Raw genomic sequence first — 57,237 nt, 5'->3', positions numbered from 1 at the left:
CGCAGACGGCCTCGCCGCAGACGGCCGTGCCGCCTACCACCAGGCGCTGGTGGTGCTCGGCGCCGTCTCGCTGGTCGCGCTCGTGCTCGCGCTCGCGATCGCCGTCGTCGTGGCGCGCTCGGTGACCGGGCCGCTCCGCTCGGTCGTGGACGTCATGGCAGGGGTGGCGCAGGGCCGCCTCGACCGGCGCGTCGGTCTGCGCCGCAAGGACGAGGTCGGCCAGCTGTCCGCCTCCACCGACGCCTCTCTGGACGCCCTGGCCACGGCCATGCGCGAGATCCGCGACGAGGCCAGCTCCCTGTCCAGCTCGTCGGCGACACTGCGCGGGGTGTCGGGCGACCTCGCCTCCGGTGCGGAGGAGGCCTCGGCCCAGACCCAGGTCGTCTCAGCCGCCTCCGAGGAGGTCAGCGTCTCCATCGCCACCGTCGCCGCGGCCGGCGAGCAGATGAGCGCCGCCATCAGCCAGATCGCCTCAGCCACCGCTGAGGCCTCCGCCATGGCCACCTCCGCGGTCACCGCCGCCGACCAGGCCGGCAACGCCATCGGGCGCCTGGGCACCTCCAGCCGGGAGATCGGCGACGTCGTCAAGCTCATCACCTCCATCGCCGAGCAGACCAACCTGCTGGCCCTCAACGCCACCATCGAGGCCGCCCGCGCCGGAGAGCTCGGCAAGGGCTTCGCCGTGGTCGCCGGGGAGGTCAAGGAGCTCGCCCGCCAGACCGCCCAGGCCACCGAGGAGATCATCAGCAAGGTGTCCGCCACCCAGGGCGACGCCGCCGCCGCGGCCGCCGCGGTCACCGACATCAGCGACGTCATCAGCCGCATCGACGCCGTCCAGGCCACCATCGCCGCCGCCGTGGAGGAGCAGTCCGCCACCACCAACGAGATGGTCCGCAACATCACCGAGATCTCCGCAGGCAGCGGTCAGATCTCCGCGAACATCACGAGCATCGCCACCGGCACCGACCAGAACCGCGACCGCGCGGGACACACCGCCACCATGGCGAGCGACCTGACCGGGTCAGCAGCCCGCCTGCAGGAGCTGACCGGCCGCTTCACCGTCTGACAGCTGGACGGTGCCGCTGACGGCGCCCGGCCGCCGGCCGGGCGCCGTCAGCGTCGCGGGAAGGTGGACGTGCTGTGGAGAGGTGGTGCAGACCCGGTGAGGATGCACGGCACGACCTTCCCGCCGCGCGGCACCCCTCCTAGCCTCCGAGGATGATCGCTCCGCAGCCCGGCCAGGAGGCACCGACCGCTCCAGCTCCCGTGCAGCCGCGTCTTCGCAGGTCAGCCTCGCTCATCGCCGTCGGAGTCGCGCTGCTCGCCTGCCAGCAGGTACTGGGACCAGTGATCAGCTTCCAGGTGTTCGCCAGCGCGGAGAGCGTCTCGGACGACTCCAGCACCGCGTTCACCACGGCGTTCTTCACCGTGTTCGGGGTGGGGCTGGTGCTGCTCGTCGTCGGCCTGCACCGGTTCGCGTCGCACGTGCACGCCCTGGCCGTCAGCGCTCAGCACCGCTGAGCCGGCGTGACCGCGGACGTGCAGAAGCCCTCCGCGGAGCCCCGTCGGGGCCCCGTGAAGGGCTGTGCACGTCGGGCGTCACCGCGCCCGCCCAGAGGAAGCCGTGCGTCAGGCGCCGGCAGCGGCCTTCAGCGCCGCGGCGCGCTCGGTGGTCTCCCACGTGAAGCCCGGCAGCTCACGACCGAAGTGCCCGTACGCCGCCGTGCGGGCGTAGACGGGGCGCAGCAGGTCGAGGTCGCGCACGATGGCCGCGGGCCGGAGGTCGAAGACCTCCTTGATGGCCGCGGTGAGGCGCCCCAGGTCGACCGTCTCGGTGCCGAAGCACTCCACGTACAGGCCCACCGGGTGGGAGGCGCCGATGGCGTAGGCCACCTGCACCTCGCAGCGCCGGGCCAGGCCCGCGGCGACGACGTTCTTGGCCACCCAGCGCATCGCGTACGCCGCGGACCGGTCGACCTTCGACGGGTCCTTGCCGGAGAACGCGCCACCGCCGTGGCGGGCCATGCCTCCGTAGGTGTCCACGATGATCTTCCGGCCGGTGAGGCCGGCGTCGCCCATGGGGCCGCCGATCTCGAAGCGGCCCGTGGGGTTGACCAGCAGGCGGTGGCCGGAGGTGTCGAGGTCGACCCCCTCCAGCACGGGCGCCACGACCTCGGAGCGGATCTGCTCGGCCAGCTCGGCGAGGTCCACCCGGGGAGCGTGCTGCGTGGACAGCACCACGGTGTCGAGGGAGACGGCGCGGTCGCCGTCGTAGCCGATGGTGACCTGCGTCTTGCCGTCGGGGCGCAGGTGCGGCAGCACGCCGTCCTTGCGGACGGCGGTGAGGCGCTCGGACAGGCGGTGCGCCAGGTAGATCGGCAGCGGCATGAGCTCGGGGGTGTCGTCGCAGGCGTACCCGAACATCAGGCCCTGGTCGCCAGCGCCCTGGGCGTCGAGCGGGTCGTCGGACACGAGCGAGCCCGAGCGCTGCTCCCAGGAGGAGTCGACGCCCTGCGCGATGTCGGTCGACTGCGCCCCGATCGACACCGAGACGCCGCAGGAGTGGCCGTCGAATCCCTTCTCCGAGGAGTCGTAGCCGATCCCCAGGATGGTGTCCCGCACGATCTGCGGGATCTCCACGTACCCCTTGGTCCTCACCTCGCCCGCGATGTGCACCTGGCCGGTGGTGACCATGGTCTCGACGGCGACGCGGCTGGTCGGGTCCTGGTCGAGCATCGCGTCGAGGATGCGGTCGCTGATCTGGTCGCAGATCTTGTCCGGGTGGCCCTCGGTCACCGACTCGGAGGTGAACAGGCGCAGGTCCGCTCCAGCGGCCATCAGCGATCTCCTGGGTTCTCGGCGGGCACGCGCATCACGACAGCGTCCCAGACGGCGTCGGCGATGCTCTCCTTGGGCGCGGGCCCCACGGCCCGCTCGGTGCCGTCAGCACCGATGATGACGACGGTGTTGTCAGCGGTGCCGAACGCCCGCCCGCCACCGACCTCGTTCACCACCAGGAGGTCGGCACCCTTGCGGACCGCCTTGAGGCGACCGTGCTCCAGCACCGACCCGGTGGCGTCTCCGGTCTCTGCGGCGAAGCCGACCAGGACGGTGGTGGACGCGACCCGTCCCTCGCGCCGGGCCTCGACGAGCCCGGCGAGCACGTCGGGGTTCCGCACCAGCTCCACGACGGGCGCGGACTCGTCGGCCTCACTCTTCTTGATCTTCGTCTCGGACGGCGCTGCGGGTCGGAAGTCGGCCACCGCCGCCGCCATGACCACCGCGTCGGCCCCGGTCTGTGCGCCCTGGCCGGCCGCCGCCGTGAGAACAGCGTCACGCAGCTGCAGCGCCGTGCTCACCGGCACGACGTGCGCCCCGGCGGGGTCGGGGACCTCGGTGTGGGCCCGCACGTAGGTCACCCGCGCGCCGCGGGCGAGGGCCCGCGCGGCCAGCGCCGCCCCCTGCCGCCCGGAGGAGGCGTTGCCGAGGAAGCGCACCGGGTCGAGCGGTTCGCGCGTTCCCCCCGAGGAGACGACGACGTGCCGCCCCGCGAGGTCCCGCGCGGGCGCTGCGCGATCGTCGTCGTGGTCCGCGGAGGACGACGACGGACCGTCTCCCGCGCCGTCCAGCAGGGCGAGCGCCGCGGCGTGGATGCGCTCGGGCTCGGGCAGGCGGCCGGGCCCGGTGTCGGCGCCCGTGAGGCGACCGCTGTCGGGGTCGAGCACGTGGATGCCGCGCTCGCGCAGCAGGGCCGTGTTCGCGACGACCGCGGGGTGCTGCCACATCTCGGTGTGCATCGCCGGGGCGAGCAGCACCGGGCAGCGGGCGGTGAGCAGCACGTTGGTCAGCAGGTCGTCGGCGAGGCCGTGGGCGGCGCGGCCCAGCAGGTCGGCCGTGGCGGGGGCGACGACCACGAGGTCGGCCTCGCGGCCCAGCCGCACGTGCGGCACCTCGTGCACGTCGTCCCAGACGCCGGTGGCCACCGGCTGGCCGGACAGCGCCGCCCACGTCGGCTCGCCGACGAACCGCAGCGCGGCCTCGGTGGGGACCACGCGCACGGACGCGCCGCCCTCGGTGAACAGGCGCAGCAGCAGCGCCGCCTTGTAGGCGGCGATGCCGCCGCCGACGCCGAGGACGACGCGCGGCGCGGTCATCGTGGGGAGCTGGCGGGGTGGCTCAGAAGCCGCGCGCGTCGTCCGCGGGGGCCGCGAACGGGTCCGACGGCGCGACGGCCGCGGCCTCGGCGGCGGCCTCCTCGGCGCTGACCGGGCGGATGGTGAGCAGGCCGGCGTCGATCTCGCGCAGCGCCACGCTCAGCGGCTTCTCCTGCACGTGGGTCTCCACGAGCGGGCCGACGTACTCGAGCAGGCCCTCGCCGAGCTGGGAGTAGTAGGCGTTGATCTGGCGCGCGCGCTTGGCGGCGTAGATGACCAGCCCGTACTTGGAGCCGTCAGCGGCCTCGAGGAGGTCGTCGATGGGCGGGTTGGTGATGCCCTCGGGGGCAGCGGCGGTGCCGGACACGGGTGTCCTTCCAGATCGGCGGTCGAATCCTGGGCGGGCCGCGCGACGCGACCTCGAGCCAGCGGCGATAGCCGGAGGCGGTCAGCGGCGGGTGAGCGGACCCAGACCCATCCATGATACGAGCTCGTCAGCAGCTCGGCTGACGTCGTCGTTCACGATCGTGGTGTCGAACTCCCCCTCGGCGGCGAGCTCCACCCGTGCGGTCGACAAGCGGCGCTCCCGCTCCTCGGGTCCCTCGGTGCCGCGACCGACCAGGCGGCGCTCGAGCTCCTCCCAGCTGGGAGGGGCCAGGAAGACGAAGTGAGCGTCGGGCATGACGGCCTTCACCTGACGGGCACCCTGCAGGTCGATCTCCAGCAGCACCGGCGTGCCGGCCGTCAGGGCGCGCTCCACCGGGCCGCGGGGGGTGCCGTAGCGGTGCCGGCCGTGGACCACCGCCCACTCGAGCATCTGCCCCTCCTGGACCAGCGCGTCGAAGTCGGCCTCGCTGGTGAAGAGGTAGTGCACGCCGTCCACCTCGCCCGGCCGGGGCGCGCGGGTGGTCGCCGAGACCGACAGCCACACCTGCGGGTAGCGGGCGCGGACGTCAGCGGCGACGGTGCCCTTGCCGACAGCCGTCGGCCCGGCCAGGACGACCAGCCGCTGGGGCGTCGTCCGGACCGGGCCGGTGGCCTGCTGCGAGCTCAGCGGCCGAAGCGCTCGATGAGGGCGCTGATCTGGTTGGCGCCCAGACCGCGCACGCGACGGGTCTCGGAGATGCCGATCTCCTCCATGACCTTCGCCGCGCGGACCTTGCCCACGCCCGGGAGGGCCTCGAGGAGGGCGGAGACCTTCATCTTGCCGACGACGTCGTTCTCCTGGCCCTCGCGGATCACGTCGCCGAGGTCGCCCTGGGAGTGCTTGAGGCGGTTCTTCACCTCCGCGCGCTCACGACGGGCGGCAGCGGCCTTCTCCAGGGCTGCAGCACGCTGCTCGGGGGTCAGGTTCGGGAGCGGCACGGACAGTCACCTCTGAACGTCGTCGGGAAAGGAGGTCTGATCAGTCGTACACGTGGCGGTCACGTCGCGATCAGCAGCCTCACCACGGGGGCTCGGCGCCGACCCTGGTGGGAAACCTAGCCACGTCACCTGGTCAGAGCAACGCCGGGGGGCTCACTCGGCGTCACGCAGAGCAGCCCGGCAGGCGTCGGCCGACCGTACAGCGGCTTCCTGGAGGGCCCGCACCGAGGGTCCGGCGCCGAGCACCTCCCGGCTGGAGGACGCGAGCACGGCGCGACGCGCGGAGCCGAAGACGCGGGCCAGGTCAGCCGGGCCCGCCCCCTGCGCTCCGATGCCCGGGGCGAGCAGCGGGCCGTGCACCGCGGCGAGGTCCACCGCCAGGCGCGAGGCGGCGTCGCCCGTGGTCGCGCCCACCACGAGCCCCACGGACCCGAGCGGGTCACCAGCGGCCTGAGCTGCGGCGTTGCGCTGCGCGGCGGCGCGGGCCACGGCCGCGGCGACGGCCACCCCGCCGTCGCCGCGGGCGTGCTGCACGGACGCGCCCTCGGGGTTGGAGGTCAGCGCGAGGACGAACACGCCGCGGCCGGTGCGCTCGGCCACCGCCAGCAGCGGGTCCAGCGACCCGAAGCCCAGGAACGGGGAGGCCGTCACGGCGTCCCCGGCGAGGGGCGAGCCCTCCCCGGCGAACGCGTCGGCGTAGGCGGCCATCGTCGAGCCGATGTCCCCCCGCTTGGCGTCCACGACGCACAGCACCCCGGCGGCCCGGGCATCGGCGACCACCTGCTCCAGGACGGCCACGCCGCGGCTGCCGTGGCGCTCGAAGAACGCCGCCTGCGGCTTGACCGCCGCGCAGGAGCCCGCCACGGCCTCCACGACGGTCCGGGAGAACCGCTCCAGGCCGCTGACGTCGTCGGACAGGCCCCAGGCGCCCAGGAGGGCCGCAGAGGGGTCGATACCCACGCAGAGCGGGCCGTGGGCGTCCATGGCGGCGGCGAGCCGCACACCGAACGACTCCGGTCGCCCCGCGCGCTGCTGGCCCTGCTCCCGGACCGGCTGCCGGACCGGCTGGTCGCTCTGGTGGCTCATCGAGGGCCCCTCCCGGGCTCGTGGGCGATGCCGATCACGTCGGCCAGGCGCGCGACCCCGCGCCGGGCCAGCTCCGCCTCCAGCTCCCGGGCCACGCGGGCGGGCGCCGAGGGGTCGGCGAAGGTCGCCGTCCCGACCTGCACGGCGCAGGCGCCGACGGCGATGAGCTGCAGCGCGTCGGCGCCGCTGGCCACGCCGCCCGCGCCCACCACGGGCACGTCGGGCAGGACCCCCGCGCGCTTGGCGGCGGTGAGCTGCCAGATGCAGCGCACGGCGATGGGCCGGATCGCCGGGCCGGAGGTGCCGCCGGTCACCCCCGCGAGCTGCGGGCGCAGCGTCACCGGGTCGATGACCATGCCGAGCGTGGTGTTGATGGCCGTGAGGCCCGTCGCCCCGCCGTCGGTGCAGGCCCGCGCCACGGCCACGAGGTCGGTGACGTCGGGGCTGAGCTTGGCCAGCACGGGCAGCGCCGGGTGTCCGCTGGCGCTGGCCGCGGAGGCCACTGCGCCGCTGACGGCCTCGAGCACCGCGCGGGAGGCGCCGGGGTCGCACGCGAACACCAGGCCGCGGTTGGCCACGTTCGGGCAGGAGATGTTGACCTCGATCGCGCCCACCGGGCTGTCGGGACCCAGGGCCGCCAGGCGGCCGGCCAGCTCCCCGAACTCCTCGGGGTCTCCCCCGGCGATGGAGACGACCACGCGCGCGCCGGCCTGCGCCAGCACCGGCAGGTCGTGCTCGAGGAAGGCGTCGATGCCCGGGCCCTGCAGCCCGATGCTGTTGAGCATCCCCGACGGGGTCTCGGCCATGCGCGGGGTGGCCCGGCCCGAGCGCGGCTCGCGCAGCACCGACTTGGTGACGACGGCGCCGAGCGCCGACAGGTCCAGGTAGGGCGCCAGCTCGGCACCGGCGGCGGCGCACCCGGAGGCCGTCATCGTGGGCGCCGGCAGGTGGAAGGACCCGATGGACGTGGACAGGTCCACGGCGGCGTGCGCGACCTCCTCGGTCGCGGAGGTGGCAGGCGCGGAGGGGGTGCTCATCAGTGGCCTCCGGCCCTGCCGACGACGGGCGCGCCGACGGCGTCGTCGGGGACGAGGGCCCCGCCCCGCAGGTGCGGCGCGGCGCCGATGGCGTCCCAGCGCAGAGCGTCGCCGTCGAAGACCGGGCCGGCGGTGCAGGCCCGCAGCATGCGCGTCGGAGTGTCGTCGTCGTCGAGGTCGACCACGGGCAGCACGCAGGTCATGCAGACGCCGACGCCGCAGGCCATGGACTCCTCCACCGCAAGCCAGGTCTGCGCCCGCTCCCCCAGCACCTCGCGGGTGGTGGTGTGGACCGAGCGGAGCATGGGCATCGGGCCGCACGCGTAGACGGCCGGTTCCCCGAGCTCGCTCAGCTCCAGCAGCACCTCGGGCAGGGCGTCGGTGACGCGGCCGGGGGCTCCCAGGGACCCGTCGTCGGTCGTGACGACCACGGCGTCGGCGATCCCGTCCAGCGCGGTGGCGTCGTCGACGGCGCTCGTGCCGAGCAGCCGGTCAGCGCTCGCCGCGCCGACGATCCCCACCACGCGCGACCCTCCGGTGGTGAGCACCCGCGCCAGCCAGGGCAGCGGCGCCGCCCCGTAGCCACCGCCGATGACCACCGCGGGGGTTCCTGGAGCAGGAAGCGGGAACGGGCGCCCCAGCGGCGCCGTGGTGGAGACCACGTCACCGGGGCGCTTGGCGGCCAGCAGCCGCGTGCCCGGCCCGGCCGCCGCGACGACCACCTCCAGCGTGCCCGCCTCGGGGTCGGCGGCGTGCAGCGACAGCGAGCGGCGCAGGAGCATGCCGGAGTCGCCGGTGCCGCAGGCCACGAACTGGCCCGGCTGCGCGCGCCGGGCCGCCTCGGGAGCGCGCAGCACGAGGTGCGTGTACGCGCCCACGGGGCGTGCGGAGACGACCTCGGCCGCTTCCTGCACGCCCGCGGGCCAGCTCACCGGGCTGCTCACCGGGTGGTCTTGAGGTACTCGGCGTGCTCCTGCAGCGAGCGGACCCGCACCGGCTCGCCCGCCGCGCGGGCGGCGTGGGCGGTGTCGATGGCGGCTGCTGCCGCCGCCAGCTGCTGCACCGTGGTGAACACCGGCACGTCCATCGCGGCGGTGGCCGCCCGGATCTCGTACCCGTCAGCGCGGGCACCCGCGGCCGTCGAGGACTCCCCTGCACTGGGCGTGTTGATCACGAGGTCGACCTCGCCCGCGAGGATCCGCTCCACCACGGTCGGCTCGCCGTCGGCACCGGTGCCCGAGGAGTGCTTGCGCACCACCGTGCTGGCCACGCCGTTGCGCCGCAGCATCATCGCGGTGCCCTCGGTGGCCAGCACGCGGAACCCGAGGTCCACCAGGCGCTTCACGGGGAAGATCACGGCGCGCTTGTCGGGGTCGGCCACGGAGACGAACACCGTGCCGGACAGCGGCAGCCCGCCGTACGCGGCGGCCTGGCTCTTGGCGAACGCCGAGGGGAAGTCGACGTCGATGCCCATGACCTCGCCGGTCGAGCGCATCTCCGGGCCGAGCAGGCTGTCGACGACGAGCCCGTCCGGGGTGAGGAAGCGCTTGAACGGCAGCACCGCCTCCTTGACGGAGATGGGTGAGTCGGCGGGCAGGTCGCCGCCGTCACCGGTGGCGGGCAGCAGGCCCTCGGCGCGCAGCTCGGCGATGGTGGCCCCCACGGCGATGCGCGCCGCGGCCTTGGCCAGGGCGACGCCGGTCGCCTTGGCCACGAACGGCACCGTGCGGCTGGCGCGCGGGTTGGCCTCGAGCACGTAGAGCACGTCGGAGGCGAGTGCGAACTGCACGTTGAGCAGCCCGCGCACCCCGACGCCGCGGGCGATGCCCTCGGTGGCCTCGCGCACCCGCGCCAGCACCGAGGAGCCCAGGGTGACCGGCGGGAGCACGCAGGCGGAGTCACCGGAGTGGACCCCGGCCTCCTCGATGTGCTCCATGACGCCGCCCAGGTAGACGTCGGTGCCGTCGAAGAGGGCGTCGACGTCGATCTCCACGGCGTCGTCGAGGAACCTGTCCACCAGCACGGGGTGGTCGGGGCTGGCGACGGTGGCGCGTCGGACGTACTCCTCCAGGGAGCCCTCGTCGTAGACGATCTGCATGCCGCGCCCGCCGAGCACGTAGCTGGGCCGCACGAGCACCGGGAAGCCGATCTCCTCGGCGACGGCGCGGGCCTGCTCCACCGAGGTGGCGGTGCCGAACTGCGGGGCCCGCAGCCCCGCCTGCGCCAGCACGCGGCCGAACTCGCCGCGGTCCTCGGCGAGGTCGATGGCGGCCGGGGTGGTGCCGAGCACCGGGATCCCCTCGGCCTCGAGCTGCGCCGCGAGACCGAGCGGGGTCTGGCCGCCGAGGGTGGCGATGACGCCGACGAGCTCGCCGGAGGCGGCCTCCGCGTGGAGGACCTCGAGCACGTCCTCCAGGGTGAGCGGCTCGAAGTAGAGCCGGTCGGAGGTGTCGTAGTCGGTGGAGACCGTCTCCGGGTTGCAGTTGACGAGCACGGCCTCGAAGCCGGCGTCGCGCAGCGCCATGACGGCGTGGACGCAGGAGTAGTCGAACTCCACGCCCTGGCCGATGCGGTTGGGGCCCGAGCCGAGGACGACCACCTTGCGGCGCTCGCTCGCGACCACCTCGGACTCGCCCTCGGAGGTGCTCTCGTAGGCCGAGTAGTGGTACGGCGTCTGCGCGGCGAACTCCGCGGCGCAGGTGTCGACGGTCTTGAAGACCGGCCTCACGCCGAGGCGGTGGCGCAGAGCGCGCACCTCGGGCTCGGTCAGGCCGCGCAGCTGGGCGAGCTGGGCGTCGGAGAAGCCGTGCTTCTTGGCCGTGCGCAGCAGCGCTTCGTCGACCTCGGGAGCCGCGGCGACCTTCGCGGCCACCTCCTCGATGAGCAGCATCTGGTCGAGGAACCACGGGTCGATCTTGGTGGCCTCGTGGACGCGCTCGACGCTGGCGCCGCCGCGCAGCGCCTGCTGCGCGGTCACGATCCGGCCGTCGGTCGGGACCTTCGCCTTCTCCAGGAGCGCGTCGACCTCGGCGGACGTGGGAGCCGCGCCGCCCCAGGAGAACGTCGCGCCGCGCTGCTCCACCGACCGCAGCGCCTTCTGCAGCGCCTCGGGGAAGGACCTGCCGATGGCCATCGCCTCGCCGACGCTCTTCATCGTCGTCGTGAGGGAGGCGTCCGCGGCGGGGAACTTCTCGAAGGCGAAGCGGGGCACCTTGACCACGACGTAGTCGAGCGTCGGCTCGAAGCTCGCCGGGGTCTTGCGGGTGATGTCGTTCGCGACCTCGTCGAGGCTGTACCCCACGGCGAGCTTCGCGGCGATCTTGGCGATGGGGAAGCCCGTCGCCTTGGACGCCAGCGCCGAGGAGCGCGAGACGCGCGGGTTCATCTCGATGACGATCATGCGGCCGTCGGCCGGGTTGATCGCGAACTGGATGTTGCAGCCGCCGGTGTCGACGCCGACCTCGCGGATGACGGCGATGCCGACGTCGCGCATGCGCTGGTACTCGCGGTCGGTGAGCGTCATGGCCGGCGCCACCGTGATCGAGTCACCGGTGTGCACGCCCATGGGGTCGAAGTTCTCGATCGAGCAGACGACCACGACGTTGTCGGCGTGGTCGCGCATGAGCTCGAGCTCGTACTCCTTCCAGCCGAGGATCGACTCCTCCAGGAGCACCTCGGTGGTGGGGCTGGCGTGCAGGCCCGCCCCGGCGATGCGGCGCAGGTCGGCCTCGTCGTGGGCGAAGCCCGAGCCGAGGCCGCCCATGGTGAAGGACGGCCTGACGACGAGCGGGTACCCCAGCTCGGCGGCGACCTCGAGGCACTCCTCCATGGAGTGGGCGGTGCGGCTGCGGGCGCTCTCGGCGCCGCAGCGCTCCACCACGCCCTTGAAGGCCTGGCGGTCCTCGCCCAGCTGGATGGCGGGGACGTCGGCGCCGATGAGCTCGCAGTCGTACTTGGCCAGCACGCCGCTCTCGTGCAGCGCGATGGCCGCGTTGAGCGCGGTCTGCCCGCCGAGGGTCGCGAGCACCGCGTCGGGGCGCTCCTTGGCGATGATCGCCTCGATGACCTCGGAGGTGATCGGCTCGACGTACGTGGCGTCGGCGACCTCCGGGTCCGTCATGATCGTCGCCGGGTTGGAGTTGACGAGGACCACGCGCAGGCCCTCGGCGCGCAGCACGCGGCACGCCTGGGTCCCCGAGTAGTCGAACTCCGCGGCCTGGCCGATGACGATCGGGCCGGAACCGATGACGAGGACGGAGTGCAGGTCTTCGCGGCGCGGCATCAGCGGTCGCCCTTCTCGTGGCTCGTGGCGGGCTGGACGGGGTCGCCGTCGCCGCCGGTGGTGGAGCTGGTCGGCTTGGGCGCGTTCAGCAGCGGCGGCAGGGGCGCGCCCGGGTCGGCGACGAGCGCGACGAACCTGTCGAACAGGTAGTTCGCGTCGTGCGGACCGGCGGCGGCCTCCGGGTGGTACTGCACCGAGAAGGCCGGGGCGCCGGTGACGCGCAGCCCCTCGACCACGCCGTCGTTGAGGCCGACGTGGCTGACCTCCACCTGCCCGAACGGGGTGGTGGTGGAGCCCTCGAGCGGGGCGTCCACGGCGAAGCCGTGGTTGTGGGCGGTGACCTCCACGCGCCCCGTGGACCTGTCGAGCACCGGCTGGTTCACACCGCGGTGGCCGTAGCGCAGCTTGTAGGTGCCCAGGCCGAGCGCGCGTCCCAGCAGCTGGTTGCCGTAGCAGATCCCGAAGAACGGGATCTTGCGCTCGAGCACCTGCTGCAGCAGCTCGACCTCGTGGGTGGCGGCGCTGGGGTCCCCCGGGCCGTTGGAGAAGAAGACGCCGTCCGGGCTGACGGCGAGCACGTCCTCGAGGGTGGCCAGCGCGGGGAGCACGTGGACCTCGGCGCCGCGCCTGGCCAGCTCGCGGGGGGTGTTGGACTTGATGCCCAGGTCGACCGCCGCCACCGTGAGGCGCTTGTCGCCGATCGCGGGGACGACGTAGGCGTCGGCGGTGCTCACCTGGCCGGCGAGGTCGGCGCCGCTCATCTGCGCCCCGGTGCGGACGCGCTCCAGCAGCTGCTCGCGCGAGGCGCCGGTCAGGGCCGGGCCGGAGAAGACGCCGACGCGCATGGCGCCGCGCTCGCGCAGGTGGCGGGTCAGCGCGCGGGTGTCGACGCCGGAGATCCCCACCACCCCCTGGGAGACCAGCTCCTGCTCGAGCTCGCGGCGCGAGCGCCAGCTGGAGGCGCGGCGGGCGGGGTCGCGGACGACGAAGCCGGCCACCCAGATGCGGGCGGACTCGTCGTCCTCGTCGTTCCAGCCGGTGTTGCCGATGTGCGGCGCGGTCATGACCACCACCTGGCGGTGGTAGCTGGGGTCGGTGATGGTCTCCTGGTAGCCGGTCATGGCGGTGCAGAAGACCGCCTCGCCGACGGTCTCACCGAGGGCCCCGTAGGCCTGGCCGGTGAAGGCGCGGCCGTCCTCCAGCAGCAGCAGCGCGGCGCTGTCCGTCGTCGTGGTGGTGCTCATGCGGCGTCCTTCCCGGGGGTCTTCTGCCCGGCGGAGGGGATGAGGCCCTCCACCAGGGCGACGAGGCGGTCTGCGTCCTGCTGCGGCTTGGTCCGCACGGCGCTGTCCACCTCCGTTCCGCCTGCTCCACCGAGCCGCCAGGTCACCACGACGAGGTCCTCCTTGCCGAACATCACCTTGCCCGCCTGGCCCCGGGCGCGGGTCACGCGCACGAGGTCTGCGGCGGGGATCGAGAACGAGGCTGCGCCGGGTCGGCGCAGCAGCAGGGCCGCCTGGTGGGGGGCCTGCGGGTCGGCCGAGACGGCCTCCAGCTCCACGAGGCTGCGGCTGCCCAGGCCGTGCGCGGTGACGCGCTCGAAGGGGCGGCCGGAGACGACCGTGGAGACGTAGGTGCCGGTCACCGTGCGGGCGGCCCGGTCAGCCGCAGCCGGGTCGGTCGCGGTGCCGGTCGTGAGGCCGTCGGCGTCGCTGCCCACCCACTGCTCGCCCGCACCGGCCGGCAGCGGGGCGGGGGCGGACAGGGCCGGCAGGTCGCCGGTCCCGGCGGCCTGCTGCGCGGCGCGGCGGCGCCAGGCGCGGAGCATGAGCCACCAGATGACGGGGACGAGGGCCAGCAGCACGAGGCCCGCGATCACCTGGTCCACGAGTCCCCCTGCGCGTCGAGGCCGGTGGCGGGACGCGGGGTGGCCAGGGCGCCGTCGAGCACGGTGGGGTGCCCGCCGTAGAAGGTCGCCACCACGCGGCCGGGCAGCTCGCGGCCGGCGAAGGGGCTGTTGCGGCCCTTGGTGGCCATGGCGGCCGGGTCGACGGTCCAGCGCGCGGTCGGGTCGAGCAGGACCACGTGGGCCGGGTCTCCGGTGGCGAGCCCCCCGCCCTGGCCCGCCACGCGGCCGATGCGGGAGGGGGTCTGCGACATGACGCGCGCGACGCCGGCCCAGTCGAGGTGGCCGGGCTCGACGAGGGCCTGCACCACCACGGACAGGGCCGTCTCCAGGCCGGTCATGCCCATGGCGGCGGCGGACCACTCGCAGTCCTTGTCCTCCACGGGGTGGGGGGCGTGGTCGGTGGCGACGACGTCGATGGTGCCGTCGGCCACGCCGGCGCGCAGCGCGCGCACGTCGTCGTCGGACCGCAGCGGCGGGTTGACCTTGTAGACGGGGTCGTACCCGCGGACCAGCTCGTCGGTGAGGAGGAGGTGGTGGGGGGTGACCTCGGCGGTGACGTCGACGCCGCGCTCCTTGGCCCACCGCACGATCTCGACGGACCCGGCGGTGGAGACGTGGCAGACGTGCAGCCGGGAGCCGACGTGACCGGCGAGCAGCACGTCGCGGGCGATGACCGCCTCCTCGGCGACCGCGGGCCAGCCGCGCAGGCCGAGCACGCCGGACAGCGCCGACTCGTTCATCTGCGCCCCCTCGGTGAGGCGCGGCTCCTGGGCGTGCTGGGCGACGACGCCGTCGAACGCCTTGACGTACTCCAGCGCGCGGCGCATGAGGACGGCGTCGAAGACGCACTTGCCGTCGTCGGAGAAGACGCGCACGCCGGCGGCGGAGTCGGCCATGGCGCCCAGCTCGGCGAGGCGCTCGCCCGCGAGGCCGATCGTCACGGCGCCGACGGGGCGCACGTCGCACCAGCCGGCCTGGCGGCCCAGCCGCCACACCTGCTCGACCACACCGGCGGTGTCGGCGACCGGTGCGGTGTTGGCCATGGCGTGCACCGCGGTGAAGCCGCCGAGCGCGGCGGCGCGCGTGCCGGTCTCGACGGTCTCGGCGTCCTCGCGGCCCGGCTCGCGCAGGTGGGTGTGCAGGTCCACGAGGCCCGGAAGGGCGATGAGGCCCTCGGCCTGGACGGTGCGCGCGCCGTCGGGGGCGGTCAGGGACCCGGCGGCGCCGGTCTCCGCGATGGTGCCGTCGCGCAGCAGCAGGTCCGCGGGCTCGCCGCCGAACGGGCGGGCACCCGTGATGAGGGTGGTCTCCATCAGTCCTCTTCTCCGGCGAGCAGCAGGTAGAGCGCGGCCATCCGCACCGCCACGCCGTTGGTCACCTGCTCGACCACGCGGGAGCGCGGCCCGTCGGCGGCCTCGGCGGTGATCTCCAGGCCGCGGTTCATGGGCCCGGGGTGCAGCAGCTGGGGGTTCGGTGTCAGCGCTGCGAGGGCGGCCATCCGTTCCGCCGTCACCCCGTAGCGGCGCGAGTACTCCCGGGCCGAGGGGAAGTACGCGGCGTTCATGCGCTCCAGCTGCACGCGCAGGGCCATCACCGCGTCGGGCGCCTGCTCCAGCGCGGCGTCGAGGTCGTAGGAGACCTCGCACGGCCAGGTCTCCACGCCCAGCGGCAGCAGCGTGGGCGGGGCCACGAGCGTCACGCGGGCGCCGAGGGTGTGCAGGAGGCGCACGTTGGAGCGGGCCACCCGGCTGTGCAGGACGTCACCGACGACGACGACGCGCCGCCCGGCCAGGTCCGCCCCCGCAGCAGCACCCAGCTCACCACCGCCCACGAGGTGGCGGCGCAGCGTGAACGCGTCCAGGAGCGCCTGGGTCGGGTGCTCGTGGGTGCCGTCGCCGGCGTTGAGCACCGCTCCGGAGGTCCACCCCTTCTCCGCGAGGCGGTGCGGGGCGCCGGAGGAGGCGTGGCGGATGACCACGGCGTCGGCGCCCATCGCCTGCAGCGTCAGCGCCGTGTCCTTGAGGCTCTCGCCCTTGGAGACGCTGGAGCCCTTGGCGGAGAAGGTGATGACGTCGGCCGAGAGGCGCTTGGCAGCGGTCTCGAAGCTGAGGCGGGTGCGGGTGGAGTCCTCGAAGAAGAGGTTGACCACCGTGCGGCCGCGCAGCGCGGGCAGCTTCTTGATCTCCCGCTGCTGGGTGGCGGCCATCTGCTCGGCCACGTCGAGCAGGCGCACGGCCTGCTCGCGGGACAGGTCGGCGGCGGAGAGCAGGTGCCTCACGCGGCGTCCCCGGTGGTCGAGGGGCTCGACTCGATGACCACCTCGTCGGCGCCGTCGGTCTCCTCCAGCCGCACGAACACCCGCTCGGAGGTGGACGTGGGCAGGTTCTTGCCCACGTGGTCGGCGCGGATCGGGAGCTCGCGGTGCCCCCTGTCGACCAGCACCGCCAGCCGGACGGCGCGGGGACGGCCCAGGTCGGACAGGGCGTCCAGGGCGGCGCGGACGGTGCGTCCGGAGTAGAGGACGTCGTCGACGAGGACCACCGTGGTGCCGTCGATGCCGGCAGCGGGCAGCGTGGTGGGCTCGGGGGCGCGGGTGGGGTTCCGGCGCAGGTCGTCGCGGTGCATCGTCACGTCGAGCGAGCCGGTGCAGGCGACGGCGTCGAAGCCGGGCTCGACCTGGGCCAGCCGCTGGGCGAGGCGCCGCGCGAGGTGGGTGCCGCGGCGCGGGATCCCCATGAGCACGAGGCCCTCGGGTCCCTTGTTGCGCTCCAGCAGCTCGTGGGCGATGCGGGTCAGCGCGCGGGAGATCTCCGCGGCGTCGAGGACGGTCGCCGCGTGCGCGGCGGGGACCTCGGTGGTGGAACCGGTGGTGGGGCGTGCTTCAGCCATGCTCGTGACTCACTGACTCCTTCCCCGCCTCACAGGACGGAGGTTGAAGGACGTCGGTTCTCAGGTGCGGCTCCGACGGTACTGCACGCGGGAAGATCCGCGGTCCTGGGCCGTCCGCCGTCCGGTGGGCCGCCGACCGCAGCGGGTGCAGCTCTGCGACGCTGTGCGCAGGAGGCGGTGCCACCGTCCGTGACCGTCGCCGTCGGTCGTCGATAGTCACTCTGGGTGAACAGTTACTGCCTGTGACGTCGATGGAGTTGACCTGGAGGTCACTCCCCGTGACGATCACTGTCAGTTGAGAAGCGTGTACAGCACTGAGAGAGGGGACGGCATGTCGGAGGAAGGATCGGGCTACGCCAAGGCGCTCGGCAGCCGGCTGCGCGCCATCCGCACCCAGCAGGGCCTGTCCCTGCAGGGCGTGGAGCAGCGCTCCGGCGGGCAGTGGAAGGCCGTGGTGGTCGGCTCCTACGAGCGCGGCGACCGAGCGGTGACCGTCCAGCGCCTCGCCGAGCTGGCGGACTTCTACGGCGTGCCGGTCTCGGCCCTCCTGCCCGACGGCGGCAGCGCAGGTCACAGCGAGCCCCCGCCCAAGCTCGTGCTCGACCTGGAGCGCCTGCAGTCGGTCCCCTCGGAGAAGGCCGGCCCGCTCGCGCGCTACGCCGCCACCATCCAGAGCCAGCGCGGCGACTACAACGGCAAGGTGCTCTCGATCCGCTCGGACGACCTGCGCGCCCTCGCCGTCATCTACGACCTCCCGCCGCAGCAGCTGGCCGAGGAGCTCATCAGCTGGGGCGTGCTCGACCCCGATGCCCGCCGCGCCGTCGCGCAGAACGGCTGACACCGCTCCGACGGCCCGCCGCTGGTCACGCAGCGAGACGAAGACCCCCGCACCGGATCCCGGTGCGGGGGTCTTCTGCGTCGCCTGCGATCACCAGCTGTGACCGGACCGGGACGGCACCGGGTTGTGCCAGGTGCGGCGGACCGGCGTCAGCTGTCGACGAGGCCCGGCTTGAGGTCCATGAGCCGGCTCAGCAGCCCGTTGACGAACGCCGGCGACTCGTCGGTGCTCAGCTCGGAGGCCAGCCCCACGGCCTCCGACACCGCGACGGCGTCGGGGACGTCGTCGCACCACAGCAGCTCGAACACCCCGATGCGCAGCAGGTTGCGGTCCACGGCGGGCATCCGGTCGAGCTCCCAGCCCTGCGAGTAGGTGGTCAGCAGCTCGTCGATGCGCTCGCGGTGGGCCTGGACGCCCTCGACGAGGTCCAGGCTGTACTGCGGCACCGGGACGTGACCGCTGGCCAACCGGTCGGCGGCCAGGGTGACGGGGTCGAGCCGGCGCTGCTCGGCCTCGAAGAGCAGGTCGAGGGCCCGCTTGCGGGCCTTGGTCCGTGCAGCCACGTCAGCGGCGGTCCGTCGTCGTCGTCCTGGTCAGCAGCTCAGCTGACCCGGCCGAGGTAGTCCCCGGTGCGGGTGTCGACCTTGACCTTGGTGCCGGTCTCGAGGAACAGCGGCACCTGGATCTGGTAGCCGGTCTCGACGGTGGCGGGCTTGGTGCCGCCGGTGGAGCGGTCGCCCTGCAGGCCCGGCTCGGTGTACGTCACCTCGAGCACCACGGAGGTCGGCAGCTCGACGTACAGCGGGGTGCCCTCGTGGACGGCGACGATGACCTCGGCGCTCTCCAGGAGGAAGTTGGCGGCGTCGCCGACGGTCTCCTCGGAGACGGTGATCTGGTCGTAGGTGTCCGAGTCCATGAACACGAAGTCGGTGCCGTCGCGGTAGAGGTACTGCATGTCGCGCTTGTCGACGGTGGCGGTGTCGACCTTGGTCCCGGCGTTGAACGTGCGGTCCACGACCTTGCCCGAGAGCACGTTCTTCAGCTTGCTGCGGACGAACGCGCCGCCCTTGCCGGGCTTGACGTGCTGGAACTCGACGACGGACCACAGCTGTCCGTCGAGGTTGAGCACGAGGCCGTTCTTCAGGTCGTTCGTCGATGCCACGTGCGGAGATGTTACCGGGACCGCGGCGGTGCCCCTGACGACAGCGATCTCACGCGCTGATGGCGGAGTAGGCCGCCGCCATCAGCGAGGGGTCGGGGCCCTCCAGGCGGCTGGGCCTCGCGACGTCGTCGAGCACGACGAAGCGCAGCAGGTCGCCGCGGGTCTTCTTGTCGCGCTTCATGCCCTCGAGCAGCTGCGGCCAGCGGTCGCCCCGGTAGGTCAGCGGCAGGCCGACGGCGCCGAGCACGCTGCGGTGGCGGTCGACCACGACGTCGTCGAGGCGGCCGGCGAGGCGGGCGAGCTCGGCGACGTAGACCATCCCGATGCTCACCGCGGCGCCGTGGCGCCACTCGTAGCGCTCCACCAGCTCGATGGCGTGCCCGAGGGTGTGCCCGTAGTTGAGGATCTCCCGCAGGCCCGACTCCCTGAGGTCCTGGCCCACCACGTCGGCCTTGACCTGCACGGCCCGCTCGACCAGCTCGCGGATCACGGGGGCACCGGCGTCGCGCACGGCGGCCGGGTCGGCCTCGACCAGCTCGAGGATGCGCGGGTCGGCGATGAACCCGCACTTCACGACCTCGGCCATGCCCGCCACCAGGTCGTTCACCGGGAGGGTGCGCAGCGCCGCGAGGTCGCACAGCACGCCCGCCGGCGGGTGGAACGAGCCGACGAGGTTCTTGCCCTCCTTGGTGTTGATGCCGGTCTTGCCGCCCACGGCGGCGTCGACCATGGCCAGCAGCGTGGTGGGCACCTGGACGACCTTCACGCCGCGCAGCCAGGTGGCCGCCACGAAGCCCGCGAGGTCGGTCACCGCTCCCCCGCCGACGCCCACCACGGCGTCGGTGCGCGTGAAGCCGGCCTGGCCCAGCACGCCCCAGCAGAAGGCGGCCACCTCGGCGCGCTTGGCGTCCTCGCCGTCGGGCACCTCGGCGACGTAGGCCTCGTAGCCGGCCGCGGCGAGGTCGTCGCGGACGGCCTCGCCGGTGGCCGCGAGCGCGCGGGGGTGCACCACGAGCACCCGCTGCACGCGCTCGCCGAGCAGGCCGGGCAGCTCGCCCAGGAGGCCGGTCCCGACGAGGACGTCGTAGGGCGCCTCGCCGGCCACGGTGATCCGGGTCGGCTGGCCTGCGCTGTCGAGGGCGCTGTCGGCGGTGCTCACGAGCGGATCCTACGGAGCCCCTCCCCCGCCTCCGGCGGTCAGTGGAGGGAGAGCAGGCGCAGGACGACGTCGGCGACGGCGCGGGCCGTGCGCCCGTCGGTGGGGACCACGTGGTCGGCCACCTCGGCGTAGTGCTTCTCGCGGGCAGCCATCACCTCGCGCCAGCGCGCCTCCGCGCCCGCTGACCCGCTCGCGAGCACCGGGCGGGTGCTGGTGTCCCCGAGGCGGCCCGCCACGTGCTCCCACGTGGCGGTCAGCAGCACCACCGGCGAGCGCAGCGCCACGAGGTCGGCGCGGGTGTCCGCGTCGAGCACCGAGCCGCCGCCCAGGGCGAGCACCCCGGGGTGCTCGGCGAGGGCGTCGACCACGGCGGCGCGCTCCAGGGCGCGGAACGCGGGCTCGCCGTCCTCGGCGAAGACGGTGGCGACGGGCCGGCCGGCCACGGCCTCGACGTCGGCGTCGGTGTCGCGCAGCTGCACGCCCAGGTCCGCGGCGAGCAGCGCGCCCACCGCGGACTTGCCGGCCCCCATCGGGCCGACGAGCACGACCCGGGGGGTCACGCTCAGGCGCCCGGCTCGCCGTCGTCGTCGCCCGCGACGGGGACGACGGGGCTGCCGGCGGCGTCGACCTGGCTGCGGAGCAGCTCGGGGATGGAGTCCAGGTAGGCGCGCACGTTGCGGGCGGTCTCGGGCACCGAGTCGCCGCCGAACTTCTCCAGCAGCGCGTCAGCCAGCACGAGCGCGACCATCGCCTCCGCGACCACGCCCGAGGCGGGCACCGCGCAGACGTCGGAGCGCTGGTGGTGGGCCTGGGTGGCCTCACCGGTGGCGACGTCGACGGTCGCCAGGGCGCGGGGCACGGTGGCGATGGGCTTCATGGCGGCGCGCACCCGCAGCACCTCGCCGGTGGTCATGCCGCCCTCGGTGCCGCCGGCACGGGCGGTGCGGCGGCGCAGCACGCCGTCGGGGCCCTTCTCGATCTCGTCGTGGGCGGCCGAGCCGCGGCGGCGGGCGGTCTCGAAGCCGTCGCCCACCTCCACGCCCTTGATGGCCTGGATGCCCATGAGCGCCTGCGCGAGGCGCCCGTCGATGCGGCGGTCCCAGTGGGTGTGGCTGCCCAGGCCCGGCGGCAGGCCGTAGGCGAGCACCTCGACCACGCCGCCGAGGGTGTCGCCCTCCTTGTGGCAGGCGTCGACCTCCTCCACCATGCGGGCGCTCGTGGCCGGGTGGTGGCAGCGCAGCGGGTCGGCGTCGAGGGCGGCGACGTCGTCGGGGTGGGGCAGCCCGACCTCGGCCCACGCGTCGTCCGGGACGGCCACCGGGCCGAGGGAGACGGTGTGGGAGACCAGGCGCACCCCGGCGGCCTGCTCGAGGAACTTGGCCGCGACGGCGCCGAGGGCCACCCGCGTGGCGGTCTCGCGGGCGCTGGCGCGCTCCAGCACCGGGCGCGCCTCGTCGAAGCCGTGCTTCTGCATGCCCACGAGGTCGGCGTGGCCGGGGCGCGGGCGGGTCAGCGCCGCGTTGCGGCCGGTGGTCTTGAGCAGCGACGGGTCGACCGGGTCGGCCGACATCACCGTGGACCACTTGGGCCACTCGGTGTTGCCGATCGTCAGAGCGAACGGACCGCCCTGGCTCACCCCGTGGCGCAGGCCGCCGAGCACGGTGACCTCGTCCTGCTCGAACGCCATCCGCGCGCCGCGGCCGTAGCCGAGGCGGCGCCGCGCGAGGGCGGCGACGAGGTCGTCGGTGGTCACGGACACGCCCGAGGGAAGACCCTCGAGCACTCCGACGAGGGCGGGGCCGTGAGACTCCCCCGCGGTCAGCCAGCGCAGCACGTGGCTGATCCTCCCACGGCCCTGCGAGCGCAGGCGCGGGTGCGGGCCCCTGGGTCAGCCGCGCAGCCCGGGGCGCGGGTCCGGGCCCGCCCACCCTCCGGGGTGTGGGCGGTGGTCGAGGCCGTCAGGCGGGCAGGGTGAGGACCTGGCCGACGCGGATGCGGTCCGGGTCGCTCAGGTGGTTGAGCTGCGCCAGCGCGGTCGGGGTCGTGCCGTGGGCCCGCGCGATCGAGCTGAGGGTGTCCCCCGCCAGGACGGTGACCGTCTTCGCCGCCGTCGAGGTGGAGCCGCCCGGGGCGGGTGCCGCCCCCGTGGCGGAGCACGCGGCAGTGGTCGCCGCGTCCGTGGCCAGCTGCTGGCTGACGTCGCCGGAGGTCACCGCGTCGCCGCCGCTGAGGGCTCCCTGGAGGACGAGCAGGCCCGAGGCCGACGCGGTCAGCGCGGCGCCGAGGCTGGTGGAGGACGGGACCGTGAGCGCCGCTTCGAGCACGGAGCGCGCGGGGGCGAGCACAGCGCCCGCGGTGGTGGCCGCGTCCGCCGACCCCGCCGCGTAGGCGCTGAGCAGGGAGTCTGCGGAGCCCAGGGCCGGCAGGGCCGCTGCGCAGGCGGCCGCTGCCGCACGGGCCGCCTGAGCGGCGGCCACGGCGGCGGCGTCGGTCGTCGCGCTCGTCGAGGGCACCGGCGACGGGACGACGACGGTCGTCGTCCCCGAGCCGGTGGTCGGGGCGGCGTCGACGGGCGGGACCCCGGTGGCCGAGCTGGAGGGTCCGCCCGTGGCACCGGTGGAGTCCGAGGCTCCGGTGTTCGAGGTGCCCGCGGACAGCACGAGGGCCGCGAAGGGGTTGCGGGACGTCCCGCCGGCGGCGGGGACCGGTGCCGTGGAGGTCTCAGCGCTGGCACCGGAGGTGGTCGGCGCGGCGTTCGAGGTGGAGGTCGCACCGACCTCCCCCGCCGAGGGGGCGGTGGCCTCCGCGGAGGGCGTGGCGGCGAAGGGCGACGTGGGTGAGGGGCTGGCCGTCGCCGTGGACCGCGAGGTGGCCCTGGAGACGGGCACCGCCGTGTCGTCCGCGGGGCCGGCGACCGCCGTCGCCGTGTCAGGACCGCCACTGCTGAGGACCAGCGCCGCGGCCAGGCCTCCGGCCAGCACCGCGCCGCCGCCGAGGGCGATGGGCAGCGCGCGACCGCGTCGAGCCGCCCCTGCGGCAGCGTCGGTGGTGGACGCAGCCGAGGAAGGAGCGGAAGAAGAGGGCGGCGTCCCGAAGGGGCTGGTGGACATCGGAGTCTCGCTCTCGCTCAGGAGGCCGTGGAGGGGAGCACGAAGGCGCGCGCGTCGACGACCAGCTGGACGTCGCCGTTGACCGTGCGCGGCTTGGCGCCGGAGGCGTCCGCCGGGTCCTGGCCGGTGACGGACAGCCCGGCGACCAGCAGCGACGGGGCGTCGTCGTTCTGCAGCTGGCGCAGGAACTGCTCGGCGCCGTCGAAGCTGCCGATCACCGTGATGCGCAGCGGCACGGCCTGCAGCCCGGACGCGGGTGCCGCGGTCGCGGCGGTCGCTGCTGCGGGAGCAGTGGTCGCGGCGTCGGAGGCGGTGGTCGCTGGCTCCGAGGTCGCGGCCGGTGCGGTGCCCGCTGCGGTGGCGGTGGAGGTGGGAGCCGACGGCTCGACACCCATGAGCGTGACGCCCGCGACGGTGGCGGTGACCGTCAGACGGCGCGTCAGGGCCGGCAGGTCCAGCGCCACGGGGATCGAGGTCCTCGCCGTCGCCAGGTCAGCGCGGTGGGTCTCGAGCTGGGCGGAGTCGGCGGTCAGCTGCGCCAGGCGGACCCGCTGGGTCTGCTCGACGGCGCGGGCGGAGACGACCTGGTCGCGTGCCGCGTCTGCCGCCGCTCGCTGGGGAGCGGCGACGAGCTGCCACCCGAGCACGGACAGCACGAGGGCGAGCAGCACGCCGCCCACCACCCAGGTGCGGGGGGACTTGATGCTCACGATCCGGCTCCCGTCGCGGGGGTCGAGGTGGTCGCCGGGGTGGTCGCGGCCGCTGCGCCACTGGTGCCGATCGCACCGCTGGCGGGTGTGTCGAAGCGGTGGGACAGCGCCGCGTCGGTCACGGCCACGGTGGCGGTGAACTCGTAGACGGGGGTGCCGTCGATGTCGATGCGCTGCAGGCTGCTGTAGCTGGGGTCGGCGAGGCCCGTGGTGGCCGACACGGACTCGAGCCAGGCGGCGACCAGCGCCGGGTCCTGGGTGCGGCCCTTGACCGTGAGCGTGCCCTGGGTGCCCGCCGTCCCAGTGGCGTCCTCGGTCGTCGTCGCGGGCTGGGCGGTCGAGGCTGCACCCGCGGCTGCGGCGTCCGTCGAGGAGCCGCCGGCCGAGCCCCAGCTGAGGTCGGCCAACCACACGCCGGTGGGCACCGAGTTGCGCAGGCCGTCGAGGTAGGAGTACCAGCGCACGTCCGTGGCGAAGGCGGTCGAGCGCGCGGCCTGCACGGTCGACAGCTCGCCCAGCACCTTCGGGACCTCCGCCAGCTGTGCCGCCTGAGCGGTCAGCGCGGCCTGGCGGGCATTCACCTCGGCCAGCTCCGCCTCTGCGCTCGAGGTCGCCGCGTGGGCCTGCCACGCGGCGCCGCCCAGAAGCAGTCCGACGGCGAGCAGGCCGGCGACGACTCCGCGCTGCGCAGCGCCGACGCGGCGCAAGACGCGGTAGTGCTCCGGCAGCAGGTCGACGCCGGCGCCGAGCCACGAGCGCTGGATCTGCTCGCGCAGCTCCGCGAGCGGGTCGGGTCCGTCCGCCTGCGGGGCTGCGGGCTGCTCGAGCTTCTGGGTCGGTGCCTGCGAGGGCACACCGAAGGACCAGGTGGGGGCGCTCATCGCGAGCCTCCGAGGGCCAGGCCGACGGACGCTGCGTCCGAGGCGGACAGGGGCGGCAGGTCCTTCTTGCCGGGCCGCTGGCGCAGACCCCGCAGACCGTCTCCACGCACGACCTCGCGGCCCGTGGCCTCCTCGAGGCGCTCCGGGAAGCCTTCCAGCTGCGAGCCGCCACCGACGATGACCACGCGGGAGGCCACGCTGCCGCCGGTGGCGGTGTCGTAGTCGAGGGAGCTGCGGATCTCCTCGACGAGCTCCTGGGCGCTCATCGAGAGCGCTGCCCCCACGGCCGGTGAGACCTGGTCGCTGCCGGCGGCGGCGCGCTTGAGCCGCTCGGCCTCGGCGAAGGGGACGGCAGCCGCCTCGCTGACGGCGGCGGTGATGTCGTCTCCGCCGCTGAGCAGGATGCGGACGAAGCGGGGTGTGCCCGCGCTGTGCACGATGACGGTGGTGAGCCGGGCGCCGATGTCCACCAGCGCCTCGACGTCGAGGTCGCGGGGGGCGCGCGTGGCGCGCAGCACGGCGAACGGCGTCAGGTCGACGGTGTCGACCACCAGTCCGGCGGCCTGGACGGCGTCGACCGTGGTGGTGACCATGTCGCGGGGGGCGGCGACGAGCAGGCCGCGCACCAGCGCTGTGCCGCCCGGGCCGGAGACCGGCGCCAGCGGCAGGAAGTCGAGGACGGCGGCGTCCGCGGGCATCGGCAGGTGCTCCTGCACCTGGAAGGGCAGCGCCGCCTTGAGGTCAGCGGGGCTCAGCGGCGGCAGCTCCACCTGGCGCACCAGCACGCGCTGGTTGGCCACACCGAGCGCGACCCGCCTGGAGCCGAATCTCGCCTGCTTCCACAGCAGCCGGACGGCGTCGGTGAGGGCGGCCGCGTCGACCACCTCGCCGTTGACGACCGCGCCCGCGGGCAGGCCCACCTGGGAGATCCGCTCGAGCTGCACGCCGTCGCGGTGGAAGGAGACCTGGGCAGCGCGCAGCGAGGAGCTGCCGATGTCGAGCCCGATGGCGGTCCGTCGCACGTCGTCCCCTTCGTCCTGATGAGGGAGCGGCGCACGAGCACCGCTCTCCTGGCTCATCGGCCTCTTCCCGGCCGACTTGAGCCCCAGAATCACGCGAGTGCGACGCCCAGGTACCACTGGACGGTGGGAACGCCCACCACCAGTCCGAGTGCGGCGCCCGCGAGCATGTACGGGCCGAAGGGCATGGCGGTCCCGCGACCGGCCCGGCGGACGGCCATGAGCGCCACGCCGACCACGCCTCCGAGGAGGAAGGCGGCGAAGGCGCCGACGGCCAGGGCCGACCAGCTGTGCCAGGCGAGGGCCATGCCCAGCACTCCGGCGAGCTTGACGTCTCCCCAGCCCATGCCTCCGGGCCGCGCGACGGCCAGCGCGGCGTAGACGACGTACAGAGCCACAGCACCGACGGCAGCGCGCAGCAGCGCCTGCCAGTCGCCCTCGAGCGCGCTGGCCGCCACGAGCAGACCCGCGACCACGACGTAGGAGGGCTTGACGATCGCGTCGGGCAGGCGGTGCACGTCGACGTCGATGAGCGCCAGGGCGACCGCGACGGCTGCCAGGTACAGGTACACCGGGAGGTGCCAGGTGGGTCCCGCCCACGCGGCGGTGCCGGCGAACAGCACGGCCGTCCCCAGCTCGACCAGGGGGTAGCGGATGCTGATGCGCGCGCTGCAGTCGCGGCAGCGGCCGCGCAGGAGCAGCCAGCTGAGCACGGGCACGTTGTCGACGGCACGCACGCGGTGCCCGCAGGACGAGCAGGCGCTGGGAGGGCTGACCACCGACAGCCCCCGGGGCACCCGCCAGACGACGACGTTGAGGAAGGACCCGACGAGCAGCCCGAGCAGGGCAGCTCCGCCGACGAGCAGATGGCTGGTCACCTCAGCCACGCGAGAGGTCGCGCACGGAGGACAGCGTCCACGCCCCGGCCGAGCTCCCGCTGTTCGAGGGGCTGCCGGACGATGATGAAGGGCTCGAGCTGGTCGACGCGCTTGACGGCGCCACGGCGCGGTAGTTGATGGAGATGTTGTTCTTCAGCTCCGGGATAGCGCAACTGATCATCTGCCCGTAGAAGGACAGGTCGTTGCTCATGTCGATCTTGCCGGACGAGTAGAGCAGCATGCTGACGTCGCTGCCGAGCGAAGCAGCAGCGGAGTCGAACTTGATGCTGTTGTTGGCGCTGTTGGCAGCACACGTCGAGGTGCCGTCAGACATCGGCGAGACGATCCGCAAGACTGGTGTGGTGCCGGTGGGGACGGCGCTGCCCTTGACCACCTTGATGCCGCTTGTGGAGTAGAAGGAGTTGACCAGCAGCGTCAGGTCACCGTTCAGCTGGACCGTGACCTTGTTCAGCGTCACAGTGCTGCAGGCGCGGGCGTCGACCACGGACACGTCAGCTGGGGCGTCAAGAGGTCCGTTGAGTGAGGTGCTGTCGCCGTCCTGCTGCACTGAGGCCGGGGCGGTGATGCTGCAGGTGTCGCCGGAGTTCACGAAGCGCGTCTCGGCCCACTGGGTCGACCCGTGCGCGAGGTACCGCTGCCGGATGAGGGTGGCCCAAGGAGTGGCAGTCCCGAACGACGCGGCGGTGTAGACGGGCATCGCCTCGGCGGACGACGGCACTGCGACCGGGCTGGTGGGCGGGGTGGAGCTTGAGCTCGACTGGGAGATCTTGCAGGCAGGGGAGGATCCCCAGCCGCATGACTTGCCGGCGACCGTCAGGTTGCCGGGGCTGCTTGAAGGCTTGGTCTTGACCGTGAGGCTGCCCATGGATCCCTGCGCGTTGCTGGACACGGTGCCACTGGTGGAGACCACGGCCCCAGTGACGCTGTAGGAGTTCTGGCCGAGATCGCCTCCCACACGCAGGTCCTTGCCGGCGGAGCACCCCCAGCCACCGTTCATGGCGCCCTGCACGGAGATCAGCCCCGTCACGGAAGAGCTGCACGCGAAGTCCTTGCCGACGTAGACGTCGCCGTCCACTGAACAACCCCCGGTGGCCTGGCCTCCCACAGTCAGCGTTCCTGTGATCTTCGTGCTGGTGCAGGCCGTGAGGTCCTGGGAGATCGTCAGGCCCTGCCCGAACACGCAATTGCCACCGTTCAAGCCCGCACTCCCGTACACGACGGCGGGTCCCTGAACGTTGATCTGGGAACAGTCCAGTGTTCCGTTGACGTACAGACCACCCGTCGAGCTGCTGCCGTTCTTCAGCGCCCAGTTACCGCTGCTCTTGACGCTGCCCGAGCCGACGAACACCGCGCGGTCGAACGCCGGTGATGGCGCGGACGTCGGCGACGAGGTGGCGATTGTCGTCCCGCCGAGCGAAAGGACCACCTCCAGACGGCTGACGTCACCCGCACTATGTCCCTGTGTCCCGCCAGCAGCAGCGGAACCGGTCGAGACGAGCACCGCCGTCTTCGCTGAGACCGTGGTGAGGGCTCCTGCCGGAGCTGGGCAGTCCGGACCGCCGGTGCTCACGCCGTACTGGACGGCGACCGAGTACACCGGCGTACTTCCCACAGGTGAGGCAAACGTGCAGGCGTACGTCTTCGCCATAATGTTCGACTGCGCAGCTGCCAGGCCGGCCTCGGCGGACGCCTGTGACTGAATGCTGGCTCGGGTGCCGCTCGCGCTGCCCGCTGCGGTCAGGGAGACCGCAGTCACCCCCATGACAAGCAGAGCGCTCACCAGCATGAGTCCGATGACCATGGGCAGGGCCATGCCGTCGTCATTGCGGAGGCACAACCGCCAGCTCGGACGCTCCCGGCGTCGGGGCGCGCTTCGACGGGTGGAAGTCGATCCACGCACGTTCACGGGTCAGTCCTCTCCTGGTCTACGAGTCTGCTGCTGACCGTTGGGATCAGGTCGAGGAGCGGGCTCTGAGGTTCCCGCCCCTGCCATCCCTATCGGCGGTGCCAGCGATCCGCTTGAGCCTCCCTCGACCGGTCCCGGAGGTGGGAGCTCCTGGGCGGTTATCGGCGGCGCCCCAACAGGTGCTCTCTCAGACGCGGACAGCCGCTGGCCACCTCAGGCGCAGCTGGCTGTGGAGGTGATCTGGGCCGAGCGGGGCGCAGCGGAGAACTGCAGCGTCGTCCCGATGGTGCCGGCAGTGGTGCCGTCAGCGATGTCTCCGGTGATGAACCGCATGTCGAGGATGTCGCCCTTCGCCACCTGCTGCCACTTGCTAGACAAGTCGAACACGACTTTCCCGAAGGTGAACTGATCCCCGAAGACCGTGGCGCTACCACCAGCGCCGGCCGTCATGGTCAAGCCGGCGGTTTTGACGTACTTCCAGGTGACGACAGTGCGCGACGGTGAATTCGCTCGAGCGAAGGTGCACATCGTGATCGTCGTGCCCGTCGACGACGACCCGGCGGCTGGCAGGACGTAGGTGGCATCACGCACCTGGCGCTGCAGCGTGCTGCTCGCAACGTTGGCGACGGCGAGGTTGACCCCGGCTTGCCGCTCGCGCGCGGAGTTCTGCATCGCCGGGAGGAAGATCGCTGCTGCGGCGGCCAGGACGACGCTACCCGCTGCCATCGCGACCATCAGTTCCGTGAGCGTCGTGCCGGTGTCGCGGCCGCGCCGCGGGTGCCTTCGCCGCCCCATCACGGGACGACCAATATCTGCGTGGTGGCACTCACCGGCTGTGCCGTCCCCGAATCCGGGGTGGCGGTCACGGTCAGGGTGTAGGTCTGTCCGACCTTGCACGACTCTCCGGGAGTGTCTACGAACGTGTCCTTGAGCGTGTAATAACTGAAGGCGCGAGGCACTCCGTCGGCTCCTGTGGCGGCTGCCGGCGAGACGAAGCCTCTGCCGGCGCCGGTGACCAACTGCTTGACCTGGAAGCACTTCAGCTGCTGGGCATTAGCGATCTCCGTGGCGACGTACTGGGACGCCTTCGACATCTCCCTGTTACGAGCTGCCGTCTCGGCGCCCGTCACGAGGACGGGAACCATGGCGAGCGCGACGACGGCGAGCAACACCATGGCGACGATGACTTCGACGAGGCTCAGTCCAGCATCACTCGACGGAGGGCCGAGGTGGTCGTACCGGGTGTCCACGGGACTCCTCTCGTCGACGATGGGGGTGAGGTCGACGGGAGGCTCACGCCCCCCGTCGACCTTCTGATCACTGCACCGGTCAGCAGGTCGCCTTCTGCGTGTCGCTCGCAGAGCACGCGTGGTTCGCCTGGGAGTTGGCAGCGGTCAGAGCGATGTTGTAAGCACCCGTCGACGGCGTGATGGTGACAGTCATGCTCGGTGACTGCGGGTAGCCGTACTCCTTCAGCGTTGCCGCGTCGGGAGACGCGACGGCGTTGCTGCCCTTGTCGGCGACGTATGCGGCGACGGCGACCTGGGCGTTCGACACGGTGGCGAGGTCGGCGTTGGTGCGCGCCTTGGACGCCTGGTTCAGGAAGATCGGGACGGCGATGGCCGCCAGGACACCGATGATGACGACGACGACGATGAGCTCGACGAGCGTGAAGCCGCCGTCCTTCTCCTTCATCGCCTTCTGCATGCGAGCGATCATGAGCATTCCTTCCGTGGATGGCTGAGCCGCCCGCATCTGGCACGGCTCTGGCTGTTGCTCTCCCTGCATCGACACTCCGCAGGGCCGGCTGGATCACCCAGGCGGGTGACGCTGCAGCGCCTCAGGTCACTGGATGTGGTCGTAGATCCCGAACATGGGCAGGTAGAGGCACAGGACCATCCCGCCGACGATGGCGCCGACGAAGACGATCATCAGCGGCTCGATGAGCGACGTGAGCTGGTCGGTGGTCGCCTCGACCTCGGTGTCGTAGAAGTCAGCGACCTTGTTCAGCATCTGGTCGGTGGCTCCGGTGTCTTCGCCGACGGCCAGCATCTGGACGAGCATGGGCGGGAACACGCGGTGCTGGGCCAGTGGCGCGGCCATGCTGTCGCCCTGCCGGACGGCCTCGGAGACCGCCTCGGTCGCCCGCTGGATGACCACGCTGCCGCTGGTCTCCCCCACCAGCTGCAGCGAGTGCAGGATGGGCACGCCTGAGCTGATCATCGTGCCGAGGTTGCGGCTGAAGCGGCTGATGGCCACCTTCTGGAAGAGCGGCCCGAAGACTGGCAGGCGCAGCTTCAGGGGGTCGACGACATCACGCACCCGGTCGGTGTGCCGGTAGCGCCGCCACAGAAATCCCGCGCCGATCCCCAGCACGATGAACCCCGGGAAGCCGACCTTGAGGATGTCGGAGGCCGCCATCAGGATGCGCGTGGGCAGCGGTAGCTGGGCGCCGAAGCCCTCGTACATGCCCGCGAAGATCGGCACGATGAAGAGCAGCATGGCGATGACGGCCAGCACCGCGAAGACCAGGACGACGACCGGGTAGGTCATCGCCGACTTGATCTTCGCTCGGAGCTTGATCTCGGCCTCGAGGTTGGCAGCCACCGACAGCAGCGTCCGGTCGAGGAAGCCCCCGGCCTCGCCGGCGCGCGTCATGGAGATCATCAGAGGCGGGAAGACCCTGCGGTGCTTGGCGAAGGCACCGGACAGCGTCATGCCGCCCTCGACGTCGGTGCGGACTTGGGTGAGCACCTCCGCGAGGGGCTTGCTGCGGGTCTGGGCGGAGAGGATGGACAGGGCCCGGATGAGCGACAGTCCCGACTCCGTCATGGTGGCGAACTGCCGCGCCATGATCGCGACGTCCTTGGGCGACACCCGCGACGAGCCCGGGAGGCGGATCTCCCGGTTGAGGCCGGTCCCCGCCTCCTTGATGTCGAGCGGGGCGAAGCCCTGGGAGCGCAGCTTGGAGACGAGGGCGGCCTGGCTGGCCGCCTCTGAGCGCCCCTTGACGATCTTCCCGGTCCTGTCGCGGACGCGGTAGTCGAAGGTGGTGGCGGTGGCCATGGTGCTCAGGCCCTCCCTGCGAGGCGCGTGAAGTCCTCCAGGTGGTGGGCCTTGTCCACCGCCTGGTCGTAGGTGACGCGCCCGGAGCGCACGAGCTCGGCCAGGTGCTGGTCGAGGGTGTGCATGCCGTGGGAGCCACCGGCCTGCATGGCCGAGTAGATCTGGTGGGTCTTGCCCTCGCGGACGAGGTTGCGCACGGCGGGGGTGGCGATGAGCACCTCGGTGGCCGCCGCGCGGCCACGGCCGTCGGAGGTCTTGCACAGCGTCTGGCAGACCACGCCCTGGAGCGCCCCGGCCAGCTGCGTGCGCACCTGGTCCTGCTGCTCAGCGGGGAAGACGTCGATGATCCTGTCGATCGTCTGGGCGGCGTCCTGCGTGTGCAGCGTCGCGAAGACGAGGTGGCCCGTCTCGGCGGCCGTCAGCGCCACGGAGATGGTCTCCAGGTCGCGCAGCTCGCCGACGAGGATGATGTCCGGGTCCTGCCGCAGCACGTGCTTGAGCGCGGTGGCGAAGGAGCGCGTGTCCTCCCCCACCTCGCGCTGGTTGACCAGCGAGCGCTGGTGGGCGTGGAGGAACTCAATCGGGTCCTCGACGGTCATGATGTGGTCGGGCCGGGTCTTGTTGGCCTGGTCGATGATCGCCGCGAGGGTCGTGGACTTGCCCGAGCCGGTGGGACCGGTGACCAGCACCAGCCCGCGCGGCAGGGTGGCGAACTGCGCGAGCACCGGCGGCATGCCGAGCTCCTGCAGGGAGCGGATCTCGGTGGGGATGACGCGGAACGCCGCGCCGACGGACTCCCGCTGGCGGTAGAGGTTCACGCGGAAGCGGCCCAGCCCCGCCACCGGGAGGGCGAAGTCGAGCTCCAGGTCCTCCTCGAAGCGCTGGCGCTGCTTCTGGGTCAGGACGGCGAACAGGGAGCGCTTGAGGGGTTCCGGCGTCATCCGGGGGAAGCCCTCCAGAGGGACCAGGTCGCCGTGGAGCCGCGCCATCGGCGGCGCCCCGGCGGTCAGGTGCAGGTCCGAGGCGCCACGGGAGACCATCGCGCGCAGCACCTGCGCTACGTCGACGAGCTGCTCCACGCCAGGGTCCGCAACGGCTGCGCCCGCCCCGGTGGCCGCCGTCGAGGCGGAGCCGGCCAGCGGGGCCGTCGCCTGCGCGGGGACGGACGCCGGCCACGCCTCGTGGGGACTCACGAGCAGCGCCTCGTGGTCACCCGTGCCGTAGCTGCTCACCGCTGGTCCTCCCGAGGTGCACGCCGGTGCGAGGGCACAGCACCCTCCAGGACCCCTTCGGCACGCCGGAGCCGGCTCTTGAGGGACCGGTGGACGACGGCGACGGCAGTGACGAGCGGCGTCAGCGCGGTCGGGCGGCCACGTGGCGGCGGTCGGTCACCAGGTCGACTCGGCGAGCGCCTCGGTCACGCGCACCTCCAGCCCGGCGGAGTCCGCCTCGGTGACCACGCCGCCGGAGAGCGCCGCGAGGTCTGCGCGCTGCTCGTCGGGGGTGGCCAGGCGCTGGGAGACCTCCACGGCGGTGCGCAGGCACGCCGCCCACGCGGTCGGGGCAGCGGGAGCAGACCCGTCCAGCGCTGAGCCGTCCAGCGCTGAGCCGTCCAGCGCCGGACCGTCCAGCGCCGGGTCGTCGAGCGCAGCCAGCGCGTCGGCCAGCTCCCGCGGGAAGCCGAAGGCGGCCACCGCCACGGCCGAGAGCTCGCTGTGGCGCACGCCGTAGCGGTCCACCTCGGCGACCGCCAGCGCCGCACGACCGCGGCCGCGCACGTCGTCGTCCTCCACCAGGGCCGCGTACCCGGCGCGGTCCTGCTGCCACAGCACCGCCTGCCCGAGCGCCGAGAGCAGCCCCAGGCAGAACGCCTCGGCCCCCGGCAGCCCGAACGTGCCCGCCAGCTCCCCGCACGCCGTGGCGGTCAGGCGGCAGCGGGGCCAGAAGTCGTCAGGCACCCCCTCACCGCCGTCCAGCCCCGCGACCGCCGCCGCCGCGAGCGCGCGCACGGCGTCAGCCCCGACCGTCGTGACCGCGAAGGCCACCGTCCGCACCCGGCCGGGCAGCCCGTAGGAGGCGCTGTTGGCGAGCGCCACCACCCGGGCCGCCAGGGCGACGTCCGCGGCCAGCACCCGTGACAGCTCGCGCGCACCGGTCGCCTCGTCGGCGGCCAGGGCGACGACGCGGGCGGCCACCGGGCGCCGGGCGCCGAGGTGGTGGACGGCGGCGAGCAGCTCCTCGCGACCGGGGGCCGGCACCGGCACCGGCTCACGCAGCGACACGGAGCACCTCCTGGACCGTCGTGTGACCGGCGAGCACCTTGGCCAGCCCGTCCTGCAGGAGCGGCACCATGCCGCGCTCGCGGGCCGCGCGGGCGATGTCGCCGCTGGACGCGCGGGCGACGGCGAGGCGCTCGACCTCCTCGTCCACCGTCATGACCTCGTGGAGCGCGAGGCGCCCGCGGTAGCCCGTGCGCGCGCACGCGGTGCACCCGACGGGGCGGTGCAGCACCACCGGCTCCCCCACCGGCAGGTGCGGCCACGGCAGGCCGGCGCCCCAGACCTCGTCGCCGTCGGCGCGGTAGGGCTCCTTGCACCTGTCGCACAGCCGGCGCGCCAGGCGCTGGGCCACCACGCAGACCAGGGCGGACCCGACGAGGTACGGCTCCACCCCCATCTCCACGAGGCGGGTCACCGCCGAGGGGGCGTCGTTGGTGTGCAGCGTCGACAGCACGAGGTGTCCGGTGAGCGAGGCCTCGACGGCGATCCGCGCGGTCTCGGCGTCCCGGACCTCCCCCAGGAGGACGACGTCGGGGTCGGAGCGCAGGATCGATCGCAGCGCGCGGGCGAACGTCAGGCCCGCCTTGGGGTTGATCTGCACCTGGTTGAGCCCGGCCAGGCGGTACTCGACGGGGTCCTCGACGGTGATGACGTTGACCTCGGGTCGGCTGACCGAGTTGAGGGTGGCGTACAGGGTGGTCGACTTCCCCGAGCCCGTGGGACCGGTGACCAGCACCATCCCGTACGGCCGGGCGGTGGCGGCCGCGTAGAGGCGCTGGTTCTCGACGCTGAAGGCCAGCTGCCCGAGGTCGAGGCGCACGGCGGAGTCGTCCAGCACCCGCAGCACGAGCTTCTCGCCCCAGACCGTGGGCAGGGTGGCCACGCGCAGGCCCACCTCGCGGCCCCCGGCCACCACGGTGAGGCGTCCGTCCTGGGGCACGCGGCGCTCCGCGATGTCGAGCTCGGCCATGACCTTGAGGCGCGAGACGAGGCTGGCGTGCACGCTGGCGGACACCTGGAGGACGTCGTGCAGCACACCGTCGATCCGGTAGCGCACGCGCGTCTGGTCCTCGCCGGGGTCGATGTGGACGTCGCTCGCGCGGTCGGCCACGGCCTGCGAGACCACCGAGTCCACGAACCGCACGACGGGCGAGTCGCTGACCAGCTCCCCGTCGGGCAGCAGCGGGTCGGTGGTCGACCTCGCGTCCGAGAGCTGGGTGTCGATCTGGCTGGTGAGCAGGTCGAGCTCGGCGTCGTTGCGGCAGTGCTTGTCGATGGCCGTGAGCAGCTCCGCGCGCGGCGCTCGAGCCACCTGGACGTCGGCGCCCGCGAGGGCGCGGACGTCGTCGAGGGCGACGACGTCGCCCGGGTCGGCCATCGCCACCAGCAGCCGGCCGCCGGCCGACGAGATCGGCAGGACCGCGTGGCGGCGGCACAGGGCGGCGGGCAGGCGCAGCACCGCGGCAGGGTCGACCGGCGTGATCGCCAGGTCGAGCAGGGGGACCTCCCGGCCGCGCGGGACCCGGCGCCGGTCCACGTGCGCGCCGCCGTCCTGCGCACCGCCCGAGCCGCTGACAGGCTCCTCCGGCGTCCCGCCCGGAGCCCGGCCCTGCAGCCGGCCGTGCAGCTGTCCGTCCAGCACCGCGCACCTCCCCCGGGGTCCTCGAGGCAGGGGCGACCACTGGTCCAGGTCTCCCACGGCTCCCCGGAGCACTCGGGACGGCGGTCGTGCGCCTTGAGGACACCGGGACGTCGTCCACCCTGCTGGGCGCACCCGGCTGGTCACCCGTGCGGCCGGGTGCGCCCAGCAGGGTGGACCAGCGCGCCGGCGTCAGCGCGTCAGCGCAGCAGGAGCCGCTCGGCCATGGCAGCCCCACCCGCGGCCTGCATGACCTCCAGCGGCGCGGGGCAGCCCGTCATGAGCTCCACCTGGGCCGCGGCCTGGTGCACGAGCATGTCCAGCCCGCCGCTCGCGCGACCGCCGGCGGCCGTCCACGCCGTGGCCAGGTCGGTCGGCCAGGGGGCGTACACGACGTCGAGCAGGGCGCCGGCGGGCGCCGCCCCGGCCCGCCCCAGCGCAGCGGCGGCCTCGTCGGCGGCGCCCGGCGGTGCGGTGGAGACGACGACGTCGACCTCCGCCAGCTCGCCGGCGAGCTCCTCGGGCCGGCCCCACCGCTGGAGCCGCACGCGGACGCCCAGCCGCTCGCCCACCTCCACGAGCCCGGCGGCCCGCTCGGGTGACCGCACGTGCACCACGGGCTCGGCCGCCCCCAGCTGGGCCAGCGCCGCCAGCGCGGAGGCCGCCGTGGCGCCGCCGCCCAGCACCGCCGCAGTGCGCGCGGTGGTGGTGCCAGCGTCGGCGAGGGCCGCCACGACGCCGTGGACGTCGGTGTTCTCCCCGCGCCAGGCCCCCGGACGTCCCGGGACCGGCACCAGGGTGTTCACCGCGCCGACCGCCAGCGCCAGCGGTGATGCCTCGGCCACCAGGTCGAGCACGGCGGCCTTGAGGGGCATCGTCAGCGAGGCGCCCGCCCAGTGCTCGTCCAGGCGGGCGACGGCGGCCGGGAGCCCGGCGACGTCGACCTCGGCCAGGTCGTAGTGCCAGTCCAGCCCCAGGGCTGCGTAGGCCGCCCGGTGCAGCGCCGGGGACAGCGAGTGGCTGATCGGGGAGCCCCACACCGCGGCCCTCATGCGGCGCGCTCCGCAGGCGTCGAGCAGATCACGGGAGCCATCATCCCCTGGGACGGCGCGCCGCTCCGCGGCCGCAGGTCATCCCTGCGGCTGCGGGTTCGCGCGCAGCCACGCCTGGAACTCGGCCACGTTCTGCTGGTGCTCGGCGTAGGTGGCCGCGAACTTGGTCTCCCCGGTGGTCGGGTCGACCACCACGAAGTACAGCCAGTCACCCGGGGTGGGGTTCAGCGCGGCGCGCATGGCGTCCTCACCGGGTGAGGCGATCGGGCCCGGCGGCAGACCGGGGTGCAGGTAGGTGTTGTACGGCGAGGGGTTCTGGCGGTCCTCGGGGGTGGTCGTCAGCCCGGTCTTGCCGGTGGCGTAGTTGACGGTGGTGTCGAACTGCAGCGGCTGGCCCGCGGCGACGCGGTTCTCGATCACCCGCGCGACCTTGGCCATGTCCTCCGCGTTCGCGCCCTCCTTCTGCACCAGGCTCGCCTCGGTCATGAGGCGGTGGCGCTCGGCGGGGTCGGCGGGGAACCCGACGTCGTCCATGGCCTTCTCGGTGCGCTGCACCATCTCCTGCAGCTGCTGGAGGGCGGTGGTGCCAGGGTCGAACGTGTAGGTGGCCGGGAAGAGGTAGCCCTCCACAGCGCCGCCGGCGTCCGAGGGCAGGCCGAGCTGCGGGTCCTTCGCGGCGGCCTCGTAGTCGCTGACGGGCTGCCCCGTCGCCTCCGACAGCCGCTGGTAGATCTGCGCCGCGGTGTAGCCCTCCGGCACCTGCACCTTGAAGGAGCTGCGCGAGGAGGGGTCGAGCAGGAGCGCCAGCGCCGACGCTCCCGACATCTCCTTCTTCAGCTCGTACGTGCCGGGCTGGATGCCCGCGGCCTTCGGGTCCTCGGCGGCCGCGGAGACGAAGGCGCCAGGGGTCTTCACCACGCCCGCCTTGGCGAGCACCGAGCCGATGGTGCGGCCGGACGCCCCCTCGGGGATCTGCACGGTCACGGCGCCGGTGCCGTTCCCGGAGTAGTCGCCGCTGTCGGTGACGCTCGCCACCAGCTCCTTGACCTGGCCGCCGACGAGCACCGCCGAGGCGCCGAAGAGGACCGCGCAGACCGCCAGCACCACGAGGGTGACGGTGCGGCGGCGCTTGCGGCGCTTCTCGCGGTCACCCCGCTCCGCCTGGCGCTTCGACGAGCGCGATCCTCCGCCCGCTCCGTCCCCGGAGGACGAGCGGGACTCCGGGGTCCCCGGCAGGTCCTCCAGCGACAAGCCAGCCATCGACGCGCACAGCCCCTTCCCCCCGCCCCCGGCCTCAGCCCGGGGTGGGCCCGGGGTCGACGGTCGACCCCGGCGGCCGACCCGTGGCGCGCTCCGCGTCCAGGGCCGTCTGCAGGATGAGCACCGCCGCGACCTGGTCGACCACCTCTCGGTGGCGACGGCCGGACCGCCCGGAGGCTGTCAGCGCCTGGTGGGCGCTGACCGTGCTCAACCGCTCGTCCACGAGCCGCACCGGCACCGGCGCGACCCTGCCTGCCAGATCAGCAGCGTAGTCACGCACGGCGGCCGCTGCTGGCCCTTCGCGCCCGGAGAGCGAGACGGGCAGCCCCACGACGACCTCGACGGCCTCCCTCTGGGTGATCTCCAGCGCGATGCGTTGCAGGTCAGAGCCTTGCGTGCGGTCCCGCTTGAGGGTCTCGACGGGAGAGGCGATGAAGCCGCTCGGGTCGCTCGCGGCGAGTCCGACGCGGACCGACCCGACGTCCACGCCGAGCCGGACCCCGCGCCTCACGCCAGACCCACCTGGGCAGCCCCCTGGAGGAGCCGGTTCAGGACCCGACCGCGGACGCCACTGCGGCGCGCACGGCGTCGAGGGCCGCGGGCAGCGCCTCGGCGTCGGTGCCGCCGCCCTGGGCGACGTCGTCCTTGCCACCGCCGCCCCCACCGAGGGCCGTGGCGGCCACGCGCACGAGCGCACCGGCCTTCAGGCCGGCCGCCCGGGCCGCGGGACTGGTGGCGATGACGACGACGGGCCGCCCCTTGGCGACACCCCCGACGGCGACGACGGACGCGGACTCGCCGAGGCGGCCGCGGACGTCGAGCGCGAGGGTGCGCAGGTCGTCGGCGGAGGCGACCTCACCGGCGCTGGTGGCCACCACGCGCACGCCACCGGCACTGCCCGCGGCTCCCTGCCCACCGACCACCTCGGCACCCGCGGCGAGCGCACCGGCAGCGGCGAGCACCTCCTTGGCGCGGGCCGCGGCGATGGTCCGATCGGCCTCCTTGAGCTGGTCGAGCAGGGTGGCGATGCGGTCGGGCAGCTCCTCGGAGCGCACCTTCAGCAGGCCCGTCAGCTGGCTGACCAGCGCTGACTCCCGCGCCAGGTGGGCGTGCGCGTCAGGACCGACGAGGGCCTCCACGCGGCGGGTGCCGGAGCCGATGGACTGCTCCCCCAGGAGCGCGACGACGCCGAGCTGACCGGTGCGCTCCACGTGGGTGCCGCCGCACAGCTCCTTCGACCACTCGCCGATGCCGACCATGCGGACGCGGTCTCCGTACTTGTCGCCGAAGAAGGCCAGCGCGCCGGCGCGACGGGCGGACTCCGGGTCGGTGACGGTGGTGGTGACCGGCAGGTCGTCGGCGAGGAAGGTGTTGACCTCCGCCTCGACGTCGGCCAGCTGGGACGCGGAGGGCGCGGACAGCGCCGTGTAGTCGAAGCGCAGGCGGCCGGGGGCGTTCTCGGAGCCGGCCTGGCGGGTGCCGTCCGGGCCGAGGGAGTCGCGCAGGCCCTGGTGCACGAGGTGCGTGGCGGTGTGCGCCCGGGCCACGGCCAGGCGGCGACCGGCGTCGACGATGGCCTCCACCGGGTCTCCGACGGCGACCTCCCCGGAGACCACCGTGGCGTGGTGGACGTTGAGCCCCGGGATCGGCCGCTGGACGTCCGTGACGTCCACGACGGCCCGCACGCCCGTCGGGCCGGTCACGGTCAGGCGCCCGCGGTCGGCCAGCTGGCCACCGCTCTCGGCGTAGAAGGGGGTCCTGTCGAGGACCAGCTCGACGTCGTCGCCCGCCAGCGCCACCGGCACGCTGACGCCGTCGCGCAGCAGCCCGACCACCCGACCCTCGGCGGACAGGACCTCGTAGCCGAGGAAGTCGACGTCGCGGCCGAGCTCGTCGGCGACCTGGCGGTACCCGGCGGTGTCCGTGCGGCCGGCGCGCTTGGCGCGCGCGTCCTCGCGGGCGCGGGTGCGCTGCTCGGTCATGAGGCGGCGGAAGCCGTCGGCGTCCACCGAGACGCCCTGCTCGGCGGCCATCTCCAGGGTGAGGTCGATGGGGAAGCCGAAGGTGTCGTGCAGCTCGAAGGCGCGCTCGCCCGACAGCACAGGAGCGCTGCCCCCGCCGGAGGCCGCGCTGGCCTTCTTGGCCGCGGCGACCGCGGTGTCGAGGATGGTGGTGCCCGACACGAGGGTGCGGCGGAACGCCTCCTCCTCGGCGTAGGCCACCGCGCTGATGCGGCCGAAGCCCTCGCGCAGCTCCGGGTAGGCCGGCGCCATGGCCTCCAGGGAGACCGGCAGCAGCTCCGGCAGCGTGGGGGCGTCCACGCCGAGCAGGCGCATCGCGCGCACCGCACGCCGCACGAGGCGGCGCAGCACGTAGCCGCCGCCCTCGTTGCCCGGGGTGACCCCGTCGCCCATGAGCATCAGGGAGGCGCGGACGTGGTCGGCCACCACGCGCAGGCGCACGTCGGCGTCCCGGTCGGCGCCGTAGCGGACCCCGGCCAGCTCCGCGGCGTGCCGCAGCACGGGGGCGACCTGGTCGATCTCGTACATGTTGTCGACGCCCTGCAGCAGCAGCGCGGTGCGCTCCAGCCCCATGCCGGTGTCGATGTTCTTCTTGGGCAGCTCGTGGAGGATGGGGAAGTCCTTCCCCTGCCCCTCCCCGCGCTGGAACTGCATGAAGACGAGGTTCCAGATCTCGAGGTACCGGTCGCCCGCGGGGTCGTTCGCGGGACCGCCGTCGGGGCCGTACGCGGGGCCGCGGTCGACGTAGATCTCCGAGCACGGACCGGCCGGGCCGGGCTGGCCGGTGGACCAGTAGTTGTCCTCCATGCCCAGGCGCTGGATGCGCTCGGGCGGCAGGCCTGCGACGGTCTGCCACAGGTGGTGCGCCTCGTCGTCGTCGGTGTAGACCGTGGCCCACAGGCTGTCGGGGTCGAACCCGTAGCCCCCCTGCGACTGCGGGCTGGTGACGAGCTCCCACGCGTAGGAGATCGCCCCCTCCTTGAAGTAGTCGCCGAAGGAGAAATTGCCGTTCATCTGGAAGAACGTGCCGTGGCGGGTGGTCTTGCCCACCTCGTCGATGTCGAGGGTGCGCACGCACTTCTGCACGCTGGTGGCGCGCGGGTACGGCGGGGTCTGCTGGCCCGTGAGGTACGGGATGAACGGCACCATGCCGGCCACGGTGAACAGCAGGCTGGGGTCGGGGCTGATCAGCGAGGCGCTCGGCACGACGGTGTGGCCGCGGGCCTCGAAGAAGTCGAGCCAGCGCCGGCGGATCTCGGCGGTCTCCACGGGTCCCCTCCTGGGGTGTTCTTGATGAGGTCGGGGTGTTCGGTCGGTGGTCCAGCGCGCCGGGCCGTGCGGGGCCTGGCGGTGCGCGGGCCGTCAGCCGGCGTGCTGCCCGCGCCGCGGCGCGGTCGGGTTCTCGAGCAGGTCGCGGGCGGTGGCCTCGTCGATCGTCCCGGTGTCGACGCCGAGCGCGACGCGCAGCTCCTCCTCGCGCTCGGCGGCTCCGGAGCGGACGTCGGCGGCGAACTCGCGCAGGCCGTCGGCCAGACCGGACCACCCGCCCTCGGAGGTGCTCACCGAGCGGGCCGCCTGGACGGCGCCGACGGCGGCGGCCACCACGCCGAGGCCCACGAGCACGAGCTTGCCCACGGCTCAGGCCCCCTGGCGGGCGGCGCGGCGCCCGGCGCGGCGGCCGTTCACGGCCTGGCGCACGCCGTAGGTGAAGGCGGCCACCCGGACCACAGGAGACCCGAGGGTGGCGGCGAACAGGGCCGTCAGCGCCGAGGCGTTGGTGGTGATCTGCGCCGCGTTGGTGGTGATCGTGTCGATCTTCTCCATCTGCTCGTTCGCCTGGCCGACCGTGGTGGTCACCTCGGCGATGAGCGGGACGGTGGAGTCCGACACGCCCTTGATGGCGGCGCGGGCCTCGTCGAGCACCTGGCCCAGCTTGAGGATCGGCCGCGCCAGGAGGGCGACCAGGACGACGAACGCGATGGCCGCGATGAGCCCCGCGACATCTCCGACGGACAAGGGGGACTCCCGGGATCTGGGGCGGCGACGTGCGCAGCGACCCTACCGCGCAGCGAGCGCGGCACCCTCTGTCGGCGCCCGCCAGCGGCCGGGCGCGGCCCTGCCCGTGGTGACCCGCCGCGCCGGGGACTCAAGGGAACCCCCGGGAGCGCCGATGCCCGCAGGGTGACTCCCGAGCCGGTCGACGGCCTGACGCCGCGCGTCCGCGCGCGCTTCATGGTCGCCGTCGCCGGCGGGATCGTCCTCCTCCACCTCACCCACCTCACCGTCGCAGCGCTGGTCGGAGTCCCCGTCAACCGCGCCCCTGTCCTGAGCAGCGCCGCGGTGTGGGGCGGAGTGCTGGTGTGGTCGTACGTGCGGCGTGACGTGCTCACCGCGGGCGCCACCGCGGCGGCGTTCGCCGTCGGAGCGGTGGCGCTCACTGCCGACGGCCTCTGGTCCGGCTCCCCCGGGCACGAGGTCCTCGTGGCGGTCGGTCTGACGGGCCTCGCGCTGGGCATCGGCAGCTTCACGAGCCCGCGGCCCCTGCTCCTCGCCGGTCCGGTGGTCGTGCTCTGCCAGCTGGTGCTGCTGCTGGGCAGCCCGCCAGGGCCCCTGGCGGGCTACCTGGCCGTGGCCGTGGCCGTGGTCACCGCCGGGGTGTGCGGCGTGTCGGCGTGGGCGCAGCACATGCGCACCGCAGCGCTCTCGCTCCTGGCGGGATCGGCGCTGGTGGACCCGCTCACAGGCCTGCTCAACAGGCGGGGCATGAGCAGCGGGTTCGAGGCGCTGCGGGCCTCCGCACCCCGCGGGCAGCACGTGGCCGTCGTGGTGCTCGACGTGGACAGGTTCAAGACCGTCAACGACGCCCTCGGTCACGACGCCGGTGACCAGGTGCTCGTGACCGTGGCGGACGTGCTGCGCGCCACGGCCCGCCGCGGCGACCTGGCCGTGCGCCTCGGCGGCGAGGAGATGGCCTGGCTCGGCTGCTGGGAGCGTGCTGCGGACGCCGCGGCGGCCGCGGAGCGCCTGCGGAGCGCCGTGGCCACCGCCGAGACCCCCTACGGAGTGCGCGTCACCATCAGCGCCGGGGTGGCCGTCGCCGCCCCCACCGCCCAGGTCGCCTCGGCGGCCGAGGTGCTGTCGCGGCTGCTGGTGAGGGCCGACGAAGCCATGTACCGCGCCAAGGCCGGGGGTCGCGACCGGGTGGAGCTCGCGCCGCCCTCGGACGGCCCCGCCAGCGCCCAGGACGCCGAGAGCCCCCGCCCCGCGGATGCGGGACGGGGGCTCTCCACCGCCGGCTGAGCGCCGGCGGACGGGTGGATCAGCGCGCGTAGAACTCGACGACGCGGGAGACCTCGCAGGTCACGGGGACCTCTTCGCGGGTGGGGCGGCGCGCCAGGCGCACCTTGAGGTCGGCGAGCTGCACCTCGAGGTAGCCGGGGAGCGTGGGCAGCACGTCGCGGTGGGCGCCGGCGGCGGCCACCTGGAACGGCGTGGTCTGCGCGCTCTTGGCGTGCACCGAGATGATCTGGCCCGGGCTCACGCGGAACGACGGGCGGTCGACGCGCTGGCCGTCGACCAGGATGTGGCGGTGCACGACCAGCTGGCGGGCCTGGGCGATGGTGCGGGCCAGGCCGGAGCGCAGGACGAGGGCGTCCAGGCGCATCTCGAGCAGCTCGATCAGCACGTCGCCGGTGCGGCCCTGCGAACGGCGGGCCTCCTCGAACGTGTTGCGCAGCTGCGCCTCGCGGATGCCGTACTGCGCGCGGAGCAGCTGCTTCTGGCGCAGGCCGAGGGAGTACTCGGACTCCGTGCGGCGACGGGCGCGGCCGTGCTCGCCCGGCGGGTAGGGACGGACCTCGAAGTAGCGCGCCGCCTTCGGCGTGAGCGGCACCCCGAGGGCGCGGGACAGGCGGACCTGGCGGCGGTTGCGGTTGGAGTGGGACACGAGCGGGTGACTCTCCTCAACGGGGTGGGCACTCGCGGTCGCGACCCCGTGGCGGATCCTCGGGACGACCGGCGAACGACGGCGGCCTCCCAGCGGCCGGCGGCTGCCGGACCGAGGTGACCACGAGGCGCGGGCGCCAGACGGCGCAGCACCAGCAGAGAAGCCTACCGCAGGTCTACCGGCTCCTGAGCAGCGCGCGGATCCGCTGCAGGCGCTCGCCGATGCTGCGCTCCACCCCCCGGTCCGTGGGCCGGTAGTACTCGCGGTCGGCGAGGTCGTCCGGGGCGTACTGCTGCGAGGCGACCGCGTGCGGGGCGTCGTGGGCGTACACGTACCCCTTGCCGTGGCCGATGCGCTGGGCGCCGGCGTAGTGGGCGTCGCGCAGGTGCGCGGGCACCGGCCCCCCTCGGCCGGCGCGGACGTCGGCGACGGCCGCGTCGATCCCCAGGTAGGCGGCGTTGCTCTTGGGCGCCGTGGCCAGGTGGACCACGGCCTGCGCCAGCACGATGCGCGCCTCCGGCATGCCGATGAGCTGCACGGCCTGCGCTGCGGCCACCGCCGTCTGCAGGGCGCTGGGGTCGGCCATGCCGACGTCCTCGCTGGCGGAGATCACCAGGCGCCGGGCCACGAAGCGCGGGTCCTCCCCCGCCTCCAGCATGCGCGCGAGGTAGTGGAGCGCGGCGTCGACGTCGGAGCCGCGCAGGCTCTTGATGAGCGCGCTGGCGACGTCGTAGTGCTGGTCCCCGCCGCGGTCGTACCGCACCGCGGCGATGTCGACGGCTCGCTCCGCCGCCGCCAGGTCCACCCGGGCCGGGCCGTCCGGCTCCGCCTGGCCGTCGGTCCCCTCGTCGTCGTCGGAGGACGGCGACGACGAGGACGCGCGGGCGTCCAGCGCGAGGCCGGCCGCCGCCTCCAGGGCCGTGAGGGCCCGGCGGGCGTCACCCCCGGCCAGCCGGACGAGGTGGGCCAGGGCGTCGTCGTCGAGGACCACCTGGCCGGCCAGACCGCGCTGGTCGGAGACGGCGCGCCGGAGCAGGTCGCGGACGTCGTCGTCGGTGAGCGGCGCCAGGCGCAGCAGCAGGGAGCGGCTGAGCAGCGGCGAGACCACGGAGAAGCTGGGGTTCTCCGTGGTGGCGGCGACCAGCACCACCCAGCGCTCCTCCACGCCGGGCAGCAGGGCGTCCTGCTGGGCCTTGGTGAACCGGTGGATCTCGTCGAGGAAGAGGACGGTCCGGCGGTCGTGGAGGTCGCGGGCGGTCTTGGCGGCGTCGAGCACGCGGCGGACGTCCTTGACGCCGGCGGTGACGGCGCTGAGCTCCTCGAAGCGCCACCCCGTGCCGCGGGCGACCACGTGGGCGAGGGTCGTCTTGCCGGTGCCCGGCGGTCCCCAGAGCAGCACCGAGGCCGGTCCCGCGCGCCCGTCGCCTCCCTCCACCAGGCGGCGCAGCGGCGCGCCAGGGGTGAGCAGGTGCTGCTGACCGGCGACCTCGTCGAGGGTGCGAGGGCGCATCCGGACGGCGAGCGGCGCCCGCACGGAGCGGGCCGTGGGCGCAGCCCCGCGACCGCCGCTGCGCTCGTCGTCGTCGTCCCCGAGGCCGCCGCTGAACAGGTCGGCCGTCATCTCAGCGGACGTGCTCCTTCAGGAAGGCCACCGCGGCGGACCAGGCGGCCTTCGCCGAGGCCTCGTCGTAGGAGGGGCGCTCGTCGTTGACGAAGGCGTGGTCGGCCTCGTAGAAGCGGACGTCGGCCTGCACGCCGGACTGCTCGCGGATCTTCGCGGCGGTCGCCTCGACGGCCTCGCGGCTGATCCGGTCCCGGGTGGCGTAGTGGCCCTGCACCGCGGCGCGCAGACCGGAGTAGTCCGTGGCCCCGACGTCGGGCAGGCCGTAGAACGGGACGGCCGCGCTGACGCGCTCCCCCTGCTGGGCGGCGAGGGTGAGCACGAAGGCGCCGCCCATGCAGAAGCCGACCACGCCCACGGTGCTGGAGGTGACCTCGGGGCGGCCCAGCAGGTGGTCGACGGCGCCGGCGAGGTCGCGGGCGGCGCGGTCCACCGGGAGCTCCTGCATGAGGCGCATCGCCTCGGCGCCGTCGTGGGTGGTGGCGCCGCCGTACAGGTCGGGCGCCAGCGCCACGAACCCCTCGGCGGCGAAGCGCCGGGTCAGGTCGGCGATGTGGCTCGTCAGGCCCCACCACTCCTGGATCACCACGAGACCGGGCCCCGTGCCAGCTCCGTCAGGGCCGGGCAGCTCGAGGTAGCCGTGGGCCGTGCCCTCGCCGCTGGGGAACTCGACGTTCTGCTCGCTCACCCCCACATCCCAGCACGACCCACCGACGGCGCACTCGGGGCGATCCGGACGTAGCGTGAGGTGGTGACTGGGAGTGCGACACCGTCGACGTCCGTCCTGACCCCCTTCCCCGACGACCTGCCCACCACCCTGGGAGCCCTGCGCAGCAGCGGGCTCCCCCAGGCGGAGCCCCGCTCGGTCAAGGCCGAGCTGCGCGACAACCTCCTGGCGCGCATGCGCGCCGGCGAGCCCCGCTTCCCCGGCGTCGTCGGCTTCGACGACACCGTGCTGCCCGAGGTCGAGCGGGCCCTGCTCGCCGGGCACGACCTCGTGCTCCTCGGCGAGCGCGGCCAGGGCAAGACCCGCCTGATCCGCTCCCTCGTGGCGCTGCTCGACGAGTGGACGCCCGTCATCGAGGGCTCCGAGCTGGGCGAGCACCCGCTCGAGCCGATCACGCCGGCCTCGGCCCGCCGGGCGCGCGAGCTGGGTGACGACCTGCCGGTCACCTGGCGGCACCGCTCCGAGCGGTACGCGGAGAAGCTGGCCACCCCGGACACGTCCGTCGGCGACCTCATCGGCGACGTCGACCCGGTCCGCATCGCCGAGGGCCGCACCCTGGGCGACCCCGAGACGATCCACTTCGGGCTCGTGCCGCGCACGCACCGCGGGATCTTCGCCGTCAACGAGCTGCCCGACCTCGCCGAGCGCATCCAGGTCTCGCTGCTCAACGTGCTCGAGGAGCGTGACGTGCAGGTCCGCGGCTACACGCTGCGGCTGCCGCTGGACGTCCTCGTCGTGGCCAGCGCCAACCCCGAGGACTACACCAACCGCGGTCGGATCATCACGCCGCTCAAGGACCGGTTCGGGGCCGAGGTGCGCACGCACTACCCCCTCGACGTCGACCTCGAGGTCGAGCTCGTGGCGCAGGAGGCCCGGCTCGTGGCCGACGTGCCGCGCCACCTGCTCGAGGTGGTGGCCCGTTTCACGCGGGCGGTGCGCGAGTCGCCCGCTGTCGACGCGCGCTCGGGCGTCTCGGCGCGCTTCGCCGTGGCCGCCGCCGAGACGCTGTCGGGCGCGGCGCTGCGGCGCGCGGCGCTCACGGGCGACGAACCCGTGGCACGCGTCGGGGACGCCTACGGCGTGGTGCCGACGCTGCGCGGCAAGGTCGAGTTCGAGTCCGGCGAGGAGGGTCGCGAGGAGGAGGTGCTCGTCCACCTGCTCCGCACAGCCGTGGCGGAGGTCTTCCGGGCCCGCCTCGGCGGCGCCGACCTGTCGGGCTTCACGTCGCTGGTCTCCGAGGGCGGCACGGTCTTCACGGGTGAGCTGGTGAGCAGCTCCGAGCTGCTCTCGCAGGTCGGCCGCGTCGACGGCCTGGCCAAGGTGCTCTCCCGGCTCGACCTGCCGGAGGCCCCGACGCCGGGCCAGGCGGCCTCAGGGGTGGAGATGGTCCTCGAGGGCCTGCACCTGACGCGGCGGCTGGCCAAGGACGTCGAGGCCAGCAGCGACGGCCACGGCGACCGCGCCGTCTACGGCGGCTGAAGACCCTCACGACGACGACGCGCGGCGCCGGTCCGGCGGCTGCGCCCGCACCGGATGCACGTCCGGGACCTTGCAGAGTCGGCCCTGACTCTCAGGTCCTCGTTCACGACAGAGAGTCAGGGCCAACTCTGGAAGCACTCCCACCCCGACCGGCCGGGCTGGCGAGGTGGGCGCACGAGGGAGGGCAGCGCGATGAGCAGGGCCTACCGGTACGGCGCGTGGGACGGCGGTGCGGACCCGCTCGCCCCTCCGTACGACGTCCGCGCCGCCGTCGACGCGATCGGCCGCGACGTCATGCAGGGCCGGTCGCTGCAGGAGGCTCTGCGCGACCTGCTGCGGAACGGGCTGGAGGACGAGCGCGGGAGGCGTGAGGGCCTCGATGCGCTGCGGGAGCGCGTGCGGAGGCGGCGCGAGCAGCTGCGGGCCTCCGGTGACCTCTCGGGGTCGCTGCAGCAGGCGCGGGAGAAGCTCGAGCGGGCGCTGACCACCGAGCGCGCGGCGCTGGACCAGAAGGCCGCCGCGGCGGCCGAGCGGCAGTCGGCCGGTGACGACGCGGCCGGCGCTGGCGGGGCGGATGGCGGGGACGGGGCCGACGGTGCGGCGAGCGCGTCGGCCGACGCGATGGAGGCGCAGCTGGCGCACGCCCAGCTGGACGCGCTGCCGCGGCGCACGGCCGCGGCGGTGCGGGAGCTCGCTGACTACGACTGGACCTCTCCCGCCGCGAAGCAGACGTACGAGGAGCTCCTCGACGACCTGCGCCAGCAGGCGCTGCGCGCGCAGATCCCCGGGCTCGGCCAGACCGGCCAGCAGGGCCAGGGCGGCGAGGGCGGTCAGCAGGGCCAGTCGATGGAGGGCGTGAAGGAGCTCCTCGGAGACCTCAACGCCCTGCTCGCCGCGCACGAGCGCGGCGAGGACACCACCGAGCAGTTCGCCGAGTTCATGGCCAAGCACGGCGAGGCGTTCCCCGAGGACCCCCGTGACGTCGACGAGCTGCTCGACGCCCTGGCGCAGCGGGCCGCCGCCATGCAGCGGCTCATGCGGTCGCTGTCCAAGGAGGAGCGCAGCCAGCTGCAGCAGCTCATGGCGCAGGCCATGGCCGACGCCGGCCTGGAGGCGGAGGTCAGCGCGCTCAACCAGCACCTGCAGGACCTGCGCCCCGGCGCCTTCGTGCGCGGGCGGGGACGGGAGTCGTTCAACGGCTCCCAGCCCCTCGGGATGGACGACGCCACGGGCGCGCTGGCCGAGCTCGCGGACCTGGACGACCTGGACGACCAGCTCGCCATGGACGGCCCCGGCCAGGGTCTGGACGACGTCGATGTCGAGGCGGTCGAGCGCCAACTGGGCACCGGCGCCGCCAACCAGCTGCGCCGCCTCGCCGAGCTGGAGCGCGAGCTCAAGCGGCAGGGCTGGCTGACCGGCCCGGCGAGCCAGCTGCAGCTGTCCCCCAAGGCGCTGCGCCGGCTCGGCCAGACCGCGCTGCGCCGGGTCTTCGCCGACCTCGAGTCGTCTCGGAGGGGCTCGCACGACGAGCGCTCCGCTGGCGCGGCCGGCGAGGCCACCGGCACCTGGCGGGAGTGGCAGTTCGGTGACGAGCAGCCGCTCGACGCCGTCGCCACGGTGCGCCGGGCCGTGATGCGCTCCGCGGCGACGCGCTCGCCGTCGTCGTCCTCAGACAGGCGAGGGGTGCGGCTGCTCCCGGAGGACTTCGCGGTGGCCGAGACCGAGCGGCGCTCCAGCGCGGCGGTGGCGCTGTGCGTGGACCTGTCGTGGTCGATGTACGCCGAGGACCGCTGGGCGCCGATGAAGCAGACGGCCATGGCGCTGGCCCACCTCGTGGCGACGCAGCACCCGAGCGACGCGTTCGAGATCATCGGGTTCGACAGGACGGCGCGGACGATGTCCACCGCCGAGCTGGCCGCCGTCGAGCCGGCGTGGATCCAGGGCACCAACCTGCAGCACGCCCTGGCGCTCGCGCGCCGCCACGTGGGAAGGCACCCGGACGCGCAGCCGGTCGTCCTGGTGGTCACCGACGGTGAGCCCACGGCCCACCTCGACGACGACGGCGAGGCGTGGTTCGACTGGCCGACGTCCCCGGAGACGCTGCGCCGGACGATCGGCGAGGTGGACGCCATGACGCGCTCGCGCGTGGCGATCAACACGTTCCTGCTGGGCGAGGACCCGGGCCTGCGGCGCTTCGCCGACGCGATGGCTCGGCGCAACGGCGGGCGGGTGTTCGCGCCGTCGCTGGACCGCCTCGGGGAGTTCGTGGTGTCCGACTACCTGCGCGCCCGCAACGGCGGCTCCGGCAGCCGGTCGAGCGGAGCCCCGCGAGGCCGCCGCGCCTCCTGAGAACCGCATCCCCCTCCGTGATCATGGGCGTTGTGCACGCACCTGCGCACAACGCCCATGATCACGGACGGAGGAGCGAGGGTCAGGCGGGCTTGGGCGCCGGCTCGGGCTTCTTCGGCGGGCCGTCGATGCCGGCCTCGGCGCGCTGCGCCGGGGTGATCGGCGCCGGGGCCGCGGTCAGCGGGTCGTAGCCGCCGCCCGACTTCGGGAAGGCGATGACCTCGCGGATCGAGTCCGACCGGGTCAGCAGCGCCACGATGCGGTCCCACCCGAAGGCGATGCCGCCGTGCGGCGGGGCGCCGTAGCCGAACGCGTCGAGGAGGAAGCCGAACTTCTCCTGCGCGTCCTCCGGGGAGATGCCCATGACGCGGAAGACGCGCTCCTGGACGTCGCGGCGGTGGATGCGGATGCTGCCGCCGCCGATCTCGTTGCCGTTGCAGACGATGTCGTAGGCGTAGGCCAGCGCCTCCCCCGGCGCCTCGGGCGAGCTGTCGAAGCTGTCGAGGTGCTCCGGCTTCGGAGAGGTGAACGCGTGGTGCACCGCCGTCCACTTCCCCGCGCCGACGGCGACGTCACCGGCGGCCACCGCAGCCTCGGCGGGCTCGAACAGCGGCGCGTCCACCACCCACACGAAGGCCCAGTGCGACTCGTCGATGAGCCCGCAGCGCTTGCCGATCTCCAGGCGGGTGGCCCCGAGGAGCGACCGCGCGCCCGACGCCGCACCGGCGGCGAAGAAGATGCAGTCACCGGGGACGGCGCCGACCTTGGCGGCCAGGCCCGCGCGCTCGGTCTCCGACAGGTTCTTGGCCACCGGGCCGGACAGCTCGCCGTCCTGGCCCACCAGCACGTACGCCAGGCCGCGGTGCCCGCGCTGCTTGGCGAACTCCTGCCACGCGTCCAGCTGCTTGCGCGGCTGCGACGCCCCGCCCGGCATGACCACGGCCCCGACGTACGGCGCCTGGAAGACGCGGAACGTGGTGTCGGCGAAGTAGGAGGTGACGTCGACCAGCTCCACGCCGAAGCGCAGGTCGGGCTTGTCGGAGCCGTAGCGGGCCATCGCGTCGCGGTAGGTCATCCGCGGGATCGGCAGGTCGAGGGTGTACCCGATGAGCGACCACAGGCCGACGAGCACCTTCTCGGCCAGGGCGATGACGTCGTCCTGCTCGACGAAGGCCATCTCCACGTCGAGCTGGGTGAACTCCGGCTGGCGGTCGGCGCGGAAGTCCTCGTCGCGGTAGCAGCGGGCGATCTGGAAGTACCTCTCCACCCCGGCCACCATGAGCAGCTGCTTGAACAGCTGTGGGCTCTGCGGCAGTGCGTACCAGGAGCCGGGCGCGAGGCGGGCGGGCACGAGGAAGTCGCGGGCGCCCTCGGGGGTGGAGCGCGTCAGGGTGGGCGTCTCGACCTCGGTGAACCCGTCGGCCAGGAGCACGTCGCGGGCCACGCGGTTGGCCTCGCTGCGCAGCTTCAGCGCGGCGGCGGGGGCCGGGCGGCGCAGGTCGAGGTAGCGGTGGCGCAGGCGCACCTCCTCACCGGGGGCGTTCACCTGCTCGCCGGCGGCCTCGATGGGGAACGGCAGCGGCGCGGCCTCGTTGAGGACGGTCAGCGCCTCGGCCACCACCTCGACGTCGCCGGTGGGCAGCGCGGGGTTCTCATTGCCGACCGGGCGCAGGCGCACGGCGCCGGTGACCTGGACGACGAACTCGCTGCGCAGCGCGTGCGCGCCGGAGGACTCCAGCAGCTCGTCGCGGACCACGACCTGCACCACGCCGGAGGCGTCCCGCAGGTCGAGGAAGGCCACGCCGCCGTGGTCTCGGCGGCGGCCCACCCACCCGGCGAGGGTGACCTGCTCGCCGTCGTGAGCGGCGCGCAGGGTTCCTGCGGAGTGGCTGCGGAGCACGCGGTGTACCGACCTTCCAGTCTCGGGAGTCGCTCGGAGCAGAGCGCGGTCGAGCCTAGTCGCCGCCGACGGGCCTCGTCAGGAGCGGACCACCGCGGCCCTGACCTCACCGCGGCCGAGGGAGGGTGCGGTCCAGCCAGGCGTGGACGCCAGGCCAGTGCGGAGCGGCCGGGTCGATGAGGGCCATGTGGTCCAGCGAGGCCGGCTCCACCAGCTCGACGGGAGCCCCGTCGGCGCTGGCCGCCGCGGCGTACTCGCGGCTGTGCTCCACCGGCACCCGGGCGTCGTCGGTGCCGTGGACGACGAGCACGGGGCACGCTGGCCACGGCCGCTGCCGTGGTGAGGCCGCGCGGTACGCCGCGGGGTCGGCCTCCGGCGAGGTGCCCATGAGCTCCGCCACCGCCCCGTTCCCGATGCCCTCGGCGTACCCACGGACAAGGTCGGTCACCGGTGCGAGGGCGACGACGGCACGGGCCACCCCGGAGTGCACGAGCGCCAGGTGGCCCCCGGCGGAGTGCCCGACGAGCACCACGGGACCACGCCCGCTGCCGGCGTCGTCGTCCTGCCGGTCCAGCGCGGCCAGCGCGGCGGCGACGTCGTCGGAGGTGGCGGGCCACCCCCCTCCCGACCCGATCCGCCGGTACTCCGGCACCGCGACCCGCCAGCCGCCCTCCGTGAACGCCGGCACCAGGGGGTGCATGAGGTCCGCGGCCCACGGAGTGCGCCAGTAGCCGCCGTGCACGAGCACCGCGGTGCCCCGCGAGCGCTCCCCTGGGGCGGCCGACCAGACCTGGACCTCCTGCTGCGGGTCGTCCCCGTAGCGGACCAGCACCGTCACGCGCCCTCGACCGCGCCCGGGGGCAGGAAGTCGACGTCGTGCGCGGTGGACAGGCGCACCACCTCCGCGGGGTCGTCGAGCTGGTGCAGCACCGAGAACAGCTGGGCCAGGCGCCCCGCGGGCGTCACCCAGAACAGCGACGTCGCGGGCTCCTCGCGGCGGTTGTAGTAGGCGTGGGGCAGGCCCTTCGGCATCCGGACCAGGTCGCCGGGGCCGGCCTGCGTCCACCCGCCGTCGAGGTAGAGCGTGTAAACGCCGTCGAGCACGTAGATGAACTCGTCCTGGCCGGGGTGCACGTGCGGCGGCACCCCCGTCGAGGGCGGGTCGAAGGAGTGCCAGGCGTAGGTCTGCTCGCTCTCCACCTTGGTGGTGTAGGTGTGGCCGAGCACCGACCAGGTGCGGTGGCCGAACGCCTCGTCGGAGCGGGTGATGCCGGCGGGCAGGCCCCCGGTGACGATCTCCTCGAACTGGGTCACGAACGGCTCCTCGTAGGTCTGCGGGTCCGCGTGGGCGGCACGACCCAGCGTGGCCGCCGGGGCGGTCAGGGGGAAGGGGTGGAGGGGCTCCTCCTGGCCTGCACGGCCACCGCGGCCAGTCCGAGCCCCGTGGCGAAGGCCAGCAGGTGTCCCGCGTTGGTGAAGTCGGTGTCGACGCTGATGAGCACCACGAGCGCCACGAGGCCGCCGACCACGTACGCCCACCGCCACCGCCGCGGCAGCGCCGCCGCGAGCAGACCGGCCATCCCCGCTAGCGCGTAGCTGACGCCAACGTCTGGCGCAGTGGTGACGCTGTGCGGCACGAAGCCCCGGCGGACGCCTGCGGCGACGAACGTCGCCACGACGAGCGTGGCGCCGACGTGCCCGAACAGCGCCGCCACGACGGTTGAGAGCCGGCCGATCCTGCGGCTGCACACCGTCATCACCACCACCAGCGGCAGCAGGAGCAGCACCTCGGCGAAGTCTCGGACCACGAAGGCGCTGAGCAGCAGCACGGCCGCCGGCGCGTGGCGCAGGTTCTCGATGTTGGTGCTGGCCGACAGCACGGCCCGCTGGTGGACGTCCTCCGGGAGGACCGCCAGGACGATCGCAACCAGGAGCACCAGCGCCGCGTACGCGAGCGCCAGCCCACCGCCGCGTGCCCAGCCCGGCCACCAGCGCCGGGGCGCGCCCGCAGACCGGTCCGGGGGTGTGAGCCCCGGACCGGTCCAGGGCGCGCCCACGGTGCTCACGCTCCGGTCACCAGCTGGTGTGGACGTGCTCGCGGATGCGCTCGTCGTAGATGCGCTCGAGGGCGGCCAGCACGTCGTCGCCCAGCGGGGCCACCGACGCGGCCGCGGCGTTGCCGCGGGCCTGCTCGCCGTTGCGGGCTCCGGGGATGGCGGCGGTCACGCCGGTCTGGTCGAGGATCCACCGCAGCGCGAGCTGCGCGGTGGTGACGCCCTCGCCGGACTGGGACGCGAGCGCCGCCACCTCGCGGGCAGCCGCCACGCCGACCTCGTAGGGCACGCCGGAGAACGTCTCGCCCTTGTCGAACTGCTCGCCGTTGCGGTTGAAGCTCCGGTGGTCGTCCTCGCCGAACTGCGTGCTCTCGTCGTACTTGCCCGTCAGCAGCCCCGACGCCAGCGGCACGCGCGCGAGGATCCCCACGCCGGCCTCGGCCGCGGCCGGCAGCACCCGCTCCAGCGGCTTGCGGCGGAACGCGTTGAGGATGATCTGCACGCTCGCCACACCGGGACGGGCGATGGCGGTCAGCGCCTCCTCGACGGTCTCCACCGAGACGCCGTACGCGGCGATGGCGCCGTCTGCCACGAGCTCGTCGAGCGCGTCGAAGGCGGCGTCGTCCGAGAACACCGGCGTCGGCGGGCAGTGCAGCTGGACGAGGTCGAGGCGGTCCACGCCGAGGTTCTCGCGCGACCGGTCCGTCCACGCGCGGAAGTTCTCCGCCGTGTAGGCCGCGGGCTCGTGCGGGTCAGCGCGGCGGCCGCACTTGGTGGCCACGAACGGCCTGTCGGCCTCGGGCAGCTCGCGCAGGAACCGCCCGATGAGCTGCTCGCTGCGGCCGTCGCCGTACACGTCGGCGGTGTCGAACAGGGTGGTGCCGCTCTCCAGCGCCGCGTGCAGCGTGGCGGTGGCGTCGGCGTCGCTCACGTCGCCCCAGCCGCCACCGATCTGCCAGCACCCCAGCCCGATCACGCTGACCTGCGCACCGGTGCGCCCGAGCGTCCTCGTCTCCATCTCCGTCATGCTCCGCACGCTACGTGCCGCTCGCTGTGAGCGCTCTCAGAGGACCCTGGGACGACGACAGCCCGCCCCCTCCCGACGATCCTGCAGCTCCGCGCCACCTCCCCCGGTGGGCCACCACCGACCGTGATCACGGGCGTCCGCCACCCGCTGACGGCACGGGACCTGCGTGCCAGGGTGGGGGTCGTGGACATGAAGCTCGAGCTGGTGCCGCTGCCCGTCTCCGACGTCGATGCGGCCAAGGCCTTCTACGCCGACCGCCTCGGCTTCACGGTCGACGTCGACGTCGCCCCCGCGCCCGGCATCCGCGTGGTGCAGGTGACCCCTCCGGGCTCGGGGTGCTCGATCGGCTTCGGCACGGGGCTGCCCGTCTACGGCGGGACACCCGGCTCGGTGCGCGGGCTGCACCTCGTGGTCGCTGACATCGAGGCCGCCCGCACCGAGCTCCTGGGCCGGGGCGTGGAGGTCGGCGAGGTCACCGACGCCGGCGGCGGGGTGCTGTACGCGGGCCTGCAGGACCCGGACGGCAACTCCCTCGTGCTCCAGCAGATGCCCTGGCGCACCGGCGACGCCTTCTGAGCCGCCGCGCTCGCCGTCCGTCGTCCTCCAGCGGTGCCGGCCGGACTCAGCGGGCGGCGGGCGCAGCGACCTCGTCGACGGGGGCGGCGAACTGCGCCTCGTACAGGCGCGCGTACGCACCGCCCGCGGCCAGCAGCTCGGCGTGCGTGCCCTGCTCGACCAGGCGGCCCGACTCCATGACGAGGATGAGGTCGGCGTCGCGGATGGTCGACAGGCGGTGGGCGATGACGAACGCCGTCCTGTCGCGCCGCAGCTCCGCCATCGCCCGCTGCACGAGCAGCTCGGTCCGGGTGTCCACCGAGCTGGTGGCCTCGTCGAGGATGAGCAGCTTGGGCCGGCGCAGGAACGCCCGCGCGATGGTCAGCAGCTGCCGCTCCCCCGCGGAGAGGTTGGAGGCCTCGTCGTCGATGACGGTGTCGTAGCCGTCGGGCAGCGACCTCACGAACCGGTCCGCGAGCGCGTCGCGGGCGGCCTGCTCGACCTCGGCCTCGGTGGCGTCGGGGCGGCCGTAGCGGATGTTGTCGCGGATGGTGCCGCCGAACAGCCACGTGTCCTGCAGGACCATGCCGGTGGCGGCGCGCAGGGCGGCCCGGGGCAGCTCGCGGACGTCCGCGCCGTCCAGCAGGATCCGGCCGCCGTCCACCTCGTAGAACCTCATGATCAGGTTGACCAGCGTGGTCTTGCCGGCGCCCGTGGGGCCGACGATGGCGACCGTGTGGCCCGGCTCGGCGACCAGCGACAGGTCCTCGATGAGGGGCTTGGAGGGGTCGTAGCTGAAGGAGACGCGCTCGAACTCCAGCCGCCCCGGTCCGTCGACCGCGGCCTCGGCAGACGCTGCGGAGTCCGGGGTCTGCTCGTCGACGTCGAGCAGCTCGAAGACGCGCTCGGCGCTGGCCACGCCCGACTGCAGGAGGTTGGCCATCGAGCCGAGCTGGGCCAGCGGCTGCGTGAACTGGCGGGAGTACTGGACGAACGCCTGGACGTCACCGATGCGCATCTGCCCGCCGGCCACCATGAGCCCGCCGACCACGGCGATGCCCACGTAGACGAGGTTCCCCACGAAGGTCAGCGCGGGCATGATCAGCCCGGACACGAACTGCGCGCCGAACGCGGCGGCGTGCAGCTGGCCGTTGGTCACCGCGAAGCGGTCCGCCACCTCCCGGCGGCGCCCGAAGACCTTGACCAGCGCGTGGCCGGTGTAGGCCTCCTCCACCTGCGCGTTCAGCTCGCCGGTCCGCGCCCACTGGGCGACGAAGAGCTTCTGGGACCGCTTGGCGATCAGCCCCGTGACCACCACCGTCAGGGGGATGGTCACCAGCGCCACGAGCGCGAGCACCGGCGAGATCCACACCATCATCACGACGACGCCGACCACCGTCAGCAACGACGTGACCAGCTGGCTGAGGGTCTGCTGGACGGTCTGGGAGATGTTGTCGATGTCGTTCGTGACGCGGCTGAGCAGCTCGCCGCGGGGCGTGCGGTCGAGGTGCGACAGCGGCAGCGCGTTGATCTTGCGCTCGACGTCCTCCCGGAGCCGGTAGACGGTGCGCTGGGTGACGCCGGCGAGCACGTACCCCTGCAGCCAGCCCAGCAGGCTCGAGGCCGCGTAGAGGGCGAGCACGAGGGTCAGCAGCGCGCCCAGCGCCCCGAAGTCCACGCTCTGGCCGGGGGTGAAGTCGACCGTGCGCAGGAAGTCGGCCTGCGAGCTCTGCCCCGCCGCCCGCAGCTGGGCGAGCACGGCGTCGCGGGTGGTCCCGGCGGGGAACTGCGCGCCCACGGCACCGGCCACCACGAGGTCGGTGGCGCGGCCGAGGAGCTTCGGACCCGCCACCGCG

At 73.9% G+C, this 57,237-nt stretch carries 54 protein-coding genes (2 of these 54 only partly in view); 7 read left to right on the top strand and 47 right to left on the bottom strand.

Annotated features, from left to right (window positions below; translation table 11 throughout):
• Together FMM08_RS04000 and FMM08_RS03995 are read left to right on the top strand one after the other, a co-directional pair.
• On the top strand, nt 1–1,066 hold the 3' portion of the coding sequence (locus FMM08_RS04000) for a methyl-accepting chemotaxis protein (RefSeq protein WP_255472021.1). 521 nt of this gene lie to the left of the window's left edge; 1,066 of the gene's 1,587 nt are visible here — the last part of the coding sequence; its start codon lies beyond the left edge, outside the window; it ends in the stop codon at nt 1,064–1,066.
• A gap of 152 nt (nt 1,067–1,218) precedes the next feature.
• A complete protein-coding gene (locus tag FMM08_RS03995; RefSeq protein WP_147925062.1) occupies nt 1,219–1,521 on the top strand; it encodes a hypothetical protein in 303 nt (100 codons plus the stop codon).
• Between the two features lie 108 nt (nt 1,522–1,629).
• Here the strand turns inward: FMM08_RS03995 and metK are convergent, their stop codons facing one another.
• From metK to pyrR, 14 genes are all read right to left on the bottom strand, one after another.
• Complete coding sequence (gene metK / locus FMM08_RS03990; RefSeq protein WP_147925061.1) at nt 1,630–2,838, bottom strand: methionine adenosyltransferase; 1,209 nt, start codon at nt 2,836–2,838, stop codon at nt 1,630–1,632.
• Nucleotides 2,838–4,154, bottom strand: coding sequence for a bifunctional phosphopantothenoylcysteine decarboxylase/phosphopantothenate--cysteine ligase CoaBC (gene coaBC, locus FMM08_RS03985; RefSeq protein WP_147925060.1), 1,317 nt, complete (start codon nt 4,152–4,154; stop codon nt 2,838–2,840). Before coaBC ends, metK begins: the two co-directional genes overlap by 1 nt.
• Before the next feature lie 22 nt (nt 4,155–4,176).
• Nucleotides 4,177–4,521 (bottom strand): DNA-directed RNA polymerase subunit omega, encoded by a 345-nt coding sequence (gene rpoZ, locus FMM08_RS03980; protein ID WP_147925059.1) that lies wholly within the window; start codon nt 4,519–4,521, stop codon nt 4,177–4,179.
• 81 nt (nt 4,522–4,602) lie between these two features.
• Nucleotides 4,603–5,208 carry a guanylate kinase gene (gene gmk / locus FMM08_RS03975; RefSeq protein WP_147925058.1) on the bottom strand — a complete coding sequence of 202 codons (606 nt, stop codon included), beginning with the start codon at nt 5,206–5,208 and terminating at the stop codon, nt 4,603–4,605.
• A complete protein-coding gene (mihF, locus tag FMM08_RS03970) occupies nt 5,205–5,519 on the bottom strand; it encodes an integration host factor, actinobacterial type (protein ID WP_147925057.1) in 315 nt (104 codons plus the stop codon). The genes gmk and mihF overlap by 4 nt, the downstream gene beginning before the upstream one ends.
• Nucleotides 5,520–5,672: 153 nt before the next feature.
• Nucleotides 5,673–6,605: an orotidine-5'-phosphate decarboxylase gene (gene pyrF, locus FMM08_RS03965; protein WP_147925056.1), complete on the bottom strand. Its 933-nt coding sequence runs from the start codon at nt 6,603–6,605 to the stop codon at nt 5,673–5,675.
• Nucleotides 6,602–7,642, bottom strand: coding sequence for a dihydroorotate dehydrogenase (locus FMM08_RS03960; protein WP_147925055.1), 1,041 nt, complete (start codon nt 7,640–7,642; stop codon nt 6,602–6,604). The genes pyrF and FMM08_RS03960 overlap by 4 nt, the downstream gene beginning before the upstream one ends.
• Nucleotides 7,642–8,586 carry a dihydroorotate dehydrogenase electron transfer subunit gene (locus tag FMM08_RS03955; RefSeq protein WP_222710383.1) on the bottom strand — a complete coding sequence of 315 codons (945 nt, stop codon included), beginning with the start codon at nt 8,584–8,586 and terminating at the stop codon, nt 7,642–7,644. Before FMM08_RS03955 ends, FMM08_RS03960 begins: the two co-directional genes overlap by 1 nt.
• The gene (gene carB / locus FMM08_RS03950; protein WP_147925054.1) at nt 8,583–11,924 is read right to left on the bottom strand and encodes a carbamoyl-phosphate synthase large subunit; all 3,342 of its coding nucleotides are present in this window, start codon (nt 11,922–11,924) and stop codon (nt 8,583–8,585) included. The genes FMM08_RS03955 and carB overlap by 4 nt, the downstream gene beginning before the upstream one ends.
• The gene (gene carA / locus FMM08_RS03945; RefSeq protein ID WP_147925053.1) at nt 11,924–13,168 is read right to left on the bottom strand and encodes a glutamine-hydrolyzing carbamoyl-phosphate synthase small subunit; all 1,245 of its coding nucleotides are present in this window, start codon (nt 13,166–13,168) and stop codon (nt 11,924–11,926) included. The genes carB and carA overlap by 1 nt, the downstream gene beginning before the upstream one ends.
• Nucleotides 13,165–13,812: a PH-like domain-containing protein gene (locus FMM08_RS03940; protein WP_147925052.1), complete on the bottom strand. Its 648-nt coding sequence runs from the start codon at nt 13,810–13,812 to the stop codon at nt 13,165–13,167. The genes carA and FMM08_RS03940 overlap by 4 nt, the downstream gene beginning before the upstream one ends.
• Nucleotides 13,800–15,146 (bottom strand): dihydroorotase, encoded by a 1,347-nt coding sequence (locus tag FMM08_RS03935; protein WP_147925051.1) that lies wholly within the window; start codon nt 15,144–15,146, stop codon nt 13,800–13,802. Before FMM08_RS03935 ends, FMM08_RS03940 begins: the two co-directional genes overlap by 13 nt.
• Nucleotides 15,146–16,111 carry an aspartate carbamoyltransferase catalytic subunit gene (locus FMM08_RS03930; protein ID WP_147925050.1) on the bottom strand — a complete coding sequence of 322 codons (966 nt, stop codon included), beginning with the start codon at nt 16,109–16,111 and terminating at the stop codon, nt 15,146–15,148. The genes FMM08_RS03935 and FMM08_RS03930 overlap by 1 nt, the downstream gene beginning before the upstream one ends.
• The gene (gene pyrR, locus FMM08_RS03925; RefSeq protein ID WP_147925049.1) at nt 16,108–16,722 is read right to left on the bottom strand and encodes a bifunctional pyr operon transcriptional regulator/uracil phosphoribosyltransferase PyrR; all 615 of its coding nucleotides are present in this window, start codon (nt 16,720–16,722) and stop codon (nt 16,108–16,110) included. Before pyrR ends, FMM08_RS03930 begins: the two co-directional genes overlap by 4 nt.
• A gap of 331 nt (nt 16,723–17,053) precedes the next feature.
• Between pyrR and bldD the strand changes: the two genes are divergently transcribed.
• The gene (bldD, locus tag FMM08_RS03920; protein WP_147925048.1) at nt 17,054–17,560 is read left to right on the top strand and encodes a transcriptional regulator BldD; all 507 of its coding nucleotides are present in this window, start codon (nt 17,054–17,056) and stop codon (nt 17,558–17,560) included.
• Between the two features lie 149 nt (nt 17,561–17,709).
• Here the strand turns inward: bldD and nusB are convergent, their stop codons facing one another.
• The 24 genes from nusB to FMM08_RS03800 all read right to left on the bottom strand — a co-directional run bounded on the left by nusB (nt 17,710) and on the right by FMM08_RS03800 (nt 41,739).
• Complete coding sequence (gene nusB / locus FMM08_RS03915) at nt 17,710–18,123, bottom strand: transcription antitermination factor NusB (protein ID WP_147925047.1); 414 nt, start codon at nt 18,121–18,123, stop codon at nt 17,710–17,712.
• A gap of 38 nt (nt 18,124–18,161) precedes the next feature.
• A complete protein-coding gene (efp, locus tag FMM08_RS03910) occupies nt 18,162–18,722 on the bottom strand; it encodes an elongation factor P (protein WP_147925046.1) in 561 nt (186 codons plus the stop codon).
• A 49-nt stretch (nt 18,723–18,771) separates the two neighbouring features.
• Nucleotides 18,772–19,881, bottom strand: a complete 1,110-nt coding sequence (aroB, locus tag FMM08_RS03905) for a 3-dehydroquinate synthase (protein WP_222710382.1) — start codon at nt 19,879–19,881, stop codon at nt 18,772–18,774.
• 38 nt (nt 19,882–19,919) lie between these two features.
• Nucleotides 19,920–20,441 carry a shikimate kinase gene (locus FMM08_RS03900; protein ID WP_222710381.1) on the bottom strand — a complete coding sequence of 174 codons (522 nt, stop codon included), beginning with the start codon at nt 20,439–20,441 and terminating at the stop codon, nt 19,920–19,922.
• 2 nt (nt 20,442–20,443) lie between these two features.
• The gene (aroC, locus tag FMM08_RS03895; RefSeq protein ID WP_147925045.1) at nt 20,444–21,715 is read right to left on the bottom strand and encodes a chorismate synthase; all 1,272 of its coding nucleotides are present in this window, start codon (nt 21,713–21,715) and stop codon (nt 20,444–20,446) included.
• A 124-nt stretch (nt 21,716–21,839) separates the two neighbouring features.
• Nucleotides 21,840–22,991: a LysM peptidoglycan-binding domain-containing protein gene (locus FMM08_RS03890; RefSeq protein ID WP_147925044.1), complete on the bottom strand. Its 1,152-nt coding sequence runs from the start codon at nt 22,989–22,991 to the stop codon at nt 21,840–21,842.
• 17 nt (nt 22,992–23,008) lie between these two features.
• Nucleotides 23,009–23,701, bottom strand: coding sequence for a hypothetical protein (locus FMM08_RS03885; RefSeq protein ID WP_147925043.1), 693 nt, complete (start codon nt 23,699–23,701; stop codon nt 23,009–23,011).
• Nucleotides 23,698–24,582, bottom strand: coding sequence for a PilN domain-containing protein (locus FMM08_RS03880; protein WP_147925042.1), 885 nt, complete (start codon nt 24,580–24,582; stop codon nt 23,698–23,700). The genes FMM08_RS03885 and FMM08_RS03880 overlap by 4 nt, the downstream gene beginning before the upstream one ends.
• Nucleotides 24,579–25,604, bottom strand: coding sequence for a type IV pilus assembly protein PilM (gene pilM / locus FMM08_RS03875; RefSeq protein WP_187279531.1), 1,026 nt, complete (start codon nt 25,602–25,604; stop codon nt 24,579–24,581). The genes FMM08_RS03880 and pilM overlap by 4 nt, the downstream gene beginning before the upstream one ends.
• 89 nt (nt 25,605–25,693) lie before the next feature.
• Complete coding sequence (locus tag FMM08_RS03870; protein ID WP_147925040.1) at nt 25,694–26,479, bottom strand: prepilin peptidase; 786 nt, start codon at nt 26,477–26,479, stop codon at nt 25,694–25,696.
• Between the two features lies 1 nt (nt 26,480).
• On the bottom strand, nt 26,481–28,313 hold the full coding sequence (locus FMM08_RS03865; RefSeq protein WP_147925039.1) for a hypothetical protein: 1,833 nt from the start codon (nt 28,311–28,313) through the stop codon (nt 26,481–26,483).
• 306 nt (nt 28,314–28,619) lie between these two features.
• Nucleotides 28,620–29,204 carry a hypothetical protein gene (locus FMM08_RS03860; RefSeq protein ID WP_147925038.1) on the bottom strand — a complete coding sequence of 195 codons (585 nt, stop codon included), beginning with the start codon at nt 29,202–29,204 and terminating at the stop codon, nt 28,620–28,622.
• Nucleotides 29,201–29,656: a prepilin-type N-terminal cleavage/methylation domain-containing protein gene (locus FMM08_RS03855; RefSeq protein ID WP_187279530.1), complete on the bottom strand. Its 456-nt coding sequence runs from the start codon at nt 29,654–29,656 to the stop codon at nt 29,201–29,203. The genes FMM08_RS03860 and FMM08_RS03855 overlap by 4 nt, the downstream gene beginning before the upstream one ends.
• Before the next feature lie 79 nt (nt 29,657–29,735).
• Nucleotides 29,736–30,125, bottom strand: coding sequence for a prepilin-type N-terminal cleavage/methylation domain-containing protein (locus FMM08_RS03850; RefSeq protein WP_147925036.1), 390 nt, complete (start codon nt 30,123–30,125; stop codon nt 29,736–29,738).
• 126 nt (nt 30,126–30,251) lie between these two features.
• Nucleotides 30,252–31,472: a type II secretion system F family protein gene (locus FMM08_RS03845; protein WP_147925035.1), complete on the bottom strand. Its 1,221-nt coding sequence runs from the start codon at nt 31,470–31,472 to the stop codon at nt 30,252–30,254.
• Between the two features lie 5 nt (nt 31,473–31,477).
• On the bottom strand, nt 31,478–32,704 hold the full coding sequence (locus tag FMM08_RS03840; protein WP_147925034.1) for a type IV pilus twitching motility protein PilT: 1,227 nt from the start codon (nt 32,702–32,704) through the stop codon (nt 31,478–31,480).
• A gap of 156 nt (nt 32,705–32,860) precedes the next feature.
• Nucleotides 32,861–33,754 carry an HDOD domain-containing protein gene (locus FMM08_RS03835; RefSeq protein WP_147925033.1) on the bottom strand — a complete coding sequence of 298 codons (894 nt, stop codon included), beginning with the start codon at nt 33,752–33,754 and terminating at the stop codon, nt 32,861–32,863.
• Nucleotides 33,741–35,393 carry a GspE/PulE family protein gene (locus FMM08_RS03830; protein ID WP_222710380.1) on the bottom strand — a complete coding sequence of 551 codons (1,653 nt, stop codon included), beginning with the start codon at nt 35,391–35,393 and terminating at the stop codon, nt 33,741–33,743. Before FMM08_RS03830 ends, FMM08_RS03835 begins: the two co-directional genes overlap by 14 nt.
• 197 nt (nt 35,394–35,590) lie before the next feature.
• Nucleotides 35,591–36,442 (bottom strand): shikimate dehydrogenase, encoded by an 852-nt coding sequence (locus FMM08_RS03825; RefSeq protein WP_147925032.1) that lies wholly within the window; start codon nt 36,440–36,442, stop codon nt 35,591–35,593.
• A 78-nt stretch (nt 36,443–36,520) separates the two neighbouring features.
• On the bottom strand, nt 36,521–37,702 hold the full coding sequence (gene mltG, locus FMM08_RS03820; RefSeq protein WP_147925031.1) for an endolytic transglycosylase MltG: 1,182 nt from the start codon (nt 37,700–37,702) through the stop codon (nt 36,521–36,523).
• Between the two features lie 34 nt (nt 37,703–37,736).
• Nucleotides 37,737–38,213: a Holliday junction resolvase RuvX gene (gene ruvX, locus FMM08_RS03815; protein ID WP_147925030.1), complete on the bottom strand. Its 477-nt coding sequence runs from the start codon at nt 38,211–38,213 to the stop codon at nt 37,737–37,739.
• 37 nt (nt 38,214–38,250) lie between these two features.
• A complete protein-coding gene (gene alaS, locus FMM08_RS03810; protein ID WP_147925029.1) occupies nt 38,251–40,992 on the bottom strand; it encodes an alanine--tRNA ligase in 2,742 nt (913 codons plus the stop codon).
• A gap of 93 nt (nt 40,993–41,085) precedes the next feature.
• On the bottom strand, nt 41,086–41,358 hold the full coding sequence (locus tag FMM08_RS03805) for a hypothetical protein (RefSeq protein ID WP_147925028.1): 273 nt from the start codon (nt 41,356–41,358) through the stop codon (nt 41,086–41,088).
• Nucleotides 41,359–41,361: 3 nt separating this feature from the next.
• Nucleotides 41,362–41,739 carry a DUF948 domain-containing protein gene (locus tag FMM08_RS03800; RefSeq protein WP_147925027.1) on the bottom strand — a complete coding sequence of 126 codons (378 nt, stop codon included), beginning with the start codon at nt 41,737–41,739 and terminating at the stop codon, nt 41,362–41,364.
• Nucleotides 41,740–41,904: 165 nt separating this feature from the next.
• On the opposite strand from FMM08_RS03800, the gene FMM08_RS03795 reads away from it, so the two are divergent.
• Complete coding sequence (locus FMM08_RS03795) at nt 41,905–43,023, top strand: GGDEF domain-containing protein (RefSeq protein ID WP_147925026.1); 1,119 nt, start codon at nt 41,905–41,907, stop codon at nt 43,021–43,023.
• A 19-nt stretch (nt 43,024–43,042) separates the two neighbouring features.
• Here FMM08_RS03795 and rpsD read toward each other — a convergent pair whose 3' ends face one another.
• The 3 genes from rpsD to FMM08_RS03780 all read right to left on the bottom strand — a co-directional run bounded on the left by rpsD (nt 43,043) and on the right by FMM08_RS03780 (nt 45,978).
• Nucleotides 43,043–43,669, bottom strand: coding sequence for a 30S ribosomal protein S4 (gene rpsD, locus FMM08_RS03790; RefSeq protein ID WP_147925025.1), 627 nt, complete (start codon nt 43,667–43,669; stop codon nt 43,043–43,045).
• A gap of 175 nt (nt 43,670–43,844) precedes the next feature.
• Nucleotides 43,845–45,290, bottom strand: a complete 1,446-nt coding sequence (locus FMM08_RS03785) for a replication-associated recombination protein A (RefSeq protein WP_147925024.1) — start codon at nt 45,288–45,290, stop codon at nt 43,845–43,847.
• Nucleotide 45,291: 1 nt separating this feature from the next.
• On the bottom strand, nt 45,292–45,978 hold the full coding sequence (locus tag FMM08_RS03780) for a dienelactone hydrolase family protein (RefSeq protein WP_255472007.1): 687 nt from the start codon (nt 45,976–45,978) through the stop codon (nt 45,292–45,294).
• 63 nt (nt 45,979–46,041) lie between these two features.
• Here FMM08_RS03780 and FMM08_RS03775 point away from each other — a divergent pair, with 63 nt between their 5' ends.
• Together FMM08_RS03775 and FMM08_RS03770 are read left to right on the top strand one after the other, a co-directional pair.
• Nucleotides 46,042–47,496, top strand: a complete 1,455-nt coding sequence (locus FMM08_RS03775; protein ID WP_147925022.1) for a sigma 54-interacting transcriptional regulator — start codon at nt 46,042–46,044, stop codon at nt 47,494–47,496.
• Nucleotides 47,497–47,688: 192 nt separating this feature from the next.
• Nucleotides 47,689–49,845: a vWA domain-containing protein gene (locus tag FMM08_RS03770; protein ID WP_147925021.1), complete on the top strand. Its 2,157-nt coding sequence runs from the start codon at nt 47,689–47,691 to the stop codon at nt 49,843–49,845.
• An 82-nt stretch (nt 49,846–49,927) separates the two neighbouring features.
• Here FMM08_RS03770 and aspS read toward each other — a convergent pair whose 3' ends face one another.
• From aspS to FMM08_RS03745, 5 genes are all read right to left on the bottom strand, one after another.
• Nucleotides 49,928–51,745 carry an aspartate--tRNA ligase gene (aspS, locus tag FMM08_RS03765; RefSeq protein WP_147925020.1) on the bottom strand — a complete coding sequence of 606 codons (1,818 nt, stop codon included), beginning with the start codon at nt 51,743–51,745 and terminating at the stop codon, nt 49,928–49,930.
• A 106-nt stretch (nt 51,746–51,851) separates the two neighbouring features.
• Complete coding sequence (locus FMM08_RS03760) at nt 51,852–52,583, bottom strand: alpha/beta hydrolase family protein (protein WP_147925019.1); 732 nt, start codon at nt 52,581–52,583, stop codon at nt 51,852–51,854.
• On the bottom strand, nt 52,580–53,059 hold the full coding sequence (locus FMM08_RS03755) for a cupin domain-containing protein (protein ID WP_147925018.1): 480 nt from the start codon (nt 53,057–53,059) through the stop codon (nt 52,580–52,582). The genes FMM08_RS03760 and FMM08_RS03755 overlap by 4 nt, the downstream gene beginning before the upstream one ends.
• A 65-nt stretch (nt 53,060–53,124) precedes the next feature.
• Entirely contained in the window at nt 53,125–53,802 is a 678-nt protein-coding gene (locus FMM08_RS03750; RefSeq protein ID WP_222710379.1) for a rhomboid-like protein, read from the bottom strand.
• 16 nt (nt 53,803–53,818) lie between these two features.
• Nucleotides 53,819–54,817, bottom strand: a complete 999-nt coding sequence (locus FMM08_RS03745) for an aldo/keto reductase (RefSeq protein WP_187279555.1) — start codon at nt 54,815–54,817, stop codon at nt 53,819–53,821.
• Between the two features lie 198 nt (nt 54,818–55,015).
• Between FMM08_RS03745 and FMM08_RS03740 the strand changes: the two genes are divergently transcribed.
• Nucleotides 55,016–55,402 carry a VOC family protein gene (locus FMM08_RS03740; protein WP_187279554.1) on the top strand — a complete coding sequence of 129 codons (387 nt, stop codon included), beginning with the start codon at nt 55,016–55,018 and terminating at the stop codon, nt 55,400–55,402.
• Nucleotides 55,403–55,448: 46 nt separating this feature from the next.
• On the opposite strand, the gene FMM08_RS03735 is transcribed toward FMM08_RS03740, so the two are convergent.
• Nucleotides 55,449–57,237 carry the 3' portion of an ABC transporter ATP-binding protein gene (locus FMM08_RS03735; RefSeq protein WP_147925014.1) on the bottom strand. Its footprint extends 239 nt past the window's final position, so the window shows 1,789 of its 2,028 coding nt (coding positions 240–2,028); the start codon falls outside the window, past its right edge; the stop codon is at nt 55,449–55,451.

Source organism: Quadrisphaera setariae, assembly GCF_008041935.1.
GTDB lineage: Bacteria > Actinomycetota > Actinomycetes > Actinomycetales > Quadrisphaeraceae > Quadrisphaera > Quadrisphaera setariae.
Note: the sequence above shows the minus strand (reverse complement) of the source record. Positions and strands in the feature narration are given on the sequence as shown.

What these genes read in the sequence shown, in the direction of transcription:
- FMM08_RS03745 (WP_187279555.1), bottom strand. Translation starts at nt 54,817, where the DNA reads ATGGAGACGAGGACGCTCGGGCGCACCGGTGCGCAGGTCAGCGTGATC.
- FMM08_RS03960 (WP_147925055.1), bottom strand. Translation starts at nt 7,642, where the DNA reads ATGAGCACCCCCTCCGCGCCTGCCACCTCCGCGACCGAGGAGGTCGCG.
- FMM08_RS03850 (WP_147925036.1), bottom strand. Translation starts at nt 30,125, where the DNA reads ATGATCGCTCGCATGCAGAAGGCGATGAAGGAGAAGGACGGCGGCTTC.
- bldD (WP_147925048.1), top strand. Translation starts at nt 17,054, where the DNA reads ATGTCGGAGGAAGGATCGGGCTACGCCAAGGCGCTCGGCAGCCGGCTG.
- metK (WP_147925061.1), bottom strand. Translation starts at nt 2,838, where the DNA reads ATGGCCGCTGGAGCGGACCTGCGCCTGTTCACCTCCGAGTCGGTGACC.
- FMM08_RS03845 (WP_147925035.1), bottom strand. Translation starts at nt 31,472, where the DNA reads ATGGCCACCGCCACCACCTTCGACTACCGCGTCCGCGACAGGACCGGG.
- pyrF (WP_147925056.1), bottom strand. Translation starts at nt 6,605, where the DNA reads ATGAGCCACCAGAGCGACCAGCCGGTCCGGCAGCCGGTCCGGGAGCAG.
- FMM08_RS03770 (WP_147925021.1), top strand. Translation starts at nt 47,689, where the DNA reads ATGAGCAGGGCCTACCGGTACGGCGCGTGGGACGGCGGTGCGGACCCG.
- mltG (WP_147925031.1), bottom strand. Translation starts at nt 37,702, where the DNA reads ATGGCTGGCTTGTCGCTGGAGGACCTGCCGGGGACCCCGGAGTCCCGC.
- FMM08_RS03890 (WP_147925044.1), bottom strand. Translation starts at nt 22,991, where the DNA reads ATGTCCACCAGCCCCTTCGGGACGCCGCCCTCTTCTTCCGCTCCTTCC.
- FMM08_RS03880 (WP_147925042.1), bottom strand. Translation starts at nt 24,582, where the DNA reads ATGAGCGCCCCCACCTGGTCCTTCGGTGTGCCCTCGCAGGCACCGACC.
- coaBC (WP_147925060.1), bottom strand. Translation starts at nt 4,154, where the DNA reads ATGACCGCGCCGCGCGTCGTCCTCGGCGTCGGCGGCGGCATCGCCGCC.
- FMM08_RS03785 (WP_147925024.1), bottom strand. Translation starts at nt 45,290, where the DNA reads ATGACGGCCGACCTGTTCAGCGGCGGCCTCGGGGACGACGACGACGAG.
- FMM08_RS03935 (WP_147925051.1), bottom strand. Translation starts at nt 15,146, where the DNA reads ATGGAGACCACCCTCATCACGGGTGCCCGCCCGTTCGGCGGCGAGCCC.
- carA (WP_147925053.1), bottom strand. Translation starts at nt 13,168, where the DNA reads ATGAGCACCACCACGACGACGGACAGCGCCGCGCTGCTGCTGCTGGAG.
- pyrR (WP_147925049.1), bottom strand. Translation starts at nt 16,722, where the DNA reads ATGGCTGAAGCACGCCCCACCACCGGTTCCACCACCGAGGTCCCCGCC.
- FMM08_RS03825 (WP_147925032.1), bottom strand. Translation starts at nt 36,442, where the DNA reads ATGAGGGCCGCGGTGTGGGGCTCCCCGATCAGCCACTCGCTGTCCCCG.
- FMM08_RS03865 (WP_147925039.1), bottom strand. Translation starts at nt 28,313, where the DNA reads ATGGCCCTGCCCATGGTCATCGGACTCATGCTGGTGAGCGCTCTGCTT.
- FMM08_RS03995 (WP_147925062.1), top strand. Translation starts at nt 1,219, where the DNA reads ATGATCGCTCCGCAGCCCGGCCAGGAGGCACCGACCGCTCCAGCTCCC.
- carB (WP_147925054.1), bottom strand. Translation starts at nt 11,924, where the DNA reads ATGCCGCGCCGCGAAGACCTGCACTCCGTCCTCGTCATCGGTTCCGGC.
- FMM08_RS03740 (WP_187279554.1), top strand. Translation starts at nt 55,016, where the DNA reads ATGAAGCTCGAGCTGGTGCCGCTGCCCGTCTCCGACGTCGATGCGGCC.